54 protein-coding genes (2 of these 54 running past the window's edge) are annotated in these 57,671 nt (G+C 32.4%); 50 read left to right on the forward strand and 4 right to left on the reverse strand.

Features of this window, described 5'->3' with window-relative positions; all coding sequences use genetic code 11:
- The 24 genes from tsaD to hslO form a co-directional block, all read left to right on the forward strand.
- Positions 1 to 48, forward strand: the 3' portion of a protein-coding gene (gene tsaD, locus HSACCH_RS00740; RefSeq protein ID WP_051056311.1) for a tRNA (adenosine(37)-N6)-threonylcarbamoyltransferase complex transferase subunit TsaD. Its footprint begins 1,005 nt before the window's first position; the window shows 48 of its 1,053 coding nt (coding positions 1,006-1,053); its start codon lies off the left edge, out of view; the stop codon is at positions 46 to 48.
- A gap of 11 nt (positions 49 to 59) precedes the next feature.
- The gene (locus HSACCH_RS00745) at positions 60 to 1,412 is read left to right on the forward strand and encodes a radical SAM protein (RefSeq protein ID WP_005487113.1); all 1,353 of its coding nucleotides are present in this window, start codon (positions 60 to 62) and stop codon (positions 1,410 to 1,412) included.
- Positions 1,413 to 1,643: 231 nt separating this feature from the next.
- Positions 1,644 to 1,937, forward strand: a complete 294-nt coding sequence (locus HSACCH_RS00750) for a co-chaperone GroES (RefSeq protein WP_005487114.1) — start codon at positions 1,644 to 1,646, stop codon at positions 1,935 to 1,937.
- 115 nt (positions 1,938 to 2,052) lie between these two features.
- Positions 2,053 to 3,720, forward strand: a complete 1,668-nt coding sequence (gene groL / locus HSACCH_RS00755; RefSeq protein WP_005487115.1) for a chaperonin GroEL — start codon at positions 2,053 to 2,055, stop codon at positions 3,718 to 3,720.
- A 238-nt stretch (positions 3,721 to 3,958) separates the two neighbouring features.
- Entirely contained in the window at positions 3,959 to 4,768 is an 810-nt protein-coding gene (locus HSACCH_RS00760; protein WP_005487116.1) for a pyruvate, water dikinase regulatory protein, read from the forward strand.
- Positions 4,769 to 4,785: 17 nt separating this feature from the next.
- Complete coding sequence (gene ppdK / locus HSACCH_RS00765; protein WP_005487117.1) at positions 4,786 to 7,407, forward strand: pyruvate, phosphate dikinase; 2,622 nt, start codon at positions 4,786 to 4,788, stop codon at positions 7,405 to 7,407.
- Between the two features lie 180 nt (positions 7,408 to 7,587).
- Entirely contained in the window at positions 7,588 to 9,126 is a 1,539-nt protein-coding gene (gene guaA / locus HSACCH_RS00770) for a glutamine-hydrolyzing GMP synthase (protein WP_005487118.1), read from the forward strand.
- Positions 9,127 to 9,149: 23 nt separating this feature from the next.
- Positions 9,150 to 9,446 (forward strand): YerC/YecD family TrpR-related protein, encoded by a 297-nt coding sequence (locus tag HSACCH_RS00775; RefSeq protein WP_005487121.1) that lies wholly within the window; start codon positions 9,150 to 9,152, stop codon positions 9,444 to 9,446.
- 162 nt (positions 9,447 to 9,608) lie between these two features.
- A complete protein-coding gene (locus HSACCH_RS00780) occupies positions 9,609 to 10,724 on the forward strand; it encodes a betaine/proline/choline family ABC transporter ATP-binding protein (RefSeq protein ID WP_005487122.1) in 1,116 nt (371 codons plus the stop codon).
- A 12-nt stretch (positions 10,725 to 10,736) separates the two neighbouring features.
- The gene (locus HSACCH_RS00785) at positions 10,737 to 11,402 is read left to right on the forward strand and encodes an ABC transporter permease (protein ID WP_005487123.1); all 666 of its coding nucleotides are present in this window, start codon (positions 10,737 to 10,739) and stop codon (positions 11,400 to 11,402) included.
- The gene (locus HSACCH_RS00790; protein WP_005487124.1) at positions 11,403 to 12,029 is read left to right on the forward strand and encodes an ABC transporter permease; all 627 of its coding nucleotides are present in this window, start codon (positions 11,403 to 11,405) and stop codon (positions 12,027 to 12,029) included.
- Positions 12,030 to 12,090: 61 nt separating this feature from the next.
- Positions 12,091 to 13,071 carry an ABC transporter substrate-binding protein gene (locus HSACCH_RS00795; protein WP_005487126.1) on the forward strand — a complete coding sequence of 327 codons (981 nt, stop codon included), beginning with the start codon at positions 12,091 to 12,093 and terminating at the stop codon, positions 13,069 to 13,071.
- A 168-nt stretch (positions 13,072 to 13,239) separates the two neighbouring features.
- Positions 13,240 to 14,496, forward strand: coding sequence for a hypothetical protein (locus HSACCH_RS00800; protein ID WP_005487128.1), 1,257 nt, complete (start codon positions 13,240 to 13,242; stop codon positions 14,494 to 14,496).
- A gap of 193 nt (positions 14,497 to 14,689) precedes the next feature.
- Complete coding sequence (locus HSACCH_RS00805; protein ID WP_005487129.1) at positions 14,690 to 16,090, forward strand: NAD(P)/FAD-dependent oxidoreductase; 1,401 nt, start codon at positions 14,690 to 14,692, stop codon at positions 16,088 to 16,090.
- A gap of 195 nt (positions 16,091 to 16,285) precedes the next feature.
- Complete coding sequence (locus HSACCH_RS00810) at positions 16,286 to 16,747, forward strand: redoxin domain-containing protein (protein WP_005487131.1); 462 nt, start codon at positions 16,286 to 16,288, stop codon at positions 16,745 to 16,747.
- 252 nt (positions 16,748 to 16,999) lie between these two features.
- Positions 17,000 to 17,488, forward strand: a complete 489-nt coding sequence (locus tag HSACCH_RS00815; protein ID WP_235043975.1) for a DUF456 domain-containing protein — start codon at positions 17,000 to 17,002, stop codon at positions 17,486 to 17,488.
- Positions 17,489 to 17,584: 96 nt separating this feature from the next.
- A complete protein-coding gene (locus tag HSACCH_RS00820) occupies positions 17,585 to 19,567 on the forward strand; it encodes a UvrD-helicase domain-containing protein (RefSeq protein ID WP_005487134.1) in 1,983 nt (660 codons plus the stop codon).
- Positions 19,568 to 19,569: 2 nt separating this feature from the next.
- Positions 19,570 to 21,771 carry an ATP-dependent helicase gene (locus HSACCH_RS00825; protein WP_005487135.1) on the forward strand — a complete coding sequence of 734 codons (2,202 nt, stop codon included), beginning with the start codon at positions 19,570 to 19,572 and terminating at the stop codon, positions 21,769 to 21,771.
- 5 nt (positions 21,772 to 21,776) lie between these two features.
- Positions 21,777 to 22,574: a PD-(D/E)XK nuclease family protein gene (locus HSACCH_RS00830; protein ID WP_005487136.1), complete on the forward strand. Its 798-nt coding sequence runs from the start codon at positions 21,777 to 21,779 to the stop codon at positions 22,572 to 22,574.
- Positions 22,575 to 22,666: 92 nt separating this feature from the next.
- Positions 22,667 to 23,245 (forward strand): hypothetical protein, encoded by a 579-nt coding sequence (locus tag HSACCH_RS00835; protein ID WP_005487137.1) that lies wholly within the window; start codon positions 22,667 to 22,669, stop codon positions 23,243 to 23,245.
- A 10-nt stretch (positions 23,246 to 23,255) separates the two neighbouring features.
- Positions 23,256 to 25,550, forward strand: coding sequence for a single-stranded-DNA-specific exonuclease RecJ (recJ, locus tag HSACCH_RS00840; protein ID WP_005487138.1), 2,295 nt, complete (start codon positions 23,256 to 23,258; stop codon positions 25,548 to 25,550).
- A gap of 67 nt (positions 25,551 to 25,617) precedes the next feature.
- On the forward strand, positions 25,618 to 26,316 hold the full coding sequence (locus HSACCH_RS00845; protein WP_005487139.1) for a 2-phosphosulfolactate phosphatase: 699 nt from the start codon (positions 25,618 to 25,620) through the stop codon (positions 26,314 to 26,316).
- Complete coding sequence (locus tag HSACCH_RS00850) at positions 26,317 to 26,601, forward strand: hypothetical protein (RefSeq protein ID WP_005487141.1); 285 nt, start codon at positions 26,317 to 26,319, stop codon at positions 26,599 to 26,601.
- A 100-nt stretch (positions 26,602 to 26,701) separates the two neighbouring features.
- Complete coding sequence (gene hslO, locus HSACCH_RS00855) at positions 26,702 to 27,640, forward strand: Hsp33 family molecular chaperone HslO (RefSeq protein ID WP_005487142.1); 939 nt, start codon at positions 26,702 to 26,704, stop codon at positions 27,638 to 27,640.
- 21 nt (positions 27,641 to 27,661) lie between these two features.
- On the opposite strand, the gene hflX is transcribed toward hslO, so the two are convergent.
- Positions 27,662 to 28,870: a GTPase HflX gene (gene hflX / locus HSACCH_RS00860; RefSeq protein WP_005487143.1), complete on the reverse strand. Its 1,209-nt coding sequence runs from the start codon at positions 28,868 to 28,870 to the stop codon at positions 27,662 to 27,664.
- Between the two features lie 630 nt (positions 28,871 to 29,500).
- Here hflX and HSACCH_RS00865 point away from each other — a divergent pair.
- The 20 genes from HSACCH_RS00865 to HSACCH_RS00960 all read left to right on the forward strand — a co-directional run bounded on the left by HSACCH_RS00865 (position 29,501) and on the right by HSACCH_RS00960 (position 50,611).
- On the forward strand, positions 29,501 to 29,749 hold the full coding sequence (locus HSACCH_RS00865; RefSeq protein WP_005487144.1) for a (2Fe-2S) ferredoxin domain-containing protein: 249 nt from the start codon (positions 29,501 to 29,503) through the stop codon (positions 29,747 to 29,749).
- Positions 29,742 to 31,475 (forward strand): [Fe-Fe] hydrogenase large subunit C-terminal domain-containing protein, encoded by a 1,734-nt coding sequence (locus tag HSACCH_RS00870; protein ID WP_005487145.1) that lies wholly within the window; start codon positions 29,742 to 29,744, stop codon positions 31,473 to 31,475. Before HSACCH_RS00865 ends, HSACCH_RS00870 begins: the two co-directional genes overlap by 8 nt.
- Entirely contained in the window at positions 31,466 to 32,620 is a 1,155-nt protein-coding gene (locus HSACCH_RS00875) for a SpoIIE family protein phosphatase (RefSeq protein WP_005487146.1), read from the forward strand. The genes HSACCH_RS00870 and HSACCH_RS00875 overlap by 10 nt, the downstream gene beginning before the upstream one ends.
- A 19-nt stretch (positions 32,621 to 32,639) precedes the next feature.
- Positions 32,640 to 32,879, forward strand: coding sequence for an NAD(P)H-dependent oxidoreductase subunit E (locus HSACCH_RS00880; protein WP_005487148.1), 240 nt, complete (start codon positions 32,640 to 32,642; stop codon positions 32,877 to 32,879).
- Positions 32,880 to 32,890: 11 nt separating this feature from the next.
- On the forward strand, positions 32,891 to 34,312 hold the full coding sequence (locus HSACCH_RS00885; RefSeq protein WP_005487149.1) for a monomeric [FeFe] hydrogenase: 1,422 nt from the start codon (positions 32,891 to 32,893) through the stop codon (positions 34,310 to 34,312).
- 129 nt (positions 34,313 to 34,441) lie between these two features.
- Positions 34,442 to 35,242, forward strand: coding sequence for an ABC transporter ATP-binding protein (locus tag HSACCH_RS00890; protein WP_005487151.1), 801 nt, complete (start codon positions 34,442 to 34,444; stop codon positions 35,240 to 35,242).
- 36 nt (positions 35,243 to 35,278) lie between these two features.
- On the forward strand, positions 35,279 to 36,238 hold the full coding sequence (locus HSACCH_RS00895; protein ID WP_005487152.1) for an ABC transporter substrate-binding protein: 960 nt from the start codon (positions 35,279 to 35,281) through the stop codon (positions 36,236 to 36,238).
- Positions 36,213 to 36,989, forward strand: a complete 777-nt coding sequence (locus HSACCH_RS00900) for an ABC transporter permease (RefSeq protein WP_005487154.1) — start codon at positions 36,213 to 36,215, stop codon at positions 36,987 to 36,989. The genes HSACCH_RS00895 and HSACCH_RS00900 overlap by 26 nt, the downstream gene beginning before the upstream one ends.
- Before the next feature lie 115 nt (positions 36,990 to 37,104).
- Positions 37,105 to 37,542 (forward strand): GIY-YIG nuclease family protein, encoded by a 438-nt coding sequence (locus tag HSACCH_RS00905; RefSeq protein WP_005487155.1) that lies wholly within the window; start codon positions 37,105 to 37,107, stop codon positions 37,540 to 37,542.
- Between the two features lie 57 nt (positions 37,543 to 37,599).
- Positions 37,600 to 39,747 (forward strand): DNA helicase PcrA, encoded by a 2,148-nt coding sequence (gene pcrA / locus HSACCH_RS00910; protein ID WP_005487156.1) that lies wholly within the window; start codon positions 37,600 to 37,602, stop codon positions 39,745 to 39,747.
- Between the two features lie 12 nt (positions 39,748 to 39,759).
- Entirely contained in the window at positions 39,760 to 41,763 is a 2,004-nt protein-coding gene (ligA, locus tag HSACCH_RS00915) for an NAD-dependent DNA ligase LigA (protein ID WP_005487157.1), read from the forward strand.
- 27 nt (positions 41,764 to 41,790) lie between these two features.
- Positions 41,791 to 42,078, forward strand: a complete 288-nt coding sequence (gene gatC / locus HSACCH_RS00920) for an Asp-tRNA(Asn)/Glu-tRNA(Gln) amidotransferase subunit GatC (protein ID WP_005487158.1) — start codon at positions 41,791 to 41,793, stop codon at positions 42,076 to 42,078.
- Between the two features lie 25 nt (positions 42,079 to 42,103).
- Entirely contained in the window at positions 42,104 to 43,546 is a 1,443-nt protein-coding gene (gene gatA, locus HSACCH_RS00925; RefSeq protein ID WP_005487159.1) for an Asp-tRNA(Asn)/Glu-tRNA(Gln) amidotransferase subunit GatA, read from the forward strand.
- Between the two features lie 21 nt (positions 43,547 to 43,567).
- Positions 43,568 to 45,013, forward strand: coding sequence for an Asp-tRNA(Asn)/Glu-tRNA(Gln) amidotransferase subunit GatB (gene gatB / locus HSACCH_RS00930; RefSeq protein WP_005487160.1), 1,446 nt, complete (start codon positions 43,568 to 43,570; stop codon positions 45,011 to 45,013).
- 118 nt (positions 45,014 to 45,131) lie between these two features.
- Positions 45,132 to 45,755 (forward strand): NUDIX hydrolase, encoded by a 624-nt coding sequence (locus tag HSACCH_RS00935; RefSeq protein WP_235043976.1) that lies wholly within the window; start codon positions 45,132 to 45,134, stop codon positions 45,753 to 45,755.
- A 98-nt stretch (positions 45,756 to 45,853) separates the two neighbouring features.
- On the forward strand, positions 45,854 to 46,366 hold the full coding sequence (locus tag HSACCH_RS00940; protein WP_005487162.1) for a YeeE/YedE thiosulfate transporter family protein: 513 nt from the start codon (positions 45,854 to 45,856) through the stop codon (positions 46,364 to 46,366).
- 19 nt (positions 46,367 to 46,385) lie between these two features.
- On the forward strand, positions 46,386 to 46,922 hold the full coding sequence (locus HSACCH_RS00945) for a DUF6691 family protein (RefSeq protein WP_005487163.1): 537 nt from the start codon (positions 46,386 to 46,388) through the stop codon (positions 46,920 to 46,922).
- 1 nt (position 46,923) lies between these two features.
- Positions 46,924 to 48,717: an SLC13 family permease gene (locus HSACCH_RS00950; protein WP_005487166.1), complete on the forward strand. Its 1,794-nt coding sequence runs from the start codon at positions 46,924 to 46,926 to the stop codon at positions 48,715 to 48,717.
- Positions 48,718 to 48,745: 28 nt separating this feature from the next.
- Entirely contained in the window at positions 48,746 to 50,113 is a 1,368-nt protein-coding gene (locus tag HSACCH_RS00955; protein ID WP_005487167.1) for an MBL fold metallo-hydrolase, read from the forward strand.
- Between the two features lie 168 nt (positions 50,114 to 50,281).
- Positions 50,282 to 50,611 carry an ArsR/SmtB family transcription factor gene (locus tag HSACCH_RS00960; protein ID WP_005487168.1) on the forward strand — a complete coding sequence of 110 codons (330 nt, stop codon included), beginning with the start codon at positions 50,282 to 50,284 and terminating at the stop codon, positions 50,609 to 50,611.
- A 44-nt stretch (positions 50,612 to 50,655) separates the two neighbouring features.
- Here the strand turns inward: HSACCH_RS00960 and HSACCH_RS00965 are convergent, their stop codons facing one another.
- Both HSACCH_RS00965 and HSACCH_RS00970 read right to left on the reverse strand, forming a co-directional pair.
- Positions 50,656 to 52,023 (reverse strand): MATE family efflux transporter, encoded by a 1,368-nt coding sequence (locus tag HSACCH_RS00965; RefSeq protein WP_005487169.1) that lies wholly within the window; start codon positions 52,021 to 52,023, stop codon positions 50,656 to 50,658.
- Positions 52,024 to 52,043: 20 nt separating this feature from the next.
- A complete protein-coding gene (locus HSACCH_RS00970) occupies positions 52,044 to 52,973 on the reverse strand; it encodes an AEC family transporter (protein ID WP_005487170.1) in 930 nt (309 codons plus the stop codon).
- A 214-nt stretch (positions 52,974 to 53,187) separates the two neighbouring features.
- Here HSACCH_RS00970 and rlmD point away from each other — a divergent pair, with 214 nt between their 5' ends.
- From rlmD to HSACCH_RS01000, 6 genes are all read left to right on the forward strand, one after another.
- On the forward strand, positions 53,188 to 54,552 hold the full coding sequence (gene rlmD, locus HSACCH_RS00975; protein ID WP_407635715.1) for a 23S rRNA (uracil(1939)-C(5))-methyltransferase RlmD: 1,365 nt from the start codon (positions 53,188 to 53,190) through the stop codon (positions 54,550 to 54,552).
- Positions 54,553 to 54,692: 140 nt separating this feature from the next.
- Positions 54,693 to 54,965: a hypothetical protein gene (locus HSACCH_RS00980; protein WP_005487172.1), complete on the forward strand. Its 273-nt coding sequence runs from the start codon at positions 54,693 to 54,695 to the stop codon at positions 54,963 to 54,965.
- Positions 54,966 to 55,008: 43 nt separating this feature from the next.
- Positions 55,009 to 55,224 (forward strand): FmdB family zinc ribbon protein, encoded by a 216-nt coding sequence (locus HSACCH_RS00985; RefSeq protein ID WP_005487174.1) that lies wholly within the window; start codon positions 55,009 to 55,011, stop codon positions 55,222 to 55,224.
- A 118-nt stretch (positions 55,225 to 55,342) separates the two neighbouring features.
- Positions 55,343 to 56,485, forward strand: coding sequence for a DUF362 domain-containing protein (locus tag HSACCH_RS00990; protein WP_005487175.1), 1,143 nt, complete (start codon positions 55,343 to 55,345; stop codon positions 56,483 to 56,485).
- Positions 56,486 to 56,502: 17 nt separating this feature from the next.
- Positions 56,503 to 56,997: a YfcE family phosphodiesterase gene (locus tag HSACCH_RS00995; protein WP_005487176.1), complete on the forward strand. Its 495-nt coding sequence runs from the start codon at positions 56,503 to 56,505 to the stop codon at positions 56,995 to 56,997.
- Complete coding sequence (locus tag HSACCH_RS01000; protein WP_005487178.1) at positions 56,997 to 57,371, forward strand: YlbF family regulator; 375 nt, start codon at positions 56,997 to 56,999, stop codon at positions 57,369 to 57,371. The genes HSACCH_RS00995 and HSACCH_RS01000 overlap by 1 nt, the downstream gene beginning before the upstream one ends.
- Positions 57,372 to 57,476: 105 nt before the next feature.
- On the opposite strand, the gene HSACCH_RS01005 is transcribed toward HSACCH_RS01000, so the two are convergent.
- Positions 57,477 to 57,671 carry the 3' portion of a NifU family protein gene (locus tag HSACCH_RS01005; protein WP_005487181.1) on the reverse strand. Its footprint extends 27 nt past the window's final position, so the window shows 195 of its 222 coding nt (coding positions 28-222); the start codon falls outside the window, past its right edge — the gene reads right to left on this strand; it ends in the stop codon at positions 57,477 to 57,479.

A 57,671-nucleotide genomic window follows, 5' to 3' on the forward strand; every position in this document is an offset into this window, starting at 1 on the left:
GATTTTGCACCTTTAAGTATTAGTGCTGATCCGGCTTTAAAATTGTAGGTGGTCTAATTATGAAAAACAAAAGAACTAGAGAAGAAATAATTTTTAAAACAGTTAAAGAAGATAATATTTTACCAATAACTTCAATTTGTAAATTGAATTGTATTTTTTGTAGTCATAAAAATAACCCGCCAGAAGTTGAAACTTACAATTTTGGCCATTTAGAATTTGAACTTATTAAAAGAATGATTGAATTTTTAGATCCAGAGCAGCCTGTTTTTATCGGAGAATCTGCTAGTAAAATTATTGAAGGTGAGCCTTTTGTCCATCCAGATATTTATAAAATTTTGAAATATTTAAGGCAGCGCTGGCCAGAAATTGAAATTAAAATTACCAGTAGTGGATCATTTATAGAGCTGAAAAGGGTAGAATTTTTAAAAAAATTAAAGCCTCTTGAATTAAATATTTCTTTAAATGGCCCCGCTCCTGAGGAACGGGTTTTTTTAATGAATGATTCTCAACCAGATAATGTTTTTAAACTACTACCTAAATTAAAAAAGAATAAAATAAATTTTGAAGCAAGTATTGTATCAATGCATCATCTTAAAGGTTTTGAATATTTAAAAAGAAGTTTTGATTTTTTAGAAAAATATCCTCCCCAGAGTTTGAGAGTTTTTCTAGCAGGATTCAGTAATTATGCAGATCAAGATTTAGCTGTTGATTCAAGTGAATATTATAGACTAAATAACTTTATTAATAAGCAGATAGCTAATTATTCATATCCAATTATTATCGAACCACAGCTAATTTCATCATTAGCTGCAAATGTTAATGATATAATTGCTAATTCAGCTGCAGCTAAGGCTAATTTAAAAAGTGGTGATTTGATTTTAAAAGTAAATGGGAAAACCGTAAAAAGTAGAGTAGATGCTTTTTATAAAATTAAATCAGCTAAAAACCCTAAAATTGAATTGAAGCGGGAGGAGAAACAAATAAATACTATTATTGAAAAAGAAGAAGGCATAAGTTCAGGTTTAATTATGTCCTATGATTTAAGTTTAAATCAAATAAACAAATTAAAAGCTTATGCAGAAGCTAGTAAAAAAGATAAGAAAAATAAAAAAACATTAATCATCTCATCTCAATTTGCCTATTCTTTTTTTAAAAAAATGTTGGCTCCTTATTTAAATTCTAATTATAATTTAAATTTGCTTAAGGCAAAAAATTATTTTTTTGGGGGCTCAATAGCTGCTGCTGGTTTACTTTGTAATCAAGATTTAATTAAATTAATTAAAAAAGCAGACTTAGAAGCCGATAGAATAATTTTACCAGAAATAATTTATGATTATTATGGTAATGATTTGTTGGGGAAGCATTATAGTGAACTTGAAGATAATTTTAAAGCAGAAGTCATATTAATCTGACTTTTTACTTTTTAGACTTTGGAAGAATTATTTAATGTTAATTAGAGAATGAATGACTTAATTGCTTCTAATAATAAATAATAAACAATAATAGACTTTAAAGCGTATATTGAGGATTTGATTTTCCTTTCTGACTTAGATATTATATTTACAGTGCTTGTTAGCACTCACTTCGATTGAGTGCTAATCACAATAAAAAGAATATAATATTTAGAAGGGGGTTATTTTTAAATGAGTATTAAACCATTAGATGACAGAGTTGTAGTAAAATATGTAGAAAAAGATGACGGTGAAGAAAAAACCAAGGGAGGAATTGTTCTTCCTGACACAGCAAAAAAAGATGAAAAACCGCAGCAGGCAGAAATTGTTGCTGTAGGTAGAAATATTGCTCCAGAAGGTGAAGAAGCAGAAGTAGCTGTAGGGGATACAGTAGTCTTTGATAAATATGCTGGAACAAAAGTCGAAATTGATTCTGAAGAATATATAATCTTATCAATGGATGATGTTTTAGCAGTAATTGATTAGTTTATTATAGATTAGTAATACTAATTTATTTTACTGTTAAATAGATTTGATTTTTAAATTTAGATTTTTACTTAATAAAAAAATAACTCAGTTTAACTATACAGGAGGGTTTTAAATGCCAAAACAATTAAAATTTGGTGAAGATGCACGTCGTAAATTAGAAAGTGGAGTTTCTCGTTTAGCAAATGCAGTTAAAGTGACACTCGGTCCTAAAGGACGTAATGTATTATTAGAAAAAAGCTTTGGTTCTCCAACGATTACTAATGATGGAGTAAGTATTGCCAAAGAAATAGAACTTAAAGATCGTTATGAAAATATGGGTGCCCAGGCTGTAAAAGAGGTGGCTACTAAAACTAATGATGTTGCTGGTGATGGTACAACTACAGCAACAGTTTTAGCAGAGTCTATTTTAAAAGAAGGATTTAAAAATGTAGCAGCTGGTGCAAATCCAATGTTAATTAAAAGAGGTATTCAAAAAGCAGTTGAAACTTTAACTGCAGAAATTGCTTCAGTGTCAAAGCCTGTAGAAGGAAAAGAAGCTGTTTCTCAGATTGCTTCTATTTCTGCTGGTAATGATAATGAGATTGGTAATTTGATTGCAGAAGCAATGGAAAAAGTTGGTCAGGATGGAGTTATCTCTGTAGAAGAATCTAAGAGTATGGGAACTTCCTTAGATGTTGTAGAAGGTATGCAGTTTGATCGCGGCTACCTATCTCCATATATGGTAACTGATACTGATACAATGGAAGCTTCTTTAGAAGATCCATATATCTTAATTACAGATAAGAAAATTTCCAGTATTCAGGATATTTTACCACTGTTAGAGCAGGTTGCTCAGTCAGGTAAAAGCTTAATGATTATCTCCGAAGAAGTTGAAGGAGAAGCATTAGCTACCTTAGTAGTTAATAAAATTCGTGGAACCTTTAACTGTGTTGCAGTAAAAGCTCCTGGCTTTGGTGATCGCCGCAAAGCAATGTTAGAAGATATTGCTGTACTAACAGGTGGTACCTTAATTACTGAAGATCTTGGCTTAAAGCTTGAAAATGCAAGCATTAATGACTTAGGTCAGGCACATAAAGTAACTATTACCAAAGACGATACAACTATAGTTGAAGGTAATGGAGATAAAGAAAAAATCCAAGATAGAATTTCTCAGTTAAGAAAACAAATTGAGACTACAAGTTCAGATTTTGATAGAGAAAAATTACAGGAAAGACTTGCTAAATTAGCTGGTGGAGTTGCAGTAATCCAAGTTGGTGCGGCAACCGAAACTGAGCTAAAAGAAAAGCAGCATAGAATTGAAGATGCTTTATCTGCTACTAGAGCAGCAGTAGAAGAAGGTCTAGTTGCAGGTGGAGGTACAACCTATCTTGAAGTTATGTCTGCTCTTGATGATCTTAATTTAGAAGGAGACGAAGAGACTGGTGTGCAAATTGTACGCAAAGCTTTAGAAGCTCCAATTAAACAGATTGCTAACAATGCAGGTCATGAAGGTTCTGTTGTAGTAGAAAGAGTTAAAGAAAAAGAAGCTGGAATTGGTTTTGACGCACTCAAAGGTGAATATGTAAATATGATTCAGGCTGGTATTATTGACCCAGCAAAAGTTACACGTTCTGCCTTACAGAATGCGGCAAGTGCTGCTTCTATGCTCTTAACCACTGAATGCCTTGTTGCTGATAACAGTGACGATGATGATGATGGCAATGGTGGTGGAATGCCCGGCGGCATGCCCGGAGGAATGGGCGGCATGGGCGGAATGGGTGGAATGGGCGGTATGATGTAAGTCCTCAACATCCATTAATTAAATGAAACTATTAAGGTGTATAACTCTATCAATGAGTTATACACCTTTTTTATTGCTTAATTTCATTAAACTGTTAAATAAGATTTTATTATTTTAAAAAAGGATTTTTTTAACGAATAGAGAATATATTATAATAAGAGAAAATAGAAATATAATACAAGTGGGGGGAGATAAATATACTTGTAAGAATAAAAAAGTATGTAGGGCAGGTGATTTTGTGAAAAATAATTTTATAGTATATGTTTTATCAGATTCAGTTGGAGATACTGCTGAACAAGTTGCTCGGGCTGCAGCAGAACAATATGAAAATACCGATTATGAAATAAAAAAATTTCCATATGTAGAGAGTCTAAAGAAAATAGATAAAATTATGGAAAATTTAAATCCTGCAAATTCAATTTTTGTTTATACTATGGTTAATAAAGAAATTTCAGAATATCTTCAAAGAGCCTGTAAAGAAAAAGGTATACCTTATATTGATATTATGGCTCCCAGTTTAGATAAATTCACTGGTTTTTTAAATCAAGAACCAATAAGAGAATCTGGAGTTATTCGTAAACTTGATGAAGATTATTTTAAAAGAGTAGAAGCGGTGGAATTTGCAGTTAAATATGATGATGGAAAAGATCCAAGAGGGATTTTAAAAGCGGATATAGTTTTAATAGGAGTTTCTCGCTCATCTAAAACTCCCTTAAGTATGTATTTAGCCCATAAAAATTATAAAGTGGTAAATATTCCACTTGTTACTGGTTCTAAAGTTCCTGACCAATTATTTGAAGTTCCTCGAAGAAAAATTATTGGTTTAATGATTGATCCTTCTGACCTTATCGAAATTCGGCGTGAAAGAATTAAAGTTTTAGGTCTTGATAATAGTGTAGATTATGTGTCAATCGAAAAGATTTATGAAGAACTGGAATATGCTCAAAAAATAATGAAAAAGCTTGGCTGTCCAGTAATTGATATGACAAAAAAAGCTGTTGAAGAAGCAGCAAATTTGGTCATTGATATCATAGATGATCTTAACTAACAAAAGGAGGGGTTTTGTTGAAGAAATATGTTTATGCCTTTGAAGACGGTAAAAAAGAAATGAAGTCACTGTTGGGTGGTAAAGGTGCCAATCTTGCTGAGATGAGTAAAATAGGATTACCGGTACCTCCAGGGTTTACAATCACTACAGAAGCCTGTATTCACTATATTGAAATTGGTGAAAAGTTAGAAGATAGTTTAAAAGAAAGTATTTTTAAACATTTAGAAGACTTAGAAGATGAAATCGGGAAAGATTTTGGTGATGTAAATGATCCTCTTTTAGTATCTGTTAGATCTGGTGCAGTGATTTCTATGCCGGGAATGATGGATACAATTTTAAACCTAGGTTTAAATGATAAGAGTGTTGAGGGCTTAGCTAAAAAGACTTCAAATCCTCGTTTTGCTTATGATAGTTATCGCCGTTTGATTCAAATGTTCGGTAATGTTGTACTGGGAATACCTGGGTATGAGTTTGATAATTATTTAGAAAGAAAAAAAGAGAAAAAAGATTACGACAATGATACTGATCTAACTGTTGATGATCTTAAAGATATTATCCAAGACTTTAAAGCTTTAATTAAAAATAGAAAAGACATAGAATTTCCACAAAAACCAGAAGAACAATTAATAATGGCTGTAAAAGCCGTATTCAGTTCCTGGAATAATGCAAGAGCGATTTCTTATAGAAATCACAATGATATTCCACATGATTTAGGTACTGCAGTAAATGTTCAAACTATGGTTTTTGGTAACATAGGTGATAATTCTGGTACAGGTGTTGCCTTTACTCGTAACCCTGCTACTGGCGAAAATAAAGTTTTTGGAGAATTCCTGTTAAACGCACAGGGAGAAGATGTTGTGGCAGGTATTAGAACTCCTAAAGATATTAGCGAACTAAATAATTTAATGCCTGAAGTTTATGAGGAATTTATGGAAGTAACTGAAACTTTAGAACAGCATTATAAAGATATGCAGGATATTGAATTTACTATTCAAGAAGGAGATCTTTACTTACTCCAGACTAGAACTGGTAAAAGAACCGCTGATGCAGCAGTTAATATTGCAGTTGATATGGAAGAAGAAGGATTAATTGATAAAGAGACTGCAGTTATGAGAATAGATCCAGAAGATATTAGTCAGCTATTACATCCAAACTTTAAAGAAGATGAGTTAGAAAAAGCAGATTTACTAGCTACTGGACTTGCAGCATCTCCTGGTGCAGCTACCGGTAAAATCTATTTTAATTCAGAAGATGCAGCTGAAGCGGCTGCTGATGGCGAGGATGTAATTCTTGTTCGTAAAGAAACATCACCTGAAGACATTGAAGGTATGGTTAAGTCCAATGGTATTTTAACTTCTCGTGGTGGAATGACCTCACACGCTGCAGTTGTAGCTCGTGGTATGGGTAAGTGCTGTGTAGCAGGTGCTGGAGATATTCAGGTTGATGAAAGCACAAGACAGTTCTTTGTAGATGATCGGGTATTTAATGAAGGAGATTATATTTCTCTTAATGGTAGTACAGGTGAAGTATATGCTGGAGTTGTAGAAACAACTGAAGCTCATTTAACAGATAATTTCAAAAAATTAATGATTTGGTCAGATGAATATCGTGATATGGGGGTCTATACTAATGCTGATACACCAAAAGATGCTCAAGTAGCAATTGATTTTGGGGCAGAAGGTATTGGACTCTGTCGTACAGAGCACATGTTCTTTGATAGTGAAAGAATCATGTCAGTTCGTGAAATGATTGTTGCTGATAGTAAAAAGAAGCGTAAAAAGGCACTGGAAAAATTATTCCCTTATCAAAAAGAGGATTTTAAAGGCATCTTTAAAGTTATGCAGGATAAGAATGTAACTGTAAGATTACTTGACCCACCATTACATGAGTTCTTACCTCAAAATGAAAGAGATATTAAAAATTTAGCTGAAGAATTAACTATATCTGTAGAAGAATTAAGACGGATTATTAGTGATTTAGAGGAAATGAACCCAATGTTAGGTCATCGCGGATGTCGTCTTGGTATTAGTTATCCTGAGATTTATAAAATGCAGGTAAGAGCTATAATTTCTGCAGCTATTGAAGTAAAAGAAGAGGAAGGTTATGAAGTGAAAGCGGATATTATGATTCCTCTTGTTGGTACTGACAGAGAGCTAGAAATTATAAGAGAGAAAGCAGAAGAAGTTGCTGAAGGATTATTAGAAGATACCGATACAGATATATATTATACTATTGGTACAATGATTGAGATTCCAAGAGCTGCACTTTTAGCTGATAGAATTGCTAAATATGCTGATTTCTTCTCCTTTGGTACTAATGATTTAACTCAGATGACATATGGATTTTCACGTGATGATGCTGGTAAGTTCATTGGCCAGTATTTAGAACAAGAAATATTTGCTAAAGATCCTTTCCAGGTACTGGATCAAGATGGTGTAGGTAAATTAATTGAAAACACAGTTAAATTGGGACGAGAAGAAAAGCCTGAACTTAAAATAGGAATTTGTGGAGAACATGGTGGAGAACCATCTTCTATCGAGTTTTGCCATAAAAATAATTTAAATTATGTTTCCTGTTCACCCTATAGAGTTCCAATCGCTCGTCTAGCAGCAGCGCAATCTGCAATTAAAAATAATTAAGAAAGAAACTGAATTTTTATTCAGATAGCTAATCAAAAGTTAACTCCCTTCTATTATTTTAAGCAATAGGAGGGAGTTTTAATATTAGATTAAATTTATAATTTTATTAATTGTATAAACCTTGACAACTACAGTATTTACACTGTATACTTTAGTAAATAAAAGCGGAAGGGGAATTAGATGGATTACGATAAGATACTTATTCTTGATTTTGGAGGTCAGTATAGTCAACTGATTGCCAGAAGAGTGAGAGAATTTAATGTTTATTCTATAATTAGAGGGCACGACATTGAACTAGAAGAAATCAAAAAAATTGATCCAGCAGCTATAATTTTTTCAGGAGGTCCAGACAGTGTAACTGGTCCGGGGGCCCCAGGTGTTGATCAGGGAGTTTTTGAATTAGGAATTCCTATTTTAGGTATTTGCTATGGAATGCAGTTAATGGCTCAGTTACTTGAAGCTGGTCATGTAGAAAAGGCAGAGCATGGTGAGTATGGGAAAGCAAATTTAGAATTATTTACCCAAAAGAAATTATTTAAAGAAATAGATAATCATTCACAAGTTTGGATGAGTCATGGTGATCATGTTAAAAAAGTTCCAGCAGGATTTGAAGTGATTGCCAGAACTGAATTAACTGCAGCAGCAGCAATGGCTGATTTTGAAAGAGATTTTTATGGAGTTCAGTTTCATCCAGAGGTAAACCATACTATTCAAGGAAAAACAATTCTACATAACTTTTTGTTTAGAATTGTAAATGTTAAGGCTAATTGGAATATGGCAGATTATATCAATGAAGAAGTTGAAAGGATTAGAAAACAGGTAGGTAAAGGTAAAGTTATCTGTGGACTTTCTGGAGGAGTTGATTCTGCTGTTGCTTCAGCTATTGTTCATAAGGCAATAGGAGACCAATTAACCTGTATTTTTGTTGATCATGGTCTTTTGCGAAAGGGAGAGGCTGAACAGGTTAAAAGAACTTTTGGAGAAGAATTTAATATTCCGTTGATTTATGTTGATGCCAAAAAAAGATTTTTAGACAGATTAACTGGGATTACAGAACCTGAAGAGAAAAGAAAAATAATCGGTGACGAATTTATTCAAGTTTTTGATGAAGAAGCGGAAAAATTGGAAGATGTTCGCTATTTAGTTCAGGGAACTATTTATTCTGATGTAATAGAAAGTGGTGGAACTGATAAAGCAGCAACAATCAAAAGTCACCATAATGTTGGAGGTCTGCCTGAAGAGATGAATTTAGAACTTGTAGAGCCACTGCATTTTTTATTTAAAGATGAGGTTAGGAAAATTGGTGAAGTTCTAGGTTTACCTGAAGAAATTGTTTGGAGACAGCCTTTTCCCGGTCCAGGTCTAGCCATTCGAATTATTGGCGATGTAGATTGGGATAAATTAGAAATCTTGCGAAATGCAGATGCAATTGTTCAAGAAGAAATAAAAGATGCTGGTCTTTATAGAGATATCTGGCAGTCTTTTGCAGTTTTACCTGACTTGCGAAGTGTAGGTGTTATGGGTGACGAAAGGACATATGGATATCCAATTATTTTGAGAGCAGTAAATAGTGATGATGCAATGACTGCTGATTGGGCTCGTCTTCCATATGAAGTTATGCAGTCAATTTCTAATAGAATTGTTAATCAGGTTAAAGAAGTAAACAGAGTTGTCTATGATATTACATCAAAACCTCCTGGAACAATAGAATGGGAGTAATTCTTAGAAAAGAGGTGTAAACTTTGTCCCGAAATATAAAAGATAAATTTACTGAGCAATTATTTGAAGCTATTTTAATGCTTGAAGACAAAGAAGAATGTTATAACTTTTTTCAAGATATAGCTACTATAGGAGAAATTAAAGCTTTAGGGCAACGGCTTGAAGTAGCTAGAATGCTTAAAGAGGGTTATACATATGATCATATTGTAGATGAAACAGGAGTTAGCACTGCAACTATCAGTAGGGTTAAACGTTCATTAGAATATGGAGAAGATGGCTATAATTTAATTCTAAGTCGCTTTAATCAAAATAAAGATTAAAAGATTCGGATTAAGAGTAATATTTGAAATTTGAAATATTTCTGAAAATATGATAATCTTAAGCCAAGGAAAATTATGTATTAAAAAATATATTATTTATAGACAAAAAAGTGTCTACTTTTTTCTAAAGTAGCACTTTTTCTGTTGTTAGGGGGGGTTTAATTGATTAGATTAGAAAATTTATCAAAAATTTATTCTACAGCGGAAGAAGAAGCAGTTTCAGATTTAAATTTAGAAGTTAAAGAAGGGGAAATTTGTGTTTTTGTAGGTCCTTCTGGTTGTGGTAAGACAACTACTCTAAAAATGATAAATAGATTAATTGAACCATCTTCCGGAAAAATTTATATTAATCAAAAAGATGCTTTTTCCTTGAAAAAAAGTGAATTAAGAAGAGAAATTGGATATGTAATTCAGGAAATAGGACTTTTTCCTCATTTAACAGTTAAAGAAAATGTTGCTACTGTACCAAAATTATTAAAATGGGAACAGGAAAAAATTGATAAAAGGGTAAAAGAATTAATAAAAGTAATCGGATTAGATCCTGATAATCATTTGCACAAATATCCACATGAACTTTCAGGTGGACAGCAGCAGCGAGTTGGCGTAGCTAGGGCAATGGCAGCAGATCCACCAATTATGCTGATGGATGAACCATTTGGGGCAGTTGATCCAATTACTAGAGCAGATTTGCAGAATGAATTTTTAAGACTGCAGAAAAAAATTAACAAGACTATTTGTTTTGTTACCCACGATATTGATGAAGCAATCAAGATGGGAGACAAAATTGCGATAATGAATCAGGGCGAATTGATTCAATATGATACCCCAAAAAACATTTTATTTAACCCGAAAAATGAATTTGTTGAAGATTTTATTGGTTCTGATAGAGGTTTAAAGGTTTTAAATCTTTTAAAAGCAAAAAAGGTAATGAAAAAAGAATTTTTTAAAGTAGATAGAGCTGAAAGTTATGAACAGGTAATCAATAAATTAGAAGAATCAAAGCAAAAATATATTCTTGTAACAGCTGATAAAAGAAAGCTGATGGGTTATGTTAATCTAAAAAGGCTTAAAGAAAATGAAGAAGCTAACTGGGAAAAACATATAAAAATGACACCAGTGATAGAAGAAGATGCATCTTTAAAAGATGTTTTAAATAAAATGATAGAAAATGATGTAACTTTAATTCCTGTAGTCGACAGTGATAATAACCTTAAAGCAACAATAACGATGGAGATTATTCAAAATTATATTAGCGATGAATATAATCAAGAAGACTAAAGGAGGATTAAGATGGCTGTAATTGAATATTTTCTTGAAAACTCGAATAAAATTTTAGAATATACATTAGCACATCTTTATTTGATTTCAATTTCAATTACACTTTCCTTGATTCTCTGGGTAAGTGTGGGAATTATAATTAGAAATAGAGAAAAAACAGCAAAGTCTTTATTGGGCTTTGGCAGCTTGATTATGTCAGTTCCCAGTGTCTCACTTTATGGTATATTAATGACATTACCTGCTTTTGGTCTTAATATGAGAAGCGCAGTATTTGCCCTGGTTTTATATTCAATGATTCCTATTGTTAGAAATGTTTATACTTCTTTAAATGAAGTTGATTCAGCTATTTTGGAATCAGCAAGAGGTATGGGGATGACAGAAAAACAGATTCTTTGGAAGGTGCAGCTGCCGATGGCGATGCCTGTTATTATTGCAGGGATAAGAGTTGCACTTGTAATGATGGTTGGAATTGCAACTCTGGCAGTTTTTATAGGTCAGCGTAATTTAGGACAGCTTATCTATCAGGGGATTGTTAGAACTAAAACAGAAATGATAGTTAGTGGTGCTGTTTTAATTTCATTAATTTCAATTATTGTTGATATTATGATGGAGATTTTAAAAAGAATTTTAGTCTCACCTGGTTTATTAAAAGCAGAATCAGCCGGGGAGGGAAAATAAATGTGGAATGAAATATGGCAAATTTTTCTAAATGAAGGTATTGCTTTAATGATTGAACATTTACAATTGGTTGGATTGGCAGTATCAGCTGCGATTATAATTGCCCTTCCATCTGGTATATTACTAAGTCGGGATATCATGAAAGATTATACTGGGAAAATAATTTCAGTGTTTAATGTTGCTCAGGGATTACCCAGTCTGGCAATAATTGCTCTTTTTCTGCCGCTTTTGGGTATTGGTTTTATTCCAGCTGTAACTGCTCTGACTATTTATGCCTTACTGCCAATTGTTCGGAATACTATAGCAGGAATAAATAATGTAGAAGATGAAATAATAGAGGCTGCTCGAGGAATGGGTATGAATTCCTTTCAGGTTTTGTATAAGGTAGAATTACCTCTTGCTCTGCCAATTATTATTGCTGGTATACAGACAGCTTCTGTTGTAACTGTAGGTACGGCAGTGATTTCAAATTTAATAGGAGCTGGTGGCTTAGGCCAATTAATTTTTACAGGCTTGGTTAGATTTGATACTCGGAAAATTTTACTTGGTTCTATTTTATCTGCAATAATTGCTATAATAATTGATCGTTTATTTGATCTTTTGGAGAAAATGTTGCAGAATAATTAATTTAGATAGGAAAGTTAAATTTTATCTGAGTTAAATTATAATAATTAGAAAGGGTGAAAATATGTTAAAGAAGAAAAAGTTTGTATTTTCTTTATTGGTAATTTCTTTAGTTTTTACTCTATTCTTAACTGGCTGTGGACAAGATGAGGCTCAAAATGCGAATACAACTGCTGAAACAGAAAAAGCAGAAGAAGTAGAAGGTATCAGATTGGCAACAACTATTGATTTTTTTGAAAGAGACGATGGTCTTAGTGGTTTAGAAAAAGCATATGGTTTTGAATTTAATGATAGTAATGTAAATACAATGCAGCCTGGACTTGGCTATGAAGCTTTAGATTCAAATAAGGTTGATGTAGCAATTGGTTTTGCTACAGACGGAAGAATTGCTTCTATGAATCTCAGAATCTTAGAAGACGATAAAGGTTTTTTCCCAGTTTATAATCCAGCCCCAACTATAAGAGGAGAAATTTTAGAAAGCTATCCCGAACTAAAAAGTTTAATTAATGAATTACCACCGCTGCTTGGTCAGGAAAAACAAATAGAATTAAATAAAAGAGTGGCTGTGGAAGAAGAATCACCAGCAAAAGTTGCTGAAGACTTTCTAAAAGAAAATGATCTTTTAGCTGAAGAAGCAGAAGAAAAAGAAGGACCTACAATTGCAGTTGCTTCCAAACCCTGGACGGAACAGTTGATTTTAGGACATATGACTATCAAGCTTTTAGAAAGTCATGGGTATCCTGTTGAAGACAGAACCAGTCTTGGTGAAACAGCAGTTTTAAGACCTGCTATTGAATCTGGTGAAATTGATATGTACTGGGAGTATACAGGAACCACTTTAATGACAACTATGGGTTATGAAGAAGAAATTATTGAATCAGAAGAGGCTTATCAGACTGTAAAAGAATGGGATGCAGAAAATAATAATATTATCTGGCTTGATTATGCAGAAGCAAATAACACTTTTTGTCTGTTGATGAAAGAGAATAAAGCAGAAGAAATGGGTATTGAAAAAATTAGTGATCTAGAAGAACACATTAAATAAAAAAATGATTGAATTTTAGCCTCAGAACAGTTTTGAGAAATTGCTACTGTTTCTGGGGTTTTTTAGAGGGAAAATAGATTTTATATTGAATACATATAATTGAGTTGTTTTATAAAAAATTAATTTATCTTATAATTCAGCTTAACACAAAAAACAAGGAGGAAAACAATGAAAAAGACACTACTATTTTTACTAACTATCACAATCATTTTTTTAACAACTCTAACTACATCTGCAGCATTAGATGCTGAAGCAATTGGTATGGGTGATAATTTTTCAACTATGACAGGAGAGGCTGCTTATTATTCTAACCCGGCTGGACTTGCATTAAGAAAAAACAATTTTGCTGTAAAAACGAATTTTGGACTTTCAGTTTGGAATAATGTTTTTGAGAACAGTGAATTTTCCGAAGATGAAATTGAAAGTAAATTAACAGGAGAAGATTTAATTTTAGCCGGAAGAACAGCCTTTGGAACTCAGATCTATTATAAAAACTTTGCTCTGGCTATTAATGGTCGTGGTGAAGGAATACTGGAAACAGATAGTGATGCAGCAGAGATTTTAACTGGAGATACTCCGGAAATTAGTTTAGATGCTTTAAGAGATAAAGGATCAGTAACAGTTGACTTTGGTGAAACTACAGGTGGAGCTGCAGCAACTGCTGATGTATCTTTAAGTTATGCCCGTGAGATCTTTAATCAGTGGTCAGAGGATTCAGCCAAAGTAGAAGGACTTTATTTTGGTGCTACATATCATTATTTAGAAGGTGAGATTTATAAATTTTCTGGTGATGGAGAAATTACTGCTGAGTTTAAGGAAAATTCAGGAGATTCATACGTAAAATATAGTGCTTCAGACGCAAAGTTTTATGAAAAACATTCTGAAGATGGAGAGGCCAGTGGTGATGTTTTTGATTTTGGTTTAGCACTTAAAACAGCAGGAAATTATACATTTGCCTTCAGTGCAATGAATATTGGAGAATTATCTGCTGATAGTTCTGTTATTGATGGTACAGAATATACAGTAACCACTAAAGATAAAACTGATGATACTTTAACAGAAAATGAGTTAGTTGGAGAAGCTGGAAATATAACTTATAAACTACCTCGGGTCTACAGGCTGGGTATGAAAAAAGAGTTCAGCCCGAATACTGTATTTTATGCAGACTACTCCCGTGTAAGTTATGATGGGGGTCAGGATGATAATATTTATGCCATTGGTAGTGAATTTAGAAAAACTAAATTTATTCCTCTGCGTCTGGGAGTTAATTATTCATCCTTAAGAGAAGATGTTGAACTGGCAGCTGGAATGGGGATTAATATCAGCAATAATTTTAAAATTAATTTAGGTATCTCTGATTTACTTGCATTAAGTGATAAAGCTAAAAGTGTTAAGTTTGGTATTTCAACATTAATTAGCTTTTAATTTAAAGACAAATCCGACTAAGATTAAAAAATAAACAAGTGATTTTAATTAACCGGTCCCTGTGGCCGGTCTTTTTTTGGAAAAAATAAAATTAAAAGAAGGATTTTAGGATCTGGTCTAGAAACTATAACATTGGTTTGTCTAAAAAATAATATTTAGACTTTATTTTAAAAACCTGGAGGTTTAAAAATTAATGAGCAAAAAAGATTATGATGTGATTATCATTGGCGCTGGACCGACTGGAATATTTACTGCAATGGAATTTGTCAAAAAAGAAGCAGAATTAGATATTCTAATTTTGGAAAAAGGTACTGATTTAGAAAGAAGAGTCTGTCCAATGAAAGAGAATCCAGGCATGGGATGTGTTAATTGTCCAAGCTGTGCAATAGTATCAGGTTGGGGTGGAGCTGGAGCCTATAGTGATGGAAAACTTTCACTTTCCCCTGATATTGGTGGAAATCTGGAAAATTATATAGGTAGACAGCAGTTAATTGATAATATTTCTTATGCGGATGATATTTATATGGAATTTGGTGCTCCAGACCGAATATTTGGAGTTGCCGAAGATAAACAGGATGAAATCAGAAAAAAAGCTGTTAAAGCTGAATTAAAATTTATTCCTGCTAGTTTAAGACACTTAGGAACGGGATATAGTCAAGTTGTTTTACAGAACATGCAGGATTTTTTAGAAGAAAAGGGAGTAGAAATTAGATTTGGAGTAAATGTTAAAAAGTTTATAGTAGAAGATGATAAAATTGAAGCAGTAAAAACCGCTGCTGGAGATAAAATAACAGCTAATTATGTAATGGCTGCAGCCGGTAGAGAAAATGCAGAATGGTTAACAAACGAAGCTAAAAAATTAGATATAGAAACAGCAATAAATCCAGTTGATATTGGTGTTAGAGTTGAGTGCCCGGCAGCTATAACAGAATATATGACTGATAATTTATATGAATCAAAGTTAATTTACCATACACCTACTTTTGATGATAAGGTTAGAACATTTTGTATGTCTCCATATGGAGAGGTCGTTAGTGAAAATAATCAGGGGTTGATCACTGTAAATGGTCATAGTCACTCTGATATTAAAACACATAACACAAATTTTGCACTTTTAGTGAGTAAGACATTTACCGAACCATTTCATGAACCGATTACCTATGGTAAAGATATTGCTAAACTAGCTAATTTATTAGCTGGAGGAGTCTTAGTTCAAAGATTAGGTGATTTACTTGATGGAAGAAGGACTACTGAAGAAAGACTTGAAAGATCTGTTACAGAGCCAACTTTAAAAGATGCAACTCCTGGAGATTTATCATTAGTTTTACCTCATAGACACCTAACAGGAATTATTGAAATGTTAAAAGCATTAGACAAAATAACTCCTGGCATTTATGGGCGTGATACTTTACTTTATGGTGTGGAAGTTAAATTTTATTCATCTAGACTGAATATTGATGACAATTTAGAATCTAAAGTAGAAAATTTATTTTTTGGAGGCGATGGAGCAGGTATAACAAGAGGATTAATGCAGGCTTCGGTTTCAGGAATAGTTATTGCACGTTCAATAATGGAAAAGTTAAATAGTAAATAACTAATAAAAGCAGTAAAACTAGACTATTTTAAATAGTTAATAGTTTTACTGCCTTTTTTTGTGAAATGGTCTGACTGTGGGGGAAATTTTTTATTGAAATTGTTAAATTTTAACTTGATATTTATTCTCAATAAATATACAATTAAAAACAAGTTAATAGCTCAAGTTTAATATATTTTAGAGGGGGTATCTTAAATGAAATTAAATGTAGGAGATAGAATTCCAAATTTAAAATTAAGAGACCATAATGAAGAAGAAGTTACTTTAGATGATTTTGATGGTAAAAATGTATTATTATCATTTCATCCTTTAGCCTGGACAAGTGTTTGTCGTGATCAGATGCAGGCTCTAGAAGCAAATTATGAAGAATTCGAAAAAAATGACACAGTTCCTCTTGGAATTAGTGTTGATCCAATTCCTTCTAAGCGAGCATGGGCAGAAAAGATGGGCTTAGAAAATTTAAGACTTTTATCTGATTTTTGGCCTCATGGAATTTTCGCTTCAAAATTGGGGATTTTTATAGAAGATAAAGGAATTTCAGGTCGAGTAAACATCTTAGTGGATGATCAGGGTGAGGTTCTTTGGATCAAAGAATATGACATTCCAGAATTACCAGATATGGATGAAGTATTAGATGCTGTAAAAAATAACTCTTAAGTTTTATTTTAAATAATAAAGATAGATAGAAATTACTGTTATTCAGTAAATAGAGTAAGAAGTTCACAACTAATTTATTCTAAAAATTAAATTTTAAGAGCAAGTAAATTCCCTGTTTGCTATAAGCAGGGTTTTTTGCTTGCTCTTTGTTATTTATGTTATAATTAAATTTAGCTTGATAAAGACTAAAATAAAATTATAATGTATAAATCAAAATTGTTAGAAATTAAACTATAAATTATACAATAAGGAGTGGAAAAATTGGATATATTTTTAATAATTATGGTTCTGATTTTATTTGCAGTGGAGATTGCTGCAATATTTTTACCAGTTTTACCTGACTCTGTTTTTTTCTGGGCAGCTGTTATTTTATTTAGAGTAATTAAAACAGGAATAAGTTATTCTCCATATTTTTGGACTGGAGCAATTTTAATAACAGTGCTTATATTTTTCGCAGATTATCTAGCAAATGCTTATTTCATTAAAAAACGTGGTGGAAGTAACAGAACTATATTTGCAGCTGTTTTTGGCATGCTGTTTGGAACAATATTTCTAGGTCCTTTAGGATTTATAATTGCGCCATTTATATTAATTTTTGTTACAGAATATTGGCAGAGTAGAAATAAAGAAAATTCATTTAAACTTGCATTAGGAAGTATTTTTGCATTTTTAACTAGTACAGCTGTTAGATTAAGTATGCAGATTTTTTTAATGATCTGGTTTTTTATTGAAATATATTAAATCTTAAATTGCAATATCAAATTGAGATATAAGCAAAAAAATAATGATTCAACTTAACATGATATTTATATAAATAGTTAAAGGAGGAGGCTGACAGTGTATAAAATTTATAGTGGAAGCACAGGCAGTGGTAAAAGCTCAAAATTAAAAGCTGACTATCAGAAATTAGCTTCTGAAATTGGCAGTGAAAAAATATTATTATTTTTAAATTCTGCTCGTTCTGTCAGTCAATTTAGAGAAGAAATTAATTTGAAAATGATTGGCAACTTAAATGTTTATACTTATTTTGGTTTTGTAAATCAACAGCTGAATAAACATTGGCCAGCTGTAGAAAGAAAATATAGTGGGGAAAATCAAGTCATTGAGCCAACTTTTATGAACATAGAGACTTCTCATTTTTTGATGAGCAATTATGTTGCAAAATATAGAAAAGATAAAGCTTATTTTCGCAATATTAAAGCCAGGCCAGTTCAAATTGCGGTACAGCTAATTGATAATTTAAATCTAGCTGCTTTTAATATGCTTGATTTTGAAGAGTTACAGCGGCGATTACTGAGCTGGACTCAAAATGATGATCAAAGAAAAGAATATGCTGAACAATCAATAGAAATCATGAAGACCTTTAGAAATTTTTCTCTAAACTATAGACTGTTTGATTATTCAGCTGCAATAACTTTATTTAATAAATTTTTGCTGGCAGATACAGAATATCTAAATGATTTAAATAATAAATATCAATATCTATTAGTAGATGACTTAGAAAAAGTTGTTCCTGCTGGACAAAACTTAATAAAAACTTTAACTAAATTTAATTTGCAGGGAATTTTCACTTTTAATGAAAGTGGTGGTTTTAACAGATTTTTTGGTGGTAACCCTGCCTCAGCAAAAAAGAAATTTTTTAATTCAGAAGCAGAAATAATTAAATTAGAAAAAAGTTATACAGCTGCAAAATCAAGTAGTAAATTGGCAGCAGAAATAAAAGAAGTAGTAAAAGAAAGAAGATCAAATTTAGTGCAGTCAAAACTTTTGTTAGAAGAAATAGATAATGAATTAAGAGGAGAGATGTTGATTAATGTTGGCAAAAAAATTATTTCTCTGCTTAAAAAAGGGGTTAAGGCTGATGAGATAGCTATTATTTCTCCTAAAATTGATAAAGTATTAAGTTTTAGTTTAGAACAGATTTTAGAGAAAAATGGTTATCAATTAAGTAATTTTAACCGTTCTAAACGTTTAATAGACATTCCTTTTGCTAGGGCTCTTTTGATTTTATATTTGTTTCATTGTGGAAGGACAAATATTGTTGGAGTTTCCTCATTACAGCAGGCTCTTTCTCTGCTTTTGGAACTAGATCCTTTACGCTCTTATATACTAGCAGAAGAAATTGCAGCTTCTGGAATGAAATTTATTGATCTTGATCAATCTAATCTAAGAGAGAAGATCAATTTTCAGTCTGCAGAGAAATATGATTATTTAAAAGAATGGCTGCATGATAAAAAAGAAGAAGAGAAATTAGAAATAGAAGATTTTTTTCAATTAGTTTTTAGTGAACTATTGGCACCTTTAAATCCTTCTCAAGAGGATATTTTTGCCTGTAGACAGATGATTGAATCAGTTGCTCGTTTTCATCAAGCAGTAGAAAACTTTCATCACGAAAAAGAGGATTTAAGTGAACGGTATATAAATATGATTTATGAAGGAACTTTAGCTGCCGAAACACTCTTTAAAGGTCAAGAAAAAGAAAAGGGTGTTATACTGGCTTCCCCTTATAAATTTTTGTTTTCTCCAGAACTAAGTGGTGTTGATTATTTATTTTTACTTGATATTTCAAGTAGTGATTGGATGCAGAGTATTGCAAAAGAATTAGTTAATCCCTATATTTATACTGAACAATGGCAGCAGAGTAAAGTATGGGATGATCTGGTTGATCAGCAAATTCGACTAAATCAGCTTAGCGATTTTTTGATAAGTCTAATTTATAAAGTGAAAAAAGGTATATATATAGCAGATAGTTTTTTAAACAGCAGTGGTAGAGAGCAGGAAGGACCACTTTATCGCTGGTTTGATGTGAGAGGAGAGTAATAATGGATTTTAAACCGAGGCCTGGGCAGAAAGAGGTATTAGAATATCAAAATGGACAGCTTGCTGTTCCAGCTGTTCCAGGGGCAGGTAAGACAACAGTTCTTGCTCATCTGGCAGCAGAATTAATTGACACAAAATTAAAGAATGATCAAAAAATATTAATTGTAACATATATGAATTCAGCTGTAGCAAATTTTCGCAAAAGAATTGGAGATTTTTTAGCAGCAAAAGGACTGCCAAGAAGTCGAGGCTACAGTGTTAAAACGCTTCATTCACTTGCTTTAGGAATTATTAAAGAAAAACCTGAAGCAAGACTAATAAATCAAGAGTTTGAATTAATTGAATCAGGCAAACGTTATCGTTGGATTAAAGATCTATGTCGTAAATGGGCAGGAGAAAATAATGAACTATTAAAGCAATTTTTTAATTTAGAAAAAAATAGTTATAGATTTGATAAATACTTAAAAAAATGGGAAGAAGAAGACTTTCCAGCTTTTGTGGCCTCAATGATTTCATATTTTAAACTTAAGCTGCTTGAGGGAGAAGAATTAAAAAATATGGTTAAATACTCAAATCTTAAATCTGCAAATATTTTGACTCCAGCAGCAGAGATATTTTCGGAATATGAATTTAGAATGGCTCAGGCAGGACTTTTAGATTTTGATGACCTGGTTCAGCAGAGCTTGAAACTCCTAAAGGAAGATAATGAATTTGCTGAACGAATTGCTGCTCAGTATGCATATGTGTTTGAAGATGAAGCTCAAGATTCAAATCAAGCCCAGGAGGAAATGCTTTATCTGCTTGCTGGAGAAGAAAATAATTTGGTTAGAGTTGGAGACAGTAATCAGGCAATTACAGGTACATTTACTCTTTCAGATCCAGATATTTTTCGAAGCTACTGTAAAAAAGAGGGAGTTAGGGTTGAAACTATGGCAGTTTCGAGCCGCAGCAGTCAAGATATTATTGATCTAGCAAATTATCTTGTTGACTGGAGTCAAGAAGAGTTTTCTGATAGAGAGATAGATCCTCTAGAAGCTAAGTATATAAAAGCAGCTGCTGTTGATGATCCAGCACCTAACCCTCAGCCTAAAGATTATAGAATAGGAAGTAAAGCTTTTAAAGATTGGAAAACAGAAAAAAAATTTATAGCAAAACAGGCATTACGGAAAGCAGAAGAAAACAATAAAGAAACAACAGCTGTATTAATGCCAACAGGCTGGCAGCTGGAAGAAATAGCAAGAGAAATTAATAAGTTGGGCGGGGAATTTCAAATTGCTGGCAGCAGTTCTAAGGATGTTTTTTTAACAGAGTTAGAGGTTATTTTAAAATTTTTGACTTCTCCAGCTGCATCTGATAATTTAAAACTAGTTTTTATTGAAATTTTTGGAAAAGAAAAACCAGAACTAAATCAAATACTAGAAGAAATTTTAGAAGATAATCAGAATCATGAAATTATTTTCCCCTTATCAGGTTTGAATAGAGATAACTTTGACTTAGAATTTAGAAAAAGAGAAATTTTTGAAGAATTTTTTAAAAGTTTAACACAAATTCAGGGTTGGCTTGAAGCTTCGATGGAATTACCTCCTGATGAACTTGTTTTATTTTTGGCAGAAAGAATCGGTCTTACAGGGAAAAAACTTGCTCTGGCCCAAAACTTAGCTTTAGAGTTTGGTAGACTTTTAAACGAAAACCCAGCCTGGAGATTAGATCAATTAACTGCAGAACTTCCAGAAATAAGAGACCGAATTAAACAGTTTGCTGAAACATTAACTGAAATGGAGGGGTTTGAGTCTAAGCCTGATCAGGTGACTCTATCTACTCTTCATAAAGCTAAAGGTATGGAATGGGATACCGTTTTTATTGGTAGTTTAACTTCAAGTCATTTTCAACATGATAATGATGACTATTTTATGGGAGAAAAATTTTATTTAAATGAAGAAATAAAAAATCCTAAAGCCTCAGCGAGAGCGGAATTAGAATATATTTTAAATGAGAAAAAAGAGAGAAATGCTGATTATAAAGCTAGACAAAAATTGATAGCTGAAAGAGTGCGTCTTCTTTATGTTGGAATTACTCGTGCGCGGCGAAATCTTTTTTTAAGTACTCATAAAAAACATGGTAAGTGGGAAAAAGATCCTGCGTTTATTTTTAGTTCTTTAAAAAAATTTATTGATGAAAAAAAGAGCAGCAGTCGAAAGGAGTAAAATAAATGTCTTTTAAAACTTTAAACGATTTATATTTTTCTCAGTCTGCTCTTTCTATTTTCAAAAACTGCCGCCGGCGTTTTAGATATCGATATCTAGACGGATTGTATTGGCCAGCTGAATGGGGAATGAACGAAGAAGTTAAAAATGATTTAAGACAGGGAAGGCAATTCCATCTTTTAGCAGAAAGATATTATAGCAAAACTATGGGAGAAACAGTTTTGAGTTCTAAGCAGCCTTTACAGTCCTGGATAAATAGATTGAAATCTTTTGCCAGAGCTGAAAATGTTGTTTCAGCAGAACAAGAGCTTCGTTATCAAAAGGATAACTTAAAATTGTTAGCTAAATATGATCTTTTAAAATATAATAAATCTTTAAAAAAATTTATTATTTTTTATTGGAAAACAGATAAAAAAAGTTTATATGAAAAAGATATTGAAAATTCTATGCAAAGTCGTTTTTATTTGTATCTATTATTTGAAACTGGCTATGACTATTTTGCTGCTGAATATGAGCTTGAAAATATGCCAGAACTTATCTACTGGAATCCACGCTATCCAAAGCAGAAAATAAGGATAGAATATAATATTGATGAATTTAAGAAAGATAAAAGTTATTTTGAAAAATTAATTAACCAAATCTTAAAAGAAGATAAATTTCCATTAACAGAGGAATTAAACAAATGTCAATTTTGCGAATATAGACCAATCTGTAGGGGTAAAAAAACAGAGAAAAAGGAAATAATAGAAGATGATTTGGATTTAAATCTTGACTGGGAAGCAGTCGAAGAAATAGAATTTTAATTATTTTTTAAAAATAATATTAAATTATTATAAATAAATTTAGAAAATGGGGTGAGTTTATAGAATAAACTTAAAAGTTTATTCATAAATTTATGTTTGAAGAGCAAGACGATTATCAGCTGCGCTATATTTATCATACTAATCACCATAATAATGCTTATTTAATTGAGCTTAATTTAGATAAATACAACGATCTTTTTAATAGCTGGGATGGTTCTGAGCTTGACCGTAAAGAACTTGATCCTGAGCTAAGTCAATTTTTAGAAAGAGCAAGCTATGAGCTGCCGATAAAAGAAAAGGTAGAACTTTGTTTTTATTTACCTGAAGGTAAGAAAAATAAAAAAATGGAAGCAGACTCTAAAGCAACAATTAAAAACAATTTTAGGATGAATCTATTTTTTATTAATCAAAACTTAAAAAATAATAATAAAAAGATAGCTACTTATATTTTAATGGGTATTTTATTTTTGCTTACAGCTTATTTAATCCCTGAGAGCAAAGATTTGTCACTTCTTATTTCATTATTGATGGAAGGCTTATTTGTAGGGGGCTGGGTCTTTTTATGGGAGGCTTTTTCGATTTTCTTTTTTGGTAGTCGGGAACTTAAAGATAAGAAAAAAAGATATTTTCGATATCTAGAATCAGAAATATTTTTTAAATATACAGATTGAGAGGTTAAATATGAAAATAAATAAAGCTGAAGAATTTGAGCCAAATAAAGAATTAGTTGAATATTTAGGAAGCAAAGAAATTGCTTGTTTGGCTGAAAAAAGAGGTTTGAAATCTATAGAAAAATTGATAAGCTTTATTGAACCAGAAAGATATTCGCCTTTAAATTTAAAAGATTTTCCAAAAATAACAGCGATTGTAGATTTTATTTTAGAACACATTGAAAAAGAAAGTAATATTTTAATCTATGGAGACTATGATGTAGATGGGATTAGTTCTACCTCGATTTTAGTTGGAGCACTTCGTTGTTTGAGTAATAATATTAGTTATCATATTCCTGATCGTTTTAAAGAAGGTTATGGTCTTAATAAAGAGGTATTAGCTTCATATCAGGATGAAATCGACCTAGTTATCAGTTGTGACTGTGGTATCAGTAATTTTGATGAAGTTAAGTTTGCAAAAGAATTGGGAATGGATTTTGTGGTGACTGATCATCATGACTTACCGGAACAATTACCACCGGCAGACTATGTAATTTCTCCTAGGCTATTGCCAGAAGATCATCAGGGGTATTGGTTACCTGGAGCTGGGATGGCTTATTTTTTAATAAAGGCAGTCTTTGAAAAAGCAGGGAAAAAAGGAGAAGAAAAAAAATATCTAGATCTATTATTGCTGGCAATAATAGCTGATGTAGTTCCTTTAAAAGGAGAAAATCGTTATTTATTTAAAACAGGCTTAACAAAATTAAAAAATACAGATCGAATAGGTTTAAAAGCTCTTTATAATGAGCTTGATATTAACCCACTGGAAATTAATGAAAAAACACTGGGTTTTCAAATAGGTCCTTTGTTAAATTCTGCTGGTAGAATTGATAGTGCAGAAAAAGGATTGAAGTTACTTTTGGCAGAGGATAAAAGTACAGCTGCCGGTCTGGCAGCAGAATTAAATCAAATTAATCAGCATCGAAAAGAAATTAGTCAAAAAATATATTTAGAGATAGAAAAAAAAATTAATCCCCAGCAGAGAAAAGCAGTGATTAGTTATGATTCTGATTGGCATCAGGGAGTAATTGGAATTGCTGCAGGAAGAATAACTGAGAATTTTCAGGTCCCAGCAGTTTTGATGACTTCTAATCAACAGAGTGGACTAATAACAGGTTCAGCTCGTTCAATTGCTGGAATAAATATTAACAACATAATTTCTGAGTGTTCTGATCTTTTAGAAAAAAACGGTGGTCATGCTGCTGCAGCAGGATTTTCATTAAAAAAAGACAGGTTGGAAAAATTCAAATTAAGACTGCAGAGATTAATCGACCAGGAACTGGCTAAAATTGATTCTGAACTGGAAATTAAAACTGATTTAAATTTAAAACTAAGTGAGATTACGCAAGATTTTTATCAGAAACTGAGGCTTTTCGCCCCTTTTGGTGAGGCAAATCCTGAACCCTTATTTTATCTGGAAAGTGATATTTTAAGCAGCCGTAAAATTTCTGCTGGTAGACACCAGCGACTTATTTTAGGTAACCAAAACAATAAAATAACTGCTCTTTGGTGGTGGGCTGGGGAAATTGAAAATCATTATACTCAGAAAATAGCCTGTAAACTAACAGAAAATATTTATCGAGGCAACAAAAGTTTGCAGCTTGAAATTAAAGCTTTAGAGCCAAAAAAAAATTCAGATCAAGATTTTAAAATAAATGAAGAAACTAAAAATAAAATTAAAGTAGTTGATTGGAGAAATAAAGATTTAAGCAAAATTAAAACTGGGGTTAAGAATACAGTTTATTTCGCTGAGGGATTAAAAGAATATGATTTTTATCCACTTATAAATCGTAATTATTGTAGAGAAGCAAAAAATATAGTTTTGATCACAATTCCACATTCTATCTCAGTTTTAAAAGAAATTATAATTTTAACTGGTGCTGAAAAAATAATTTTAATAAATTCTAAAACTGAAACTAAAAAATTAAAAGAATTTTTAAATAATTTTTTGTCTTTAGTTAAATATAGTCTTCAAGAAAAAAATGGTATTTTCAATTTAGAGCAGGCAGCTATAGCTCTTGAGACAGCTAAGATCACAATAAAAAGAGCTTTGGAGTTTTTAAGAGCAGAAGCTATGATCAGTTATGAATATTTATCATATCAGGAGCTTATAATTACAAAAGGGGGAGAAAAAGACGCAGGAAAATCTAATTTAAGCAGAAAAAATTTGGAAAAACTTTTAAAAGAAAGCTCTGCTTTCAGAAGGTTTATCAAAAATACTGAAATAACAAAAATAGAAAAATTGATTAATAGAAAGCTCAATTAGAAAGAGCTGTATTTGATTAAAATTAAAGATTTCTTGACAATAAGCTTTTGATAAAAGGAGTAGGCAAATGAAAATAAAAAATCTAAAGTTTTTAAAAGGTGCAAAAAAAGCAAAAGGGTTGACAGTTATTGTAGATGTTTTTAGAGCTTATACAACAGCAGCTTATCTTTTTGATAGGCAAGCAGATAAAATTTTTATAGTCAGTAAAATTGAAACAGCTAAAAAATTAAAAAAAGTATTAGATGACCCTGTTTTAATTGGTGAAAGAAAAGGAATAAAGATAGCTGATTTTGATTATAACAATTCTCCTTATTTCATTTCCCAGCATGATTTTTCTGGCAAAGAAATTGTTTTAAGCACAAGTGCAGGCACTAAAGGTATAATTAAAGCTGCTGAGGCTGATGAAATTATTACAGGCAGTTTTGTTAATATAGCTGCTGCTGCAAGATATATAAAAAATAAAAATCCAGATATAATTTCAATTGTAGCAATGGGTAATAATGGGATAACAGAAGCAGATGAAGATGATTTATATGTCCAAGAATTAAATAAATTATTAGAAGACAAAGAAATTTTAAGTCAAAATGAAATCAAAAATAGATTAAGAACACCAGCTGGAGATAGATTTTTTGTGGAATCAACCCAAACACAAATGCCTAAGGAAGATTTTGAGTACTGTTTAAAAATAAACAAATTTAATTTTGTTATTAAAGCTGAAAAAAGAGCTGAAGATATTTATCAGTTAAAAAAAGAAGAGGTGAGTTAAATGCAAAAATTTTTAATTGTTTTAGTTGTCATTTTCGTCATTTTACTTTCTGCAGCTGTGACAAATCCTTCTCGAGAAGAATTTATAAACTGGGGAGTTGTAGAGATAAGGTCTCAAGCTGAAAATGATATTGAAAGAATTTTTGGAGGAGCAGTTGCTGCTCCGATGTTGGAATTACAAACAGAGTTGGATGATTATGTCTTTTTCACAATTTTTACTTTAGAAAAATCAGATAGCGAGGTAAAATATTTAGGAATATTTAACAGTTTTTTTGCTCTTGATTAAAAATAATTTGACTTTAGAACTCAGTTTAATAAAATAATATATGGATAATTAAATAAGTTAATTTTATTTTAGCTATAATTCAGTTGGAGGAGATTATATAATGGATGATTATTTAATTCGGGCAATCACAACTAATAAAGAAATTAGAGCTTTGGCAGTTAAATCTACGAACGTTGTCAGAGAAGCACAGGAGAGGCATCAAACTACCCCTGTTGCTACTGCAGCTTTAGGACGTGTCATTACGGGGGCGCTATTGACAGGCTCATTAGTTAAATCAGGTGATGAGATTGTTCTAAAAATCGAAGGTACAGGTCCTGCCGGGAAAATTGTTGCAGATGCAAATCAAGAAGGAGAGGTAAGAGGATATATACAGAATCCTAAGCTTGATTTATATCAAACTGATTCTGGCAAACTTGATGTAGCAAAGGCTGTTGGAGCTGGTGAACTTTCACTGACAAAAATCATGAGAATGAAAGAGCCGTATAAAGGCAGTGTACCATTAGTTTCTGGAGAAATAGGTGAAGATTTAACTTATTATTTTACTGCTTCAGAACAGGTTCCTTCTGCAGTTGGACTAGGAGTTTTAGTAGATACTGATCTTAGTGTTAAAGCTGCTGGCGGTTTTATTATTCAGTTATTACCAGATGCTGCTGAAGAAACAATAGAAATGTTGGAAAAAAATTTAGAAAATATAACATCAGTCAGTAAAATGATTGAAGGTGGAATGACTCCTGAAGAATTATTAACTGAGCTGCTGGGGGATATGGATTATAGAATAATGGCCCGCAAAGATGTTAAATTTAAATGCCGCTGCAGCAGAGAACGGAGTTTTGAATTAATAGCTGGTTTGGGTAAAGATGAAATAGAAGAAACTTTAGCTGAGCAGGGCGAAATAGAAGTACGCTGTCATTTCTGTAATAGCACTTATAATTTTAAAAAAGAAGAAGTCGAAGAGCTTATAAAAGAATTGGAAGCAAAAGAAAAGGAAATTCCTGAAGTCGATACTGATCAAATAATAATTGAAGAAAAAGATAATTAAAAAGAAAAAAGCAGAGAGCTATCACTCTCTGCTGTATTTTTTTAGCTTTGCTGCTGTAGTTTTAGGTAGTAAAGCTTTTAAATATATATTGTTTTTTTGATATTTTTCTTCATAAACTTTTGCGTTATTATGAATTTTTTCTACCCATCCAGCTTCAGAATAAGGAAGATCTAATTCTACTTCGATCATTTCCTTACTAATAAGTTCGTTCAATTTTTCAATTACAGAATTAAGGTTAATTCCTTTTAAGGCAGAAATAAAAAGTGCATTCGGATATATTATTTTTAAATCATCAAGCTTTGATTTTTCTAATAAATCAATTTTATTAAAAACTTTTATAATTTTGCAATTCGCATCCTTTAGGTCTCTAATTTCATTATTTACAACTTCCATATTCTTTTCCATTTCTGAGTTTGAAGCATCAATTAGATGAAGTATTATATCAGCATTTTCAACTTCTTCTAAAGTAGTTCTAAAAGAAGCCACCAATTGATGTGGGAGTTTATTTATAAAACCAACTGTATCACTTAGAATAATATTTTGACCAACAGGTAGTTCCAACTGCCTCATAGTAGAATCTAAAGTAGCAAATAATTTATCAGCAGTATAGCTGTTTGTTCCAGCCAGCTTATTCATTAAAGTTGATTTACCAGCATTAGTATAGCCGATAAGTGCTGCAAGAGGATCTTTACGGTTACTTCGTTGGACTTCTCGACTGGCCTTAATTTCTTTTAAATCTTCTTTGAGACGATGAATTTTCTTTTCAATACGACGCCGATCAACTTCAAGTTTACTTTCACCTGGACCTCTTGTTCCAATTCCTCCAGCAAGTCTTGACATCTCTATGCCTCTTCCCTGAAGTCTTGGCAGACGATATTCTAATTGAGCCAGTTCCACCTGTATTTTGCTTTCGCGACTGTGTGCATGTCTGGCAAAGATATCTAATATAACTTGAGCTCGATCAATTACTTTAATTTCAATTTCATCTTCTAAATTACGCTGCTGCACAGGTGATAATTCATTATCAAAAACTATCAAGTTTGCCCCAATAGTTTCTGCAGCTTCTTTAATTTCTCTTACTTTACCACTACCAATATAATAAGCGGGATCAATTTTGCGATCATGATAAGTCATTTTTAAAATACATTCTGCACCAGCAGTTTCTACAAGAAGTTCTAATTCATTTAATTCTCCTTCATTTAGACCCACAAGAACTGCCTTTTCTTGCATGGATTGAATCTGGTACATATTATTATCTTCATTTATTTCAAATTTATTATTAATATTATCATCTCCTATTTTACAAGTTTTAAAAGCAATAATTTTTGATATATACCTATCTTTCTAGTTCTATTATAACATTTTTTAAAAAAATCTAAAAATATTAGTCTAAATCTTTGATAAAAAGCAAGAATTAATAAGATATAATATAGTAAAAGAGAGCTAATCTAATTTAAAGACTAATAATAATGTGAAACTAAACACTTTTGTGTTTGATAGTTATAGTACCATGTTATTCTATAAGTGTCAGTGAGTTAATGAGTTAAAAAACGAGAGAAGAACTATTTATTATTTTAATAATCAATAAATCGATTATATTTTTTACCAGACTTTGTTATAATCTTCACAATTAGTCCAGCAGGAGAATAATTAAGATTAAAGTTGGTAGTAATTTATAAGAGATTTATAATAAATTTGCCCAAATGCTAAAATATACTCTATGCAAAAGATGCTCTCCCCAGAGCATCTTTTTGCGCAGCAGAATATCGTAAAAAGTAAATATTTTTTTAAGATTGAAAAAATTAAGTAATTTTAACTTATTTAATTTTAAAATTTGTTTAAAAATTAGGAGGAATAATTGTGGATGAAATAATAATTTGTGTTGGCAGCAGCTGTCATCTTAAAGGGGCAGAAAAAGTAATAGAAATTTTCAAAGAAGAGAAAGCAAAAAATAACTTAGATAATATTAAAATTTCGGGTAGTTTTTGTCAGGGAAACTGTACTGAAGGTGTTAATATAGAAATAAATGGACAAAAAATAGAGGCAGTTAATGAGGAGAATGCAGGAAAAATTTTTAAAAAGCATCTATTGTCTGATCAAAATGAATGAAACTTTAATTGTTCAGCCTGCAAGTTGTAAGGACTGTCATAAGTGTCTGCGCGAATGTCCGGTAGCAGCAATTGGATTTAAAGATAATCAGGCATTTATAATTGAAGAAAAGTGCATCTATTGTGGCAATTGCATAAAAACTTGTCCTCAGGGAGCAAAAAGTGCCTTATTTGAAGAGGACAAATTGGAAGCTTTTTTAGAATCAGATAGCTATTTAATAGCTTCGTTAGCACCTTCATTTGCTGCTGCTTTTCCAGAGGTTGCCCCTGGTCAAATAATTAAAGCCTTAAAATTAATTGGTTTTGATTACATTGCTGAAACAGCAGAAGCTGCAGCTAGAGTTGTAAAAGAATTTACAAAGAGAAGAAGCAAAATGGATAGTTCACTTATAACATCCTGCTGTCCAGCGGTTGTAAATTTAATTGAAAAACATTATCCTGAATTATTGCCTCAGCTAGCCCCTGTTCTTTCGCCAATGATGCTGCAGTCATCAGAATTAAAAAATAAGTTTGATAGAGCAAGAGTTGTTTTTATTGGGCCCTGTTTGGCAAAAATAGAGGAAAGCAAAAATGAAAAAAGAAGAAATTATAGACCAGATATTGTTATTAATTTTGAGCATTTACGGATGTTGTTAGAAAAAAAAGGAGTTGTGATTTCTGAGCTAGACTTAGCGGAAGTTGATCTTTCAGCTTCAGAATTAACTGCAGACTATGCTCTTTCCGGAGGAGCTGTAAAAGCTGCAGATTTGCTGCAGGCTGATCCAGGTTGTGGAAATAAAGCTCTGCATCTAAGCGGTCTGGATAACATAATCAATTTTTTAGAAGATTTTAAAAAAGACAAAGATAAAATAAAAGTAGAACTTGTAGAACTGCTTGCCTGTTCTGGAGGTTGCATTAATGGTCCTGCTATTAATAACGAGTTAAGTATTCCATTAAAAGAATTAGAAGTACATAATTATTTATCAGCTAAAAAAAGAACTAATGTTAAAAAAGAGAAATTGAATAACGAAATATCAATCAGACGAAAACATCAGAACAAGAAAATGAATCTGCCAAAGGTGCCAGAGGCAGAAATTAGAAAAATATTAGCCTCGATTGCAAAAGAAAATAAGGAAGATGAAAAAGACTGTGGTGGTTGTGGTTATTCAAGTTGTCGAGAAAAGGCTGCAGCAGTTTATTACGGATTTGCGGAAAAGAAAATGTGTATACCCTACATGAAAGCAAGAGCTGAATCTCTTTCTCAAATTATTGTTGAATCATCACATAATGCGATAATAGTAGTCAATGATCAGATGGATATCCAAAAATTTAATCCAGTAGCTAAAGAATTATTTACCCAAAAGAGTAGAAAGATAGAAGGAATGAAATTAGATAAATTTATTGACAGCAGTAATTTCAAAAAAGCCTGGAATCTTAATCAAAGGTTTATCCACCAAAAGTGTTCATATAAAAATAAAAGTATTATAGTTGATCAGACTATATTTGCTTTAAAAGAGCACAGGGTGATAGTTGGTATTTTAACTGATATTAGTGAACAAGAAAAACAGAGAGAAAAAATGCAAAAAATGAAAGAAGTAGCAGTTGAAAAAACAAATGCTGTTGTTAATAAGCAGATGCAAATAGTGCAAGAAATAGCAGGTCTTTTGGGCGAGACAACTGTAGAAACTAAAGCAGCTTTAACAGAACTTGCCGACCTTCTACAAACAGGTGATGACAGATGGAATTAGTTTTTGAAGAGTTTTATAGATCTATACCAAAGTTTGGCGAAGAGGTGTGTGGAGATAATGTAGAAATTATAAAAAAAGAAAACAAAACTATTGTTGTTTTATCTGATGGTCTTGGAAGCGGTATTAAAGCTAACATTCTCTCGACTTTGACTTCTAAAATTGCTTCAGGTCTGCTTGAAAAGGAATTACCGTTAAAAGAAATACTTTCAACTATTTTGGGAACACTCCCGGTGTGTGAACTTAGAGGAATTGCTTATTCAACACTGGCTTTTTTAATAATTGATCAAAATCAGCAACTCCGCTTAATAGAAATAGATAGTCCTGCCGCCTTTTTGTTTAGAAATGATAAGGTTGAAAAATTAGATTATCAGGAGTTTGAACTGGAAGGAAAAAAAATAAGAGAGTCTAACTTTAAATTTCAACGTCAGGACCAGCTTTTTTTGGCCAGCGATGGAGTTACACATGCTGGAATTGGAGGTTTATTAAATTTTGGACTGGGTTGGGATGGTGTTGCAAGAGAAATTGAAAGAACAGTTAAGAAGAATCCAAAAGACTTAAAATACAGCATCAATAAACTGGTTAAGATTTTTAATACATTTTATGATAATCATGCTGGTGATGATTTCACTATTATTGGAATGAAATATAGAAAAAAAAGAAAACTAAATATCTGGAGTGGTCCACCTTTAAAAAAGGAAGATGACAGCCTTTTAGCACAGAAAATTAATTCAGCAGAAGGTAAAAAAATTATTAGTGGAGGCACAACAGCTCAGATAGCAGCGCGTGAGTTAAATAAGAAATTAGAGCCTGGTCTTAAATATTATGATAAAGATATCCCTCCAACCAGCAAAATGGAAGGGTTTGATCTACTAACAGAAGGTTTACTAACTTTAAATAAGGTTCTTTCTTTGCTAAAAAAATATAAACCAGGCCAAATTCCAGTTGAAGGAAAAGATGGAGCTTCTAGATTCACACGTCTTTTATTAGAAAGTGATAGTGTTAATTTTTTTGTAGGCAGGGCTGTTAATGAATCACATCAGAGTTTGAATCTCCCAATTAATTTAGGTATTAGGAGTCAGATAATAAGTCGAATTTCTGAGCAGTTAAGGAGAATAAAAAAAGAAGTTAAAATTGAATGGTTTTAAAATAAAGGAGGTGGATTAGATGTCCCAAAATATTCTGAAAATATGTATAGGAACCCCCTGTCATTTAATGGGAGCTGCAGATTTAATGGAATCAGTAGAAGAGCTCGATAAAAGTTTGAGAGATAAAATTGAATTAAAAACAAGCCACTGTATTGATAATTGCTGTGACAAGGCTCCAGTTGCTGAATTCAATGGCAAAATTTATCAGGATTTAAACCCAGAAAAACTATATAAGATTATAAGTGATAATATAAGATAGGAGATGTTAAAATGAGCATAAATACTATTTCTGAGGTTGTTAAATTAAAAAGGAGACTATATGTTGAGTTATTGAGACTCGTTCAAGCCGGAAATTTAATAGAAGGAATATCTAATTTATCAAAAACAATGATTACTAAAGATTCTCCTCGTTACAGATGCTGTGAATTTAAAGAGAGAGCAATTTTTGATCAAAGAATAAAAGCGGTGTTGGGCTTTAATATTGCCGAAAATAAGGAGAAAACTCTAAAAGAATTGGCATCTTCACTGCCCAGTCAGGTGGAAAATAGAAAAGTAGTTGAAGTAATTGAGACAGCTTGTGATAGCTGTCCGATTGACAAATATATTGTTACAGATGCCTGCAGAAATTGTGTTGCCCATAAGTGTGTTAATGCTTGTCCTGTAAATGCTATAGTGATTATCCAAAATAAAGCCTATATTGATCAAGGTAAATGTATAGAATGTGGGAAATGTGCTTCTGCCTGCTCTTATAATGCTATTTTAGAAAACCAGCGTCCCTGCACTAGAGCCTGTGAACTTGATGCTATTAGTTCTGATTCAAATAGACAGGCAAAAATTGATAGAGATAAATGTGTTAGCTGTGGCAGCTGTATATTAGCCTGTCCTTTTGGTGCGATAACTGAAACAAGTGATTTAGTAAAAGTTGCACTTGAATTATATTTAAATAAGACTAAATTAGCTGTTATGCTGGCTCCATCATTTGTTGGACAATTTGGCTATCATCAAAGTGCAGCTAAAATCAAATATGCATTAAAAAAAATTGGCTTTGCTAAGATAATAGAGGTTGCTGCCGGCGCAGAAATAACAGCTGCTGCAGAAAGTGAAGAGTTAGAAGAAAAAATTGAAGCCGGTGAAACTCTACTTTCTTCTTGCTGTCCAGCTTTTAAATCAATGGTCGAAAATGAGTTTGAACAAATTTCTGATTTGATTTCTGCTACTGATTCCCCGATGGCTGTTACAGCTAAAAGAATTAAAAAAGAAGATAATGAACTGAAAACAATTTTTATTGGACCCTGTATAGCAAAAAAAGAAGAAGCTTTAGAAGATGAAAATGTTGACTATGTTCTAACATTTGAAGAGTTAGTTGCTTTATTTACTGCTTATAATATTAATTTAGCCGAATTAAAGAAAGAAGAAAAAATGAATGATGCTGGAAATTTAGGACGACAATTTGCTTTTGCTGGTGGTCTGAAAAAGTCTATTAGAAAACTTTTAGATTCTGATTATGAAAGTAAACAGGTAGATGGCCTGGCAGAATTGAAAAAGGAACTTTATTTAATTAAAGCGGGGAAAAACAATTATAGTTTTTTGGAAGGGATGGCCTGTGTTGGTGGTTGTATTGGTGGTCCTGCTACTATGATTAATCGGAATAAAGCAAAAAAAATAGTACAAGAATTTGCCGATGATGAATAGTTTTGATCATTATGTTGACACATTTTATAATTTATAATAAAATTAGATTGAGAATCATTTTCAATTTTTATATTTAACTTAGTGATAAATTTCGATATCACTAAGTATATTATACGAGGAGGAAAATAATTGCTCTATCAGGCAGAAAGTTTAAATAAACAATTTGGCAGTGAGCAAATTCTAAAAGATATTTCTTTTGAACTGGAAAAAGGAGAAATAATCACTTTTCTTGGCCCCAGCGGCTGCGGTAAATCAACACTGCTTAGAATTTTGGCTGGTTTAGAAAATTATGATAGTGGTAAAATTATTAATAATGCTTCTCATACTGCCTTTATTTTTCAGGAAGATAGACTGCTGCCTTGGTTGAATTTAAAAGATAATATAGAGCTGGTTTTAAAAGATCATCTTAATAAGCAAAAGCAAGTCGAAGAAAAAACAGCAGATGTTTTGGGAGCTGTTAATCTAGCTAAATATCATCATTATCTACCTAGGGAATTAAGTGGTGGGATGAAACAGAGAGCTGCAATAGCTAGAGCATTGGCGATTGAACCGGAACTACTTTTAATGGATGAACCTTTTGCTAATTTAGATTTTCCGCTTCGTTTAGATTTAATTAAACTTTTAAGTAGGATTTTTGCTAAAAAAAAATTGGGTGGAGTTTTTGTAACTCATGATAGCAGAGAAGCAGTTTTATTAGGGGATAAAATTATGATTATGCAGGATAATCCGGGTCGAATTGAAAGTTCTATTGAAATTACTATACCTAAAGAAGATAGATATTTAGAATCAGATGAAATTAGTCAGTATAATAAACTTTTAAATCATTATCTCTGCCGAAATATGGGAAAAGAACATATGCATCAGAGTTGTAGATTACTTGATAATATAAATTTCAGCTGTGAATCTATAATTTTTAATAAAGAACAATAATTTTGTAGATAATTATCAATTTGGGGGCTGTACAAAATGGGTTATCAGATTATAAAGAAAAGATGTTATTTTATTTTAACCATTATTTTATTTTTATTATTTGGGGCTGTTAGCGGAACATTAGCAGCAGATAATGTTCGTTTTAGTGTTTCGGCTAGTCCATCATCCTTACCTGTATTTTATATGCAGGATAATGCTGATTCTATTAATTTAGATGTATCTATCCATCGCAGCCGTAATATAGCAATTTCCAGGCTTATACAGGGTGAGGTTGAGGCAGCTCTTTTATCTACCAATGAGGCTGCTAAACTTTATAATCGTGAGATAGATGTTCAGATTTTAGGAATTCACAATTGGGGTCTTTTTTATCTTTTAAGCACTAAAAAAGAAATTAAAAGCTGGAATGATTTAAGGGGAAAGAAAATTTATGTACCTGACAAAGGTGGGCCATTGGACATAGTTTTTCAAGAGCTGGCTGCTAAAAAAAGTATAAACTTTAAAACTGAGCTTAAGATAAAAAGAGGAAAAATGCGTGAAGTTGCTCAACTGATGATTAATAACATGGCTGAGACAGCAGTTGTTAGAGAGCCTTTTGTTTCTCAGATACTCTTAAATAACAAAAATAGTAGAATAGTTTTTGATCTGCAGCAGGAATGGGAAAAAGAGTATAATTTTAGAATTGCTCAAGCTGCTTTAGTAGTCCGCAAAGATTTTGCAGAAAACAATAAAGAATTGATAAAAGAACTTGAAGCACAATATAAAAATTCAGTGGAAAAGCTTGAAAATAATAAAAATTTGGCAGCTGAGCTGGGGCAAAAATATTTTGAAATACAGCCAGAGGTCACATTAAAAGCTTACCCGTCTTTAAATTTGGAATATCAAAATATTGCTGAAGTTAAAAATGAAGTTATCTCATATTTAGAAATTTTAAAATCTTATAGTAAAGAGACAATAGGTGGGAGATTACCTGATGAAGAATTCTACTTCAGCTATTAAAAAAACCAAAGAAAAAAATCAGAACAATAAAAAGAATTCATTTTATTATACTTTAATTAGTATTTTATTAATTGCTATAGTTTGGAAAATAATTTCATTAAATTATAAACCAATCATTTTACCGGCACCAGAAAAAGCATTTTATACTGTTTATGAGATGATGCAGACTAAGTCATTTTGGATCAGTTTGGGATATTCATTTTTTAGAGTTTTTAGTGGTTATTTACTGGCAATGGTTATTGGAACAATAGTTGGTGTTGTTATAGGCCTAAATAAAAAAGCTGATAAGCTTTTGAGGCCTGCAGTTTCTATGCTGCAGACAGTACCTAATATTTCTTGGATTCTACTTGCAATTATTTGGTTTGGACTTAATTCCAAAATAGTTATCTTTACTATTTTTATTTCTTTAGTACCGATTTTTGTAATTAACAGTGCTGAAGGTATAGAAAATACATCAGAAGAATATCTTGAAATGGCAGCTGTTTATCGATTAAAACCTTTAACAATCTTTTTTAAAATTTATATTTATTCTATCAAACCATATCTTCGTTCGGCTGCGGTTATTACCAGTGAGAGAGCCTGGAAAATTGGTGCAATGGCTGAATTGCTAAGTCTTGACACAGGGATTGGAGCTGGACTTTACTGGGCACGTAATAATCTACAGACAGAAAGAATTTTTGCCTGGACCATTGTTTTGATTTTAATGGGTTTTTTAAGTTCTAAACTACTTAAATTTTTGCTTAAAAATTGATAAAAACTTATAAATGTATTATAATTGAAATGCCGGGATACCGGCATTTTTCTGTTAAATATGCAGGAAATTATTAACCTAAGCTAGAATATAGAGAGTTAGTGGAGTGGTTTAAATGAAAGTTTATCCTAATGGTGGAGTTTACATCTTAAAAATAAAATTAGAAAAAGCAAAAAGCATTGAAATTGGTGCGCTGGGGCAAAATGACTTTGCAGCAGGATATTATTTTTATGCCGGTACTGCTCAACGTAATCTTGAAGCAAGAATAAAGCGGCATTACAGCAGTGAAAAAAAATTACATTGGCATATAGATTATTTGTTAACTCAGGCAGAACTAGAAAGTGATTTTGTATTTGAGCTGCCAAGTGAGGGAGAGTGTTTTTTAGCACAAACTTTAAAAGATAATGGAGGTAGTATGCCGATCGCTGGTTTTGGAGCCAGTGATTGCAGCTGCAGCAGTCATCTAATTTACTTTTCTTTGTCAAGGGGAAAGACTGTTGTCGAAGAATTATTAAATAATAAAGATTTAGCAGCAGAATTTGATAGTTTTTAAAGAATAATAATTTGATTATAATTAAATACGAAGTTAATAAAATAAGGAAGTGATAGAGTGGAAGATAGTGAAATATTGAAAAATCTTAATCAGGCTCAAAAAAAAGCAGTTGAGCATTATAAAGGTCCAGAACTAGTTCTTGCAGGAGCTGGCAGTGGAAAAACAAGGGTATTGACCAGAAGAATAGGATATCTGATTAATCATTATGAAGTGTCTCCATATAATATTTTAGCTGTAACTTTTACTAACAAAGCAGCAAATGAGATGAAAGAAAGAGTAAAAGATATGGTGGGAGGAGTAAATCGCAGCCTCTGGGTTAGCACTTTCCACTCTTTTTGTGTGCGTATTCTGCGCCGAGAAGCAGAAAAATTGGGTTATAATAAAAACTTTGTTATTTTTGATAGTATTGATCAAAGAAAACTGGTAAAAGAAGTTTTAAAATCGAAAAATCTTGATCCCAAAAAAACAAAACCAAGATCAGTTTTAAATAAAATATCAAGTGCTAAAAATGAATTAAAAACACCAGAACAGATGAGTTCACTTTCAGGCAGCTTTTTTGATAAAACTGCTGCTGATATTTATGAAGAATATCAGAAAAGACTAAAAGAAAATAATGCCATGGATTTTGATGATTTAATCCAGCAGACTGTAAGACTTTTTGAAGAATTTCCAATGGTTTTGGAACACTATCAGGAGCGTTTTAAGTATATTTTGGTAGATGAGTATCAGGATGTAAACCATGCTCAGTATCAGCTGGTAAATTTACTGGCTGAAAGATACCGTAATGTATGTGTTGTAGGTGATCCGGACCAGGGGATTTATGGATTTAGAGGGGCAGATATTCGCAATATCTTAAACTTTGAGGATGATTACCCTGATGTTAAAACTATTCGTTTGGAACAAAATTACCGCTCTAAAGGTAATATTTTAAAAGCGGCCCAGGCAGTAATTAAAAATAATTCTTCTCGTAAAGAAAAAGAACTTTGGACAGATCAAGGTGAGGGTCCTAAACTTGAGCTTTACGAAGCAAAAGATGAGAAAGAAGAGGCTGACTTTATTTGCCGTACAGCAAAAGAGCTGACAGAAAAAGAAGATCTTACATTTGATGATCTGGCTGTTTTGTATAGAACTAATTCCCAGTCACGTGCTTTTGAAGATATGCTGATGAAGTACGGTATACCATATCAGATAGTTGGTGGAGTTCGCTTTTATGAACGAATGGAAATCAAGGATATTATGGCCTATTTGAGACTAATTTATAATCCAGCTGATGATATAAGCTTTTTAAGAATAATTAATCGGCCTAAACGCGGTATTGGTGCTGGTACTTTAGGCAAAGTTCAAGATTTTGCAGAAGCAGAAGGATTAAATTTATATGAGGCAGCTTTAAAGTCTAAAGCCAATCCAGCTTTGAGTGGGACTTATGCTAAAAGAGTACTTCATTTTACAGAAATTATCGAAGAATTAAGAGCAGAACAGGATCAAATTGCTCTGGCAAGGTTAACAGAAAAGCTTTTAGATAAAAGTGGTTATCGACATAATCTAGAAGAAGAAAAAACTTCTGAAGCTGAAAGCAGATTAGAAAATATAGAAGAATTATTTTCTGTAATCAATGAATATATGAAAAGCAGTGAGAATAATACTCTGGCAGGTTTTTTAGAAGAGGTTACTCTAATGGCAGATATTGATTCGATGGATGAAGAACAGAGTGTTTTAACATTGATGACAATTCATTCTGCTAAGGGCCTAGAATTTCCGGTAGTTTTTTTAGTCGGGATGGAAGATGGTATCTTCCCTCATTCCAACTCAATGTTTGAACAAAAAGGCATGGAAGAAGAAAGACGTCTCTGCTATGTTGGAATGACAAGGGCTGAAGAAAGATTATATTTAAGCAGGGCTCAGGTCAGACTGCGTTTTGGAGAAAGAAAAATGAACCCTCCTTCTCAGTTTATAGATGAAATACCGGTAGAACTTTTGGCTGGAGCAGCAGATACGCGTTCTGATATGGCAAAAGAAGAATCTATGATTAATGATGATAATTCTGGAACTGACTATGCTATAGGTCAAAAAATTGTTCATCCCCGCTGGGGAATAGGAATTGTTCTTTCAATTAGAGGGGATAATAATCCAGAACTAAAAATTGCATTTGAAGAAGGTAAAACTAGAAATTTATTAGCAGAATTTGCTCCAATTCAGAAAGTATAGGTAGGTGTAAAGATGGCAAAATTAAACAGAGAAAAAGCTGAAAAGAAAATAAAAGCTTTAAGAGAAAAAATAAGAGAACATGAATATAAATATTTTGTTTTAGATGATCCTTCAATTTCAGATGCTGAATTTGATCAGATGATGCAGAAATTAATTAAATTAGAAGCAGATTTTCCAGAATTAATAACTGAAGATTCTCCTACCCAACGGGTTGGAGGAGAAGTTTTAGATGAATTTAAAAAAGTTGAACACTCAGCTACAATGCTTAGTTTAGATAATGCTTTTGATAAAAGAGATTTAAGAGATTTTGATAATAGAGTCCAAAAAAACCTTAATGGTGAAGATTATCAATATGTTGTTGAACACAAGATTGATGGTCTTTCTGCAGTAATGCGTTACAATAATGGGAGTTTTGAACTGGGAGCTACTCGTGGAAACGGAGAAGTGGGTGAAGATATCACCAAAAATATGAAGACAATTCGCTCTCTCCCCTTAAAAATTGAAGAAAAAGCAGAAATGGAACTCAGAGGAGAAATTTATTTAGCAAAAAGTGAATTTCAGCGTTTAAATGAAGAAAGATTAGAAAATGATGAATCTCCCTTTGCTAATCCCAGGAATGCAGCTGCAGGTTCAGTTAGACAATTAGATAGTAAAATTGCAGCTCAGCGCAGTTTATCTATTTTAATCTATGACCTTATTTCCCATTCAGAAAGAGAGTTTGAAACTCATCTTGAAGTTTTTTCTTATTTAAGAGAACAGGGTTTTAAGGTTAATTGGCATCAATCTGCTGCTGATATAGAAGCTGTTATAGAAATCTGTGAAAAGTGGCAGGAAGAAAGAGAAGGCCTTGATTTTGAAATTGATGGTTTGGTGATTAAAATAAATAATTTAGCTTTAAGAGAAAAATTAGGATCAACAGCAAGATCACCACGTTGGGCTATAGCCTATAAATTTCCAGCACAGCAGAAGACAACAAAAATAAAAGATATAGAAATTTCTCTTGGACGTACTGGAGCTCTGACTCCAACTGCTATTTTAGAGCCTGTAGAACTTGCGGGATCAACTGTCAGCAGAGCTACTCTCCACAATGAAGATGAAATAAAAAGAAAAGATATTCGTGTTGGAGATACTGTATTGGTGCAGAAGGCAGGAGATATTATACCTGAGGTTATAAAAGTGATTAAAGAAGATCGTGATGGCTCTGAAAAAGAGTTTAAGATGCCTGAAAATTGTCCTGTCTGCGGCAGTGAGGTAATTAGACCTGAGGGAGAAGCGGTTAGCCGTTGTACTAATATCAGCTGTCCTGCTCAGCGAAAGGAAAGTATTCTTCATTTTGTATCAAGAGATGCTATGAATATTGATGGAGTCGGGCCAGCTTTAATTGAGCAGCTGCTTAACAACAATTTGATTGAAGACTATGCTGATTTATATTTTCTCAAACAAAGTCACCTTAAAGATTTAGAGCGAATGGGAGAAAAGTCTTCACAAAATGTGATAGAAGCAATTGAAGCAAGTAAAGAGCGAGAATTTTTAAGAGTTCTTTATGCCTTAGGTATTAGACATGTTGGAATTGGAGCAGCTAGAATTTTGGCTAAAAACTTTGATTCAATTGAACAAATTAAAGAGGCTACAGCTGAAGAACTGGAAGATATTGATGAAATTGGACCTGTAATAGCAGAAAGTATTGTTGGTTTTTTTCAGGAAAGACATAATAGGGATCTTCTAAGTCGATTAAAACAGGCCGGAATAAGGCTGGAAAAAGAAAATACTGCTGAAAATGAAAAATTTTTAAATGGCCAAAAGTTTGTCTTTACAGGCTCACTTAATAATTACACTCGTTCTGAAGTTAAAGACCTGGTAGAAAAAGCAGGAGGAAGAGCTGTTTCTTCAGTTAGTTCAAAAACAGATTATCTGGTAATTGGAGATAACCCAGGTTCTAAATATGATAAAGCTAAACAATTAGGTGTAGAAATTTTAAGTGAAGCTGAATTCAAAGAAATGATTGAAAAAAAATAATTATCCTAAAGTGAGGAGGAAATTTAAATGATTGATAAAAAAGATGTAGAGTATGCAGCAGATCTAGCAAAGCTTAAACTTGATGAAGATGAAAAAGAAAAATATACAGAGCAAATTGGAGATATTTTAAATTATGTCGATAAGTTAAGTGAACTGGATACAGATGATGTAGTACCGACCGCATATACCGTACCGATGAAAAATGTATTGCGTAAAGATGAGGTCAAAGAATCACTACCTAGAGAAAAATCTCTGGCAAATGCGCCAGATGAAAAAGACGGACAGTTTAGAGCACCCAAAATCATGTCAGATTAAGCAGCTAAGGAGGTAAGATAATCAGATGAATATTTATGATCTAACAATTCACGAATTAAAAGCAAAAATTGCTGCGGGAGAATTGACTCCAGCAGAAATAAAAGAGGCATATAAGGATAGAATAAATCAAGTAGAAAATAAAGTAAAGTCCTATATTACTGTAACTGATAAGTTGGCAGATGAACAACTTAAAGAATATGAAAATAAAAAAGAAGAGATCTTGGCTGGGATTCCAATTGCAGTCAAAGATAATATGTCAACAGATGGAATTAAAACCAGTTGTGGCTCGAAAATGTTGGAAAATTATAACCCACCATATGATGCAACAGTTGTTGAAAAATTAAATGAAGCTGGGGCAGTTATTATGGGTAAAACTAATATGGACGAGTTTGCTATGGGATCTTCCACAGAAAACTCAGCCTTTTTTAATACTCATAATCCCTGGAATTTAAATCATGCGCCCGGTGGCTCGAGTGGAGGTTCAGCAGCAGCAGTTGCTGCAGGAGAGTGTGCAGCAGCATTAGGGTCTGATACAGGTGGGTCAATTAGACAGCCTGCATCTTACTGTGGTGTAGTTGGTTTAAAGCCTACCTACGGCATGGTTTCCCGCTATGGACTGGTTGCTTTTGCTTCTTCTTTAGATCAGATTGGTCCAATTACCAAAGATGTTGAAGATAGCGCAATTTTGATGAATGTAATTGCCGGTCATGATCCAAAGGATTCAACTTCTATAAAAGGAAAAAAAGAAGATTATACTGACTATCTGAAAGAAGATGTTAGCGGTATGAAAATTGGTATTCCGGAAGAGTATTTCAATTTAGATTTTGATCAGGAAGTTAAAGATAGTGTAATGGCAGCTGTCGATAAGCTTAAGGAGGCAGGAGCTGAAGTAGAGACAGTACATATGACAGATGCGTCCTATGCACTGGCAGCTTATTATGTAATTGCACCAGCAGAGGCAAGTTCTAATTTAGCCCGTTATGATGGGGTTCGTTATGGATTACGCAGTGAACAGGCAGCTGATGTCAGTGAGATGTTTACTAATACCCGTCATGAAGGCTTTGGAGATGAGGTTAAAAGAAGAATTATGATTGGAACTTATGCTTTAAGTTCTGGTTATTATGATGCTTATTATCTTAAAGCTCAAAAGGTAAGAACCTTAATTAAAAATGATTTTGATCGTATCTTCAACGATTATGATTTAATTATTACACCAACTGCTCCAACTACAGCAATGGAACTTAATTCTAAAAAGGATCCTTTGGAAATGTATTATTCTGATATTTTCACAGTGCCAATAAATATTGCTGGTGTACCTGCAATGTCTATTCCCTGTGGTTTTGATAGTAATCAGATGCCAATTGGTCTGCAGTTAATTGGACCTCATTTTGGTGAAGGAAAAATTATTCAAGCAGCCTATACTTTAGAAAAATTATTAAATATCAAAGATAAGAAAGCAGAATTATAAATTATTGAGAGAGGTGAAAAAATGTCCACTAAATATGAAACAGTCATTGGACTTGAAGTCCATGTACAGTTAGACACAGATTCGAAAATCTTTTGTGGCTGCAGTACAGAATTTGGTAAAGAGCCAAATGAAAATACATGTCCGGTCTGTCTTGGATTACCAGGAACACTTCCGGTTTTAAATAAAAAAGTAGTTGATTATGCAATTATGGCTGGGCTAGCTCTAAATTGTGAGATAGCAGAATACTCTAAGTTTGATCGTAAAAATTATTTCTATCCTGACTTACCTAAAGCCTATCAGATTTCTCAGTTTGATCTGCCTGTTGCAGAACATGGAAATATTGAAATTGAAACTGAGGCGGGGCTCTTTAATATAGGAGTAACTAGAGTTCACTTAGAGGAAGATGCAGGCAAATTGATCCATGAGGGAAGTATTGATAATTCAAAAGGTAGTTTAGTAGATTATAATAGAACTGGAGTACCTTTGATTGAGATTGTTAGTGAACCGGATATGAGAACTCCAGCTCAGGCAAAAGCTTATTTAACTGAGCTAAAAATGATTATGGAGTATCTTGATGTTTCTGACTGTAACATGGAAGAGGGTTCACTGCGCTGTGATGCCAATGTTTCACTACGTCCGGTAGGACAAAAAGAGTTTGGTACCAGAGCAGAGCTTAAAAATATGAACTCCTTTAGTGCTGTAGAAAAAGGTTTAGAATATGAAGTTAAAAGACAGCGCGAAATCCTCGAAGAAGGAGGAAAAGTTGTTCAGGAGACAAGAACCTGGGATGAATCTTTAAATAAAACAATTTCTATGCGGGGTAAAGAAGCAGCTCATGATTATCGCTATTTCCCTGAGCCAGATTTAGTTCCTTTAGAAATTGATGAAGCCTGGAAAGAAGAAATCAGACAGCAGATTCCAGAACTTCCTCGTGAAAAATATAAGCGTTTTATAGCTGAATTAGGACTGCCAGAATATGACGCTGGTGTTTTAACGGGTGATAAAGATCTTGCTGTTTTCTTTGAAGAAGTACTGAAAGATTACGATGACCCTAAAAACTTGAGTAACTGGATGATGGGAGAATTTTTAAGGTTATTAAATGAAAATAGTCAGTCTCCATTTGAAACTGGGGTAAGCCCGATTAATTTAGCGAAAATGCTAAAAATGATAGATGAAGATATTATTAGTGGTAAGATTGCTAAAGAAGTCTTTGAAAAAATGTACAAAAGCGGTAATGATCCGGAAACTATTGTTGAAGAGGAAGGCTTAAAACAGATTAGTGATCAGGATGAGCTGGAAAATATCGTTGATGGCATTATTGAGGATAATCCAGATGCAGTTGAAGATGTTAAGAATGGTAAAGATAGAGCAATCGGATTTTTAGTAGGTCAGGTAATGAAAGAAACAAGAGGTAAAGCAAACCCTGGTCTGGTAAATCAAATGCTTAGAAACAAATTAATGGATTAAAAAAATTAAATAGAATTAAATCAAAAAGAATTAACTTAATTATTAGCTGGCTTCCAGCTATTTAAAATCTGGAAGCCAGTAAAAATTAAAGCTGAATTAATAGTAATTATTTTGAAGGGTGATTTTTTTGAATATTAAAAATATAAAAGAAAAAATAAAAAATAGAATACCTGGACCAACACGAATTCAGCATTATTTTTCAGTTTTAGTTCCTTTGATAGAAATTAATGGAGAAACACATTTAATTTATGAACTAAGATCGCAAAATCTAAAATCACAACCGGGAGAAATTTCTTTTCCAGGCGGAAGGGTAGAAAGAGGTGAAGAATTTTCGCAGGCAGCAGTCAGAGAATGTAGTGAGGAACTTTTAATTCCAGAATCAAAAATTGAGTTAATTGGCGAAACTGATTATTTGATAACTCCCTTTAATTTTTTGATTTATGCCTTTGTTGGAGAAATTAAAGTTGATACAATTAAAGAAATAAAGGTTAATAACTATGAGGTTGAAGAAATTTTTACAGTTCCTCTCGAATTTTTTCTTGAGCATGAAGCTGAAAAATATGCGGCTGTTTTAAAAAGCGAATTTGATCAAGATTTTCCCTATCATCTTTTACCACAGGGGGAAAAATATAATCCACGTCAGGGAGATTATCAAATCTATTTTTATCGTTACCAGAATCGAGTTATTTGGGGGATTACAGCAGAAATAACTAAATCTTTTATTGATATTTTAAAACATTGACTTGTTTTTTCATTTGTATAAATAAGGTGTTTTGTCTTCAATATTATAAATAATCAGGGAGTAATTAATATAATTAGAGGCAAAGGGGTTGAATAATTATGAATCAATTAATTTTTGCAGCCAGCTGGTCACCATATCTTATTGGAACCCTAATAGGTATTTTAAGTTGGGTTTCTTTTATAGTTTCTAAGAAACCTTTAGGTACTTCTACTTCCTATGCTCGGGCTTCAGCTAGATTGGGATCTATTTGTTGTGGAGATGCTGTTTTGGATTGGAAATATTATCAAAAATATAAACCTGAACTTGAATGGCAGTCGATGTTGGTGATAGGTATTGTAATTGGTAGTTTTATTTCAGCTATTATTTCTGGAGAATTTAATCTAACTTTTATACCGGCAACTGAATTTGAGTCAATCTTAAACCAGAATGTACTGGGGAGGATATTTTCTGCTTTTACTGGTGGAATTTTGTTGGGGTTTGGGGCTCGCTTAGCAGGTGGATGTACCAGCGGTCATGGTATAAGTGGAGCCTTTCAACTTAGTATTGCCAGCTGGATAAGTTTGATTTCGTTTTTCGTTGGTGGCGCTGCAGCTGCATTTTTAATTCTTTAATTAGGGCAGGTGAATATAAATGGAAAGCAAAACTAGATTACTGAAAGGTCTGGGTACAGGAATTATTTTTGGTTTTTTACTCCAGCGTGGTGGAGTGACAGATTATAATGTATTGGTTGGCCAGCTCCTTTTAGAAGATTTTACTGTTGCTAAGATTATTTTGACAGCTATAGTTGTTGGAATGGTCGGTGTTCATTTTTTAAGTGATAGAGATATTATTAAATTGAAGCCAAAATCTGGTTCTCTGAAGCGTACGCTTTCAGGAGGACTAATTTTTGGAGTTGGATTTGCTTTACTTGGTTATTGTCCTGGTACTATTGCTGGAGCAATTGGCCAGGGAAGCATAGATGCTCTTATTCCAGGACTGCTTGGAATTTTCACAGGTTCATTTTTATTTGCTGCTTTTTATGAGAAATTTAGTAATTCAATAGATAAAGATAAATTTAAGGTTGATACACTGCCTGAACTTTTTAAGGTTAATCACTGGAAAGTCATTATTCCTTTATCTACTGTGATAATTATTTTTTTAGTCTGGCTCGAAGTTATAGGTTTTTAAGATGGATTTTGAAATAGCTTTAACTCTAATAATTCTGGCAGCTACAATAATATTATTTATAACTGAGACTTTTCGGGTAGATATAATTGCGATAATGGTGATGTTAACTTTAGGTTGGACAGGACTCATTAGCCCTGCAGAGGCTTTTTCAGGTCTTTCTAGTAATGCCGTGATAGCTATAATTGCAATTATGATCATAGGTTATGGGATGGAACAGTCTGGAGTGATGCAGAAGATAACTAAACCGCTGCTTGCTGTTTCTGGAAAAAACGAGAAGAGGTTAACAGTAATTCTCTCTCTTGCCTCCGGGGCTTTATCTGGATTAATGCAGAATATTGGTGTAATAGCATTATTTTTGCCTGTTGTCAGGAAAATGACTAGAAAGTTAAATTTATCTTTAAGAAAAGTTTTGATGCCGGTCGGTTTTGCAGTTATTCTTGGGGGAAATCTAACTATGGTTGGAGCGGGCAATTTAATTATTCTTAATGATCTTTTACTTCAGCAGGGTTCAGAACCTTTTAATTTATTTGCTGTATTTCCGATTGGGATTGTGGTTTTATTATTTGGAATTACTTATTTTTATATCTTTGGAGGTCTTCTGCTGCCTAAAGCTGAAAAAAAGGAAGAAAATTTTTTGGAAAGACAGCAGAAATTGATTGCAAATTGGGATCTCTCAACTAAAGCTCATAATTATATAATATCTGAAAAATCTATGCTTTTAAATAAGACTCTCGAAGAGTCAAAATTATGGGCAGATTATAATCTTTATCTGCTTGCTTTAAAAGAAAATAATGATATCTCATATGCCCCCTGGCGCTTTACCAGATTTGCTGCTGGTCAGGAACTGATTATTATGGGAGAAGAAGCTGATTTGCATAATTTTGCGGAAGATTATAATTTAATTTCAAAAGAAGAATGCGAGCACTGTTTAAATCATCGTGAGCTGGAAGATACAGCTTTTGCTGAGCTTATGATACCGCCTCGTTCTGAGTTGACAGGGAAATCGATTAGAGATATTGCAGTTAGAAAAAATTATTTTGTTAATCCTATCTACTTAATTCGGGGAAAAAAAGAAATCGGAGATGATTTTTCTGATTTAACTTTAAGACCAGGAGATACATTGGTTGTCTATGGTCCAAATCAGAATATAAGGAATTTGAAAAAAGAAAATGAACTTATTTTATTGACTGCTCTGCCAAACAAGGATTCTGAAGCTAACAAACCTTTTTTGGCAATTGGATCATTCCTACTTTCAATTTTATTAATAATTTTAGGTTTTAATTTAGGCTTAGCTTTTTTTACGGGAGCAGTTCTTATAATTTTATCTGGAATTGTAAAACCTAATGAAATTTATCAAGCAGTTGATTGGAAAACAGTTTTTTTGCTGACAGGTTTAATTCCTTTGGGAATAGCTATGGAGAATACCGGTGCTGCTAGTTATTTAGCTAATTTGATGATTATGCCGCTCAAAAATGGCCCAGTCTTTTTAATACTTTTAGCTGTTGCTCTGCTGGCCAGTATTTTTACATTATTTATGTCAAATGTTGCTGCTACAGTTGTGCTGGTCCCGTTGGTAATGATAATTGGAAATCAAATGGGAATTTCTCCCAGAGGACTTGCTCTATTGGCTGCCGTTTCGGCTTCTAATTCATTTATATTACCAACTCATCAGGTTAATGCCTTTTTTATGTCGGCAGGCGATTATAAGAGTAGTGATTATCTGAAAGCTGGAAGCTTTTTGTCATTTATTTATATTTTTATTGCAAGTTTGATTATTTATTTATTTTACATTTAAAAAATTAACACAATAGGAGTGGTAATTTATGTTATTTGAAAAAATTAAGTCACCAGGGCTTGCCCATATTTCTTATTTGATTGGTGATAAAAATCAAGCTGTTGTTATTGATCCAAGAAGAGATATTGATATTTATTTAGAAAAAGCTGTTGAAGCTGGCTATAAAATCACTAAAATTTTTGAAACCCACCGTAATGAGGATTATCTTATTGGCTCAACTGAATTGAAAGCCAAGACTGGAGCTGAAATCTGGCATGCAGATCAGAAACTTGCTTATCAATATGGAAATCCGGTTCAGGATGGTCAGAAATTTAAAGTAGGAAGTTTGAAGTTAGAAGCTATGCATACTCCAGGTCATACTCCTGGCTCAATGAGTTATGTACTTTATGGTTATGAAGGGGATCCCTGGATGGTGTTTACTGGAGATGCTCTTTTTGCAGGTGATGTAGGTAGAATTGATTTTTTGGGTGAGGAAAATTTGAAAAAAACAGGAAGCTGGTTGTATGATTCTATTTTTAATAAAATACTTCCCTTAGGTGATGAGGTTATTCTTTGTCCTGCTCATGGAGCTGGATCAGTTTGTGCCTCAGCTATTGCTGAAAGGGAAATGACAACTGTTGGGATAGAAAGAAAATTGAATCCTAAACTTCAGGTTGATAACAAGGAAGAATTTATCGAGTTAGTTGGTAAAATGCTTGAATATCCACCCTATTTTGAAAATATGGAAGAATCAAATTTAACTGGGCGAGAGCTTTTAGCTAATCATCAAAAACCAGCTGCTCTTTCAGCTGCTGAATTTGCTGAAGCTATGGATAATGAAGATACTTTTATTATAGATGTTAGAATGGAAGTTAGCTATGCATCAGCTCATGTTCCTGGATCAATTTCTATTCCACTTCAGAATCTACCGAGTTTTGTTGGTTGGTTTATTCCAACAGGAGCAAAAATTTTACTGGTTACAGAAGGTGAATATCCAGAAAAAGCTATTCGAGATTTATATAGGACTGGTTATGACAATATACTTGGTTATTTAGGTGGTGGGATAATCAACTGGCATATGGCTGGTAAAAAAAGTGAGTCTGTTAAGACAGTTACTGTTGATAAACTATGTAACTTACTAGATACTGAGTCTGGGAAGCACTTTATTCTGGATATTCGATCAGAAGATGAACTTGAAGAAGAAGGTGAAATTCAGGATGCAGAGAATATTCATCTAACTCAGCTGCCTGAACACTATGACCAGTTACCTGAAGATAAACCTATTTATATATTCTGTGGCAGTGGTTTAAGATCTATGACTGCAGCAAGCTTATTAAAAAATGAAGGTTTTATTAATCAAAAAGTAGTATTAGGTGGGTTAATTGCCTGGAATTCAACTACTTGTCCAATTGTTTAGTAATTAAAAAAATAATACGTAAAAATTAAGTGGCCCCTTGGGGCCACTTTTAATATTACTTTTTGCAAATGCTGAAGTATATTTGTTAAAAGTTTCTTAAATTAACTTGACTTTTTTTAAACTATATCGTATTATTTAGATAAAGCTTAATAAATGGAGGTAAGGCGAATGCCTTTTTTTACAAATGATAATGCCGAAGAGGTTTTAGAAGATAATTTAAAAATGTTAGAAGAAGAAGCTGACTTACTTAAGGCTCTGGCTCATCCAATTCGTTTAGCAATTGTTAAGGGGCTGATGAAAGAGGAAGGATGTAATGTTTCTGAAATGCAGAAATGTTTAAATATTCCTCAGTCAACACTTTCTCAACATCTTGCTAAACTAAGAGAATCAGAGATTTTAAGTAGTGAACGTAATGGTTTGGAAAGAAATTATTATGTAATTGATGAGCAGGCAAAAAAAATTATTAAAGTACTAAGCAATTTAAAACTAGGATTATAATCTTAAATTATAGGGGGACCCATTTGGGTTCCTTTAAATTTTATTTAATAACTTTTTTTTTCCATTTCGTTATAAATTCTTTTAAATTTAAATCTCAACCAGATAGAAGCAGGTATAATACTAACAGCTTCTGAAATAGGAAAAGCAAACCAAAGGTATTCTAAACCAAACCATTGACCTAATAAATACATAACAGGGAGCAGCACAATTATTTGTCTTAAAAAAGAAAAGAATAAGCTTGGGAATCCATTACCCAGAGCCTGAAAAGTTGTGGAAATAATTATTGCTGGCCCTATTATAGGAAAAGCAATACTAATTTTTTTAAGTGTATTAGTTCCAATGCGAAGCAGCTCCGGATCGTTATTAAACATTTTGATGAGTAATTCAGGTACACTTTGAAAAATAATAAAACCTGTAGTTGTAAATATAACAGCAACTAAAAGAGCAGATTTAAAAGTCTTTTTCATTCTGTTTGGATTATTATGGCCATAATTATAACCAATGATCGGCATAAAGCCTTGATTAAGACCAAATACTGGCATAAAAACAAAAGACTGTAATCTGAAATAGATACCAGCAGCGGCAATTGCTGTACTGCCAAAGCCAGCAAGTATTTTATTCATTCCTCCCAGCATAAAACTGGCTAAAAACTGCATAACCATAGCGGGAAAGCCTACAACATAAATATCTTTTATTATCTGAAAGTTGAAAGAAAAATCTTTTAAAGAAATTTTCAATTCATTTTTCTTACTAAACAGAAGTATATGAATTAAGAATGCACCACTTATTATTCTTGCTGCAACTGTAGCAATTGCCGCCCCAGCTACTCCCATTTCAGGAAAAATCCAAAGACCATAAATTAAAAAAGGGTCTAAAATAATGTTAAGAATTGAGCCAATTAACATTGCTACCATAGGAGTGAAAGTGTTACCCTCACCTCGAAGTATATTATTACTGATCATAGGAAAGAACATAGCAATAGAACCCATAAGTATAATTTTTATATATTCACTTCCCATTTTAATTAAATTAATTTCATTAGTAAATAATTGCAATATTTGATCTGAAAAGAAAAAACCAAAAGCAGCAACTATAATTCCATAAAATAAAGAAAGCATAATACTATGTTCTGCTGCATTAACAGCAGCATGTTTATTATTTTCTCCTAATCTTCTTGAGATTAATGAACTGGCACCTACTCCTGTTCCGACTCCAATGCCGATTAGAATAATTTGAATTGGGAAAGCTAAAGAAAGAGCAGAAAGAGCATCAGTACTAATTCTGCCGACATAAACACTGTCAACTACGTTGTATAAAGCTTGAATTGCCATTGCTATAATTGATGGTATAGAGAGCCTCATTAATAGGGGAATTATCGGCTCTGTACCAAGTTTTTGAGAATTGCTTTGCATTTTACTTCCTCCATTGATTATTATTTTAAATATGTGGTTAAATAAGAAATTAAAGGGATACTGAAGCCAGCCATTAGAGTAGATAAAAATAGGCATTCAGCTGCAAAAATATAATTACCCTCATATCTTTCTGCAAAAATAACTCCATTGGCAGCAGCAGGCATTGCTATCTGTAAAATTAAAATAGTTCTTATCGGATCAGAAATATTGAAATAATTTAAAATTATAAGAGCAGCAGCAGGAATTATTAATAACTTTAAAGTTGAGTAAGCAATAATATTTAAATCTTTGAAAATACCCCAGATCTTAATTTGTGCCAGGCCACTGCCAATAACCAGCATCGAAAGTGGAAAAGTAGCCTCTGCAAGCATATTTACAGCATTCATGATTAAATTCGGAAGTTTGAGACCTGTGAGCATTAAAAATAAACCAATAATAATTGCAATCACACCATTATTAAAAATATCTCTTAAATTAATTTTCTTCGATTCATTCCCTCTTAAAAAAAGGTTGGCGCCATAGGTCCATAAAAAAATATTAAAGACAACAACTCCGATCGAGCCGAAGAAAATCCCATTTTCTGGGAAGATAACATCTATCACTGGTAGTCCCATATAACCAACATTGCCAAAAATTAAGAAAAATTTTAAAACAATTTTTTTATCTCTGGAAATAGAAAAAGATTTAGAAATAATTGAAGCAAGTAGTATTAAAATCAAATAAAAAGCAATCCAGTATAGAAATAAATCGGTAAAATTATCTAGCATTTTAGCAGTAATATCAATCTGGAGTGAAGAAATTAACATTGCAGGAATGATTAAATCCAAAAGTAGTTTAGATATTGCACCAGTTTCTTTCTTGTCAAGATGCTTGCTGCGTCTGAGAAAATAACCAACAGCAATGAGTAGGAATAATGATATGATTTGAGTTATTACAACCTGAAAATTCAAAGAACTGCCCCCTATTATAGTATTCTAAACTTAAGAAACTAATCAAAGCAAATAATTAATTTTCAACCAGAGTTAAATTTATTTCTAATTGATAAATATTCTATCAAATAATTTTACCATAGAAGTATTAACCTGTAAAGCTGGCTTGATAAGCAGGAAGTTTTTGTGATAAACTTTACACGTATGAGATATTAATAATAATTATTATAAAGGAGTGCAAATTTTGAAAAAAGGTGAGATTAAAATTTTTAAAATCGATGATTTAGCTCACGGGGGAGATGGAGTGGCCAGAGCTGAAAATGGCATGGCTGTGTTTATTTCTCTGACCTTGCCTGGGGATCTGGTTAAAGCAAAAATAACTAAAATAAAAAAAGACTATGCTTTTGCTAAATTAATAAAAGTAATTGAAGCTGGATCAGGGAGAATTGAAGCCCCTTGTCCTGTATATAATGAATGTGGAGGCTGTCAGCTGCAGCATATTGATTATCAAAAAGAGTTGGAATTTAAACATAATAATATAAAACAGCTAATTAATAGGATAGCAGGTATTGAAAAATTTGAATTAAAGGATGTGCTGGCAGCAGATGATGATTTTCGCTATCGTAATAAGGCTCAATTCCCCTTAAAGTTAGACGAAAATGATCAAATTACTGCTGGTTTTTATAAAAGAGGAAGTCATGATATAGTTCCAAATCATGACTGTTTGATTCAGCATCCCTTAATTAATAGAATTTTAAGAGTAACTTTAGAAGAATTAAATAAATTTCAATTGAGTGTATATAATGAAAATAATCTTCGAGGTTTATTGAGGCATCTAGTTATTAGAGTAGGAACCTGCACTAATCAAGGACTGCTTGTTATGGTAACTAATGGGGACGATTTTATTGATAAGAACTTAATTGCAAAAACTTTAATGCGTAAAATACCTGAGTTAAAAGGAGTAGTTCAAAATATAAATAATGAGGACACAAATGTGATTTTTGGTAAAGAAGATATACTTTTAGCAGGTGAGAATAAAATTACAGAATATATTGGGCAGACTGCTTATCTGATTTCTGCTAGATCATTTTTTCAGGTAAATACTATGCAGGCTAAAAAATTATATGATACTGCAGCAAAATATCTTGGTAATGATCGCAGCGCCAAAGTGATTGATGCTTTTTCTGGTACAGGAAGCATTGCCCTTTATCTGGCAGATAAGGCCGAAAAAATATATGCAGTGGAATCTTTGGAATCGGCTGTAAAAGATGCTGAAAAAAATGCTAAATTAAATAATATTAATAATGTGGAATTCAAAGAAGGTTTGGTTGAAGAAGAACTTTCAGAACTGCTGGAAAAAGAAGAAATCGATAGCATAATATTTGATCCACCCCGTAAAGGCTTGGACGAAAAAACAGTTGATTTATTATTAGCAAGTTCCATTAAAAAAATAATATATATATCCTGCAACCCAGCTACCCAGGCAAGAGATTTGAAAAAATTAAAGGAAAAATATAATTTAGTCAAAATTCAACCTGTAGATTTATTTCCTCAAACTTATCATATAGAATCTGTAGCCTTATTAGAATTGAATAATTAAATTTAAATGATAGTTTTTGTTTTTATCTAAAAGAGCTGTAAATTAATAACTTGCTAAAGTACTTTAATTTATGATATATTATTATAAAGTTGGATTTATTTTTTAAAGAATAAAGTTACTCCACATTTGGAGGTTATATTATGAATTTATTTTTATTGATTATCTTTGTCTTGGTTGGTATTGCAGGACTATTTTATAATGTTGATTCTGGAGTGTTTATTGGCTTAGGATTAATTCCGTGGCAAATATTAAAAATTAAACTAAAGCGTAAGTTTGTATTAACCGCTATTATTCTTAGTTCTGCTGCAGGTCTTGGATATTTTGTTTATTATTCAAAGTGGTTAATTGCTGTCTTATTTATTTTCATTCAGCTTTATAATTATTGGGGTTATTTAAATATAGTAAATGAATAGTTAAGCATAAAATTTTAAAATTATATATGAAGGAGGAAGAAAAATGCCGACATATTTATATGAGTGTGAAAATTGTGGTAGATTCGAAGAATTTCAAAATATTAAAGATGAGGCCTTAGAAAATTGTCCCCAATGTGGTGGAGAAGTAAAAAGAATTATTGGCGCTCCTGGGGTTATTTTTAAGGGGTCAAATTTTTATGTAAATCAAGATAATAGTTCTACTAAGGACAAAAAAACTAACAGTGAAAAAGTTTCCTAAATATCTTTTTAATGTACTAAAAATATAACAGTACATTTTTATTGAAGAAAATTATTTTATAAGCCGGCCTTAGTGCCGGTTTTAATTTTTATCTGTTAATAATGAAAGAGGGAAAAAAATGACAATTGTAGCTGCAAAAAAATGTTATAGTTATCAGGCCGATGAATTAGCAGAAAAGTTAGACTTTTTACTGGCAGAACTTGGAGGTTTAGATAATTTTATTAAAGCTGGAGATAAGGTTTTATTTAAAACCAATCTTTTAATGGGAAAGGCTCCAGAGGCAGCCGTGACTACTAATCCAGAGTTCATCAGAGCTCTTGCTAAAAAGGTTAAAGAACTAGGGGCAGAGGTAATTATAGCTGACAGCCCTGGCGGACCTTTCAATGATAAATTGCTAAAAAGGGCTTATCAAAAATCTGGACTTTATGAAATGGCAGCTGAAGAAAATATAAAATTAAATTATAATACTGATTCAAAAAGGCAGGAATACAAAGAAGGTAAGATTAATAAATCTTTTCAGCTGGCATCTTATTTAGAAGAAGCTGATTTAGTTATTAATTTACCTAAATTAAAGACTCATGGTTTAACAATGTATACTGGTGGAGTTAAAAATCTTTTTGGATGTATTCCAGGAGTTTTAAAAGCAGAGTATCATTTAAGAATGCAGTCAGTTTATGATTTTTCTCGAATGTTGAATGATCTGGCAGCTCTTGTTGCACCAGAATTAACAATTATGGATGCAGTTGTTGGTATGGAAGGAGAAGGACCTTCAAATGGAAAACCGAGAGAATTCAATTATTTGTTTGCTTCTACCTCTCCTTATTATTTAGATCTTGCAGCTGTTAGACTTCTGGGAATTAAGCCTGAGGAAAAAGTCCCATCAATAAAAGCTGCACTAGAAGATAATATTATAAAGAAAGAACAATTGAAAGTTAGAGGGAATAAAGTAACACCACTAAATGAGGTTGAAATTCCAAAGATTGAAAAGGAAAACAACTTACTTGATGGAAGAATGCCAGAGTTCATGTCAGATATATTAGAAAAATTATTGCGGCCTAAACCGGTTTTTAAAGAAGATAATTGTGTTGGCTGTAGAACCTGTGCTGAAAATTGTCCCCCTGATGCCATAAACATGATTGATAATTTCCCGGAAGTAAATTTAGATGAATGCATTCGATGCTTTTGCTGTCAGGAGCTATGTCCTTATGATGCAGTAGATATCAAATATCCACTGCTTGCTAAATTGTTTTTTTCAAATTAATGGAGGTTTAAGATATAATGAAGATTGGAGTAATTTCAGATACACATCTGCCTAATGCAGGTGCTGGTTTTCCAGAAATTTTGATTGAGAAATTAAAAAAAGTTGATTTAATTATTCATGCAGGAGATCATTGTGAGGAAAGATATTTAGATAAATTAAAATCAATTGCAGAAGTTAAAACAGTTGCTGGTAACAGAGATAGTCATCAGTTGAAAAGAAAATTAAAAGATAAAATAACTTTTGAAGCAGCTGGCAAAAAAATTTCTGTGATTCACGGACATCAGTTTAGAGGCAAAAATATACTCCAGGGTTTAAATTATACTTTTAATGATAGCGATATTATTGTTTTTGGGCATACGCATCGCCCATTTAATGAGCGATTTAGTGATAAATTATTTTTTAATTCAGGCTCACCAACTGATAAACGCCTGGAAAAAAACTATACATTTGGTATAATAGAGATTGAAGAAGAAATTAAAGCTGAAATTAAAATTTTGAAGGAGGAATCTTAATGTCAGTAGAAGCTACAGCACAAAGGTTGAAGAAAAAGTTGGAAAACTCGGATGAATATCAAAATTATTTAGAATTGCGAAAAAAGGTAATGGCAAAAGAAGGTTCTAAAAAAATGCTGCTTGATTATCAAAATTTAATGATGGAAATGCAGACCAAGCGAATGTCCGGAGAAGAATTAAGTGAAGAAGATAAAGAAAGACTGCAAAATCTGCAGAATTTTATTGAAATTAACAATAATGTTAAAAAATATTTAGAAGCGGAATATAATGTGAGCAAAATGATAAATGATGTTCAAAAAACAATATTTTCTGACATAGAAGTCGGTATTCCAGAAGAAGAACTAAAAAATGAAGAAAATGAATCTGAAGAATAATCAAAATCAGATTTTTAGATTATTTAATAAAAAAGCATCCCCTTTTGAGGATGCTTTTAAAATCTTTTCTTTATTTAAATGTTGAAAATATTGATTTATTAAAAATTAAACTTCCTGTACTTCTTCAACACCGTCAACATTTTCTTTTAGTGTTCTTTCAATACCATTTTTTATGGTCATGGTTGACATTGGGCAACCACTACAGGCACCTAAAAGCTTAACTTTAACAATACCATCTTCAGTTACTTCAACTAATTCAACATCTCCACCATCAGCTTGTAGACTGGGTCTAATTTTATC

The sequence above is a fragment of the Halanaerobium saccharolyticum subsp. saccharolyticum DSM 6643 genome (assembly GCF_000350165.1).
Classification (GTDB): Bacteria; Bacillota; Halanaerobiia; order Halanaerobiales; family Halanaerobiaceae; genus Halanaerobium; species Halanaerobium saccharolyticum.

Bases quoted from the DNA above. Each gene is read 5' to 3' on its own strand.
- HSACCH_RS00745 (WP_005487113.1), top strand. From the start codon at position 60: ATGAAAAACAAAAGAACTAGAGAAGAAATAATTTTTAAAACAGTTAAA.
- HSACCH_RS00750 (WP_005487114.1), top strand. From the start codon at position 1,644: ATGAGTATTAAACCATTAGATGACAGAGTTGTAGTAAAATATGTAGAA.
- groL (WP_005487115.1), top strand. From the start codon at position 2,053: ATGCCAAAACAATTAAAATTTGGTGAAGATGCACGTCGTAAATTAGAA.
- guaA (WP_005487118.1), top strand. From the start codon at position 7,588: ATGGATTACGATAAGATACTTATTCTTGATTTTGGAGGTCAGTATAGT.
- HSACCH_RS00785 (WP_005487123.1), top strand. From the start codon at position 10,737: ATGGCTGTAATTGAATATTTTCTTGAAAACTCGAATAAAATTTTAGAA.
- HSACCH_RS00790 (WP_005487124.1), top strand. From the start codon at position 11,403: ATGTGGAATGAAATATGGCAAATTTTTCTAAATGAAGGTATTGCTTTA.
- HSACCH_RS00795 (WP_005487126.1), top strand. From the start codon at position 12,091: ATGTTAAAGAAGAAAAAGTTTGTATTTTCTTTATTGGTAATTTCTTTA.
- HSACCH_RS00800 (WP_005487128.1), top strand. From the start codon at position 13,240: ATGAAAAAGACACTACTATTTTTACTAACTATCACAATCATTTTTTTA.
- HSACCH_RS00805 (WP_005487129.1), top strand. From the start codon at position 14,690: ATGAGCAAAAAAGATTATGATGTGATTATCATTGGCGCTGGACCGACT.
- HSACCH_RS00810 (WP_005487131.1), top strand. From the start codon at position 16,286: ATGAAATTAAATGTAGGAGATAGAATTCCAAATTTAAAATTAAGAGAC.
- HSACCH_RS00825 (WP_005487135.1), top strand. From the start codon at position 19,570: ATGGATTTTAAACCGAGGCCTGGGCAGAAAGAGGTATTAGAATATCAA.
- HSACCH_RS00830 (WP_005487136.1), top strand. From the start codon at position 21,777: ATGTCTTTTAAAACTTTAAACGATTTATATTTTTCTCAGTCTGCTCTT.
- HSACCH_RS00835 (WP_005487137.1), top strand. From the start codon at position 22,667: ATGTTTGAAGAGCAAGACGATTATCAGCTGCGCTATATTTATCATACT.
- recJ (WP_005487138.1), top strand. From the start codon at position 23,256: ATGAAAATAAATAAAGCTGAAGAATTTGAGCCAAATAAAGAATTAGTT.
- HSACCH_RS00845 (WP_005487139.1), top strand. From the start codon at position 25,618: ATGAAAATAAAAAATCTAAAGTTTTTAAAAGGTGCAAAAAAAGCAAAA.
- HSACCH_RS00850 (WP_005487141.1), top strand. From the start codon at position 26,317: ATGCAAAAATTTTTAATTGTTTTAGTTGTCATTTTCGTCATTTTACTT.
- hslO (WP_005487142.1), top strand. From the start codon at position 26,702: ATGGATGATTATTTAATTCGGGCAATCACAACTAATAAAGAAATTAGA.
- hflX (WP_005487143.1), bottom strand. From the start codon at position 28,870: ATGCAAGAAAAGGCAGTTCTTGTGGGTCTAAATGAAGGAGAATTAAAT.
- HSACCH_RS00870 (WP_005487145.1), top strand. From the start codon at position 29,742: ATGAATGAAACTTTAATTGTTCAGCCTGCAAGTTGTAAGGACTGTCAT.
- HSACCH_RS00875 (WP_005487146.1), top strand. From the start codon at position 31,466: ATGGAATTAGTTTTTGAAGAGTTTTATAGATCTATACCAAAGTTTGGC.
- HSACCH_RS00880 (WP_005487148.1), top strand. From the start codon at position 32,640: ATGTCCCAAAATATTCTGAAAATATGTATAGGAACCCCCTGTCATTTA.
- HSACCH_RS00885 (WP_005487149.1), top strand. From the start codon at position 32,891: ATGAGCATAAATACTATTTCTGAGGTTGTTAAATTAAAAAGGAGACTA.
- HSACCH_RS00895 (WP_005487152.1), top strand. From the start codon at position 35,279: ATGGGTTATCAGATTATAAAGAAAAGATGTTATTTTATTTTAACCATT.
- HSACCH_RS00900 (WP_005487154.1), top strand. From the start codon at position 36,213: ATGAAGAATTCTACTTCAGCTATTAAAAAAACCAAAGAAAAAAATCAG.
- HSACCH_RS00905 (WP_005487155.1), top strand. From the start codon at position 37,105: ATGAAAGTTTATCCTAATGGTGGAGTTTACATCTTAAAAATAAAATTA.
- ligA (WP_005487157.1), top strand. From the start codon at position 39,760: ATGGCAAAATTAAACAGAGAAAAAGCTGAAAAGAAAATAAAAGCTTTA.
- gatC (WP_005487158.1), top strand. From the start codon at position 41,791: ATGATTGATAAAAAAGATGTAGAGTATGCAGCAGATCTAGCAAAGCTT.
- gatA (WP_005487159.1), top strand. From the start codon at position 42,104: ATGAATATTTATGATCTAACAATTCACGAATTAAAAGCAAAAATTGCT.
- gatB (WP_005487160.1), top strand. From the start codon at position 43,568: ATGTCCACTAAATATGAAACAGTCATTGGACTTGAAGTCCATGTACAG.
- HSACCH_RS00940 (WP_005487162.1), top strand. From the start codon at position 45,854: ATGAATCAATTAATTTTTGCAGCCAGCTGGTCACCATATCTTATTGGA.
- HSACCH_RS00945 (WP_005487163.1), top strand. From the start codon at position 46,386: ATGGAAAGCAAAACTAGATTACTGAAAGGTCTGGGTACAGGAATTATT.
- HSACCH_RS00950 (WP_005487166.1), top strand. From the start codon at position 46,924: ATGGATTTTGAAATAGCTTTAACTCTAATAATTCTGGCAGCTACAATA.
- HSACCH_RS00955 (WP_005487167.1), top strand. From the start codon at position 48,746: ATGTTATTTGAAAAAATTAAGTCACCAGGGCTTGCCCATATTTCTTAT.
- HSACCH_RS00960 (WP_005487168.1), top strand. From the start codon at position 50,282: ATGCCTTTTTTTACAAATGATAATGCCGAAGAGGTTTTAGAAGATAAT.
- HSACCH_RS00965 (WP_005487169.1), bottom strand. From the start codon at position 52,023: ATGCAAAGCAATTCTCAAAAACTTGGTACAGAGCCGATAATTCCCCTA.
- HSACCH_RS00980 (WP_005487172.1), top strand. From the start codon at position 54,693: ATGAATTTATTTTTATTGATTATCTTTGTCTTGGTTGGTATTGCAGGA.
- HSACCH_RS00985 (WP_005487174.1), top strand. From the start codon at position 55,009: ATGCCGACATATTTATATGAGTGTGAAAATTGTGGTAGATTCGAAGAA.
- HSACCH_RS00990 (WP_005487175.1), top strand. From the start codon at position 55,343: ATGACAATTGTAGCTGCAAAAAAATGTTATAGTTATCAGGCCGATGAA.
- HSACCH_RS00995 (WP_005487176.1), top strand. From the start codon at position 56,503: ATGAAGATTGGAGTAATTTCAGATACACATCTGCCTAATGCAGGTGCT.
- HSACCH_RS01000 (WP_005487178.1), top strand. From the start codon at position 56,997: ATGTCAGTAGAAGCTACAGCACAAAGGTTGAAGAAAAAGTTGGAAAAC.